Genomic DNA, 55,455 nt, shown 5'->3' on the forward strand with positions numbered 1-55,455 from the left:
CGCTTCCCAGCCGGAAACCGCTACTGCCATCACCTTGGACGAAAAATCGGGGCTACAACGGACCGGCATGTGCGTACGTCGCCAACCCCTTCGGGGGCTACCAGGTCAACGCGGCCGGGGAGCGGTTCGTCGACTCCGACTACTGGTCGGGGCAGATGATGTCGGAGGTCAAGAACGAGATCGAGTCGGCGCGCGGTCCCATCTACCTGAAGGTCAGTCACCTACCCGACGAGACACTGAGCACGCTTGAGGGCATTCTGCACACCACCGAGCGGCCGACCCGCGGTACGTTCCATGCGAATCGCGGCCATGACTACCGTACGCACGACATCGAGATGCATATCTCCGAAATCGGTTTGTGCAGCGGCCATTCCGCATCAGGTGTCTGGGTCGACGAGCATGCACGCACCACCGTCCCAGGACTGTATGCAGCGGGTGACCTGGCCTGCGTCCCGCACAACTACATGATCGGCGCGTTCGTCTACGGCGATCTCGCAGGCAGCCACGCAGCGTCCACCCTGACCGATGTCGAATCGCCACAACAACTTCCGGATGATCAGATCGCTGAGGCACACGAGCTGATCTACCGGCCGCTTCAGCATCCCGACGGTCCGCCGCAGACCCAGGTCGAGTACAAGCTGCGCCGGTTCGTCAACGACTATGTCGCCCCGCCGAAGACCGCCGCCAAGCTGTCTATAGCGGTGCAGACCTTCGACCGGATGCGCGGCGAGATCGCGGGCATCGGTGCCACCACGCCGCACGAACTGATGCGGGCCGTCGAGGTGTCGTTCATCCGTGACTGCGCTGAGATGGCCGCCCGCTCGTCGCTCACCCGCACCGAATCGCGTTGGGGCCTCTATCACGACCGCAGCGACAGCCCCGAGCGCGACGATGTGGACTGGCGCTATCACCTCAACCTCCGCAAGACGGCCGACGGTGATATTGAGTTCTTCAAGCGGCCCGTCGCGCCCTACTTTGTGCCGGTTCCCGGTTTCGACGAATTGCCCAGCGGTGAAACGGAACCCATCTCCGTGCGACAGCCCGACCTGGTCGGTGGACAGGCGCCCGCGTCCGAGGTGTCCCGCGTGCGCGAGGCAGGGGCCGCGCAACCGCCGTCGCCACGCATCGCCGCCGTGCTGGCGCTCGACGAGCCCACCATCGAACAGCTGGCACCGTTCCTGGCCGACAGCGATGCGGGCGTCCGTCGCACCGCGGTCGATGTGTTGACCGAGCACCTGCCCGATGGGTATGCGACGGCACTGGTTGCCGCGCTGAGTGACCCGAACGCCGAAGTGCGTCGCGTCGCGGCGGACGGCATCCGTGAACTCGTGGAAGTGCTGCCGGATCCGGATCCCATCCAAAGCCTCTTGACGTCCGTCGACCCGGTCGTTCGGGGCGCGGCCGTCTACGTGCTGAGTTCCCGCCGCGCCGGGGACGCCGAACAGTACCGTCGAGCAGTCGTCGACGAGGATCACCGCGTGCGCATCGAGGCGGTCCGTGCGCTGGTCTCGGTCGACGACGCTGCGGGCGTTGCCGCCGCGCGCACGGATGCGAACCGTGAAGTGCGCATCGCCGTCGCCAATGGGCTCGGCACACTGCGCACCGGCGCCGACGCGGTCCGCGAACTCATCGACGACCCCGACCCGCTGGTTCGGGCAGCGGCGTTGGCGGCGATGGGGTCGATCGGCTGGGACGACGTCGACGCGACGACCGTCGAGGGCGCACTCGCGGCGTCGGCATGGCAGATCCGGCAGGGCGCGGCCCGCGCGCTGGCCGGGGCGCCCTCGCCGATTGCCGCCGTGCCCCCACTGTCGCGCGCACTGTCTGACCCACACCTCGATGTCCGCAAGGCCGCGGTGTTGAGCCTGACCCGGTGGGCGTCGTCGGAGGACGCGGCCCGGGAGGCGCTGGAAGGCGCACTCGACGACGGCGACGCCGATGTTCGGGCCTATGCCAGGCGGGCTCTCGCGAACAGCTGAAACCTCTTCTGTCACTTTGGTTTCTGCTGTCACAGGCTGGGTGTAGTTGTCGGTGGTCGAATGTATGTTCGAGTCATGTTGGCGACTCCGGTGCAGGTGGCGATGGCCGCGCTGCGGTCCGCCCACGAGTCGCTGGCCGGCTGCGACCTGGACATGCTCACCCACCGCGAACTGCTCGACGTCCTCGACGAGCTGGAGATGTTGTCGTGCCAACTGCCCGCGCAGTGGCATCGTGCGCTGGCCCGGCTACAGACCGAAACGACGCCCAAGGAGTTGGGCGCCAAGAACTGGAAAGACGTGCTGCGGATCCGGTGGCGGATCTCAGCGACCGAGGCCAACCGCCGCCTGGCCGAAGCCGAAGTACTCGGGCCGCGACGGGCGTTGACCGGTCAACCGTTGGCGCCGGTGCTCGCGGCGACCGCCGCCGCCCAAGCCGCCGGGCAGATCACCGGTGAACATGTGGACAAGATCCGCGACGCCATGGGACGCCTTCCCGGGTTCGTGGATGCCGCCACGCGTGAGGAGATCGAACAGGACTTGGTGCGTATCGCGGTCGGTGTCGGACCCTACGAGCTGGGCAGGGCCGCCACCACGATGCTGTTCCTCTTGGATCAGGACGGCCCGGAACCCGAGGACACCGAACGACAGCGCAAACGCGGTCTCATTTGTGGCCCGCAGGGCCGTGACGGCATGGTCTCCATCAAAGGCGACCTGACGCCGGAAGCGTGGGCAGTGCTCGAACCCATCTTCGCCAAATGGGGCGCACCGGGCATGTGCAACCCCGACGACGACACCCCGTGCATCAGCGGCACCCCCTCACAGGAGCAGATCGATACCGATCACCGCACCCTGGCCCAACGCCAACACGACGCCCTGCTCGCCCTGGGCCGCAACGCGTTGGAATCCGGCGAGTTGGGTCAGCACAACGGGCTACCGACCTCGATCATCATCCGCACCACCCTCCAAGACCTCGAGTCCCGCGCCGGGGTGGGCACCACCGGCGGCGGCAGCCTCATGCCGATCACAGATGTGATCCGCCTGGCCGCCCACGCCCACCACTGGCTGGCGGTGTTCGACAAATCCACCGGACAAGCCCTGGACCTGTTCCGCGCGCGACGCACCGCGTCGGCGGCGCAGCGGATCATGTTGATCGCCCGTGACGGGGGCTGCACCAAACCGTGCTGCGCGGTGCCGGCCTACGGCGCCCAGGTGCATCACGCACTGCAGGATTGGGCCGACGGCGGCCACACCAACGTCAACGAGATGACCCTGGCCTGTGGGCCGGATAACCGCCTCGTCGACAAGGACAACGGCTGGACCACCACCATCAACGACCACGGCGACGCCGAATGGCACCCACCACCAGGCCTCGACACCGGCCAAACCCGCATCAACTACCACCACCGCCCCGAACTACTCCTGAAACCACCAGACAAAGACGACGAAAACCCGGAGCGGGGGCCATGATTCGCGAATGACCGAGTTACTGGCCGCCGAACCGCGCCGCCAGCGCCCGCCGGTCGACCTTGCCGATGCCGCGGCGCGGGATCTCGTCGATGACGTGGATTTCCCGCGGTGCCGCTGTTACGTCCAGTGTGGCTGCGACGTGTGCGCGGATGTCGGCCAGCGTCGGGGCGGTACATCCCGGTGCCACGACAACCGCCGCCGCAACTCGCTGTCCCAAGCGTTCGTCGTCGACGCCGAACACCACGCATTCGGCCACCGCGTCGTGCGACGCCACCGCCGCCTCCACCACTTGCGGCAGTACGGTCAACCCGCCTGTGCTGATTGCATCGTCGACTCGGCCCAGAACTGTCAGCACCCCTGAGTCATCAATCGCGCCAACATCATCGGTGCGAAACCAGCCCGGCTCGACGAACGGGTCGGGGTCGACCGGATTGCGGTAGCCCTTGGCCAGCATCGCGCCGCCGAGCACCACGCGTCCGTCGTCGATACGCAACCGCACACCGTCGAGCGGCAACCCGTCGTACACGCAGCCGCCCGCGGTCTCGCTCATGCCGTACGTGCGGACCACGGGAATGCCCGCGGCCGCGGCTCGGTGTGCCACCCCGGCAGGCATCGGCCCGCCGCCGATCAGCACGGCATCCATCGACGCCAACGCTGCGGTAGCGCCGGCGTCGCGCAGTGCCTTGTCGAGCTGCGCAGCCACCAGCGATACATATCGCCGGCCCGAACCGAGAGAGTCGATGGCCCAAACCAGTTCTATCGCAGAGAAACCCGCCGGTATTGCGACCGGCGCGGTCCCCGCGATGACGCTGCGCACCAACACCTGCAGCCCGGCCACGTGATGGGCGGGTAGCGCCAGCAGCCACCGTCCGGCGCCGCCAAGACGGGCATGGGTGGCCTCCGCGCTGGCCGTCAACGCCGACGCGGTCAGCAGCGCGCCCTTGGGTGTTCCTGTCGTTCCGGACGTCGATACCACTACGGCCACATCGTCGTCGACCTCGGAGTCTGCCCGCAATGACGTTGTGATCAAGGAGGTTTCGCGCTCGTCGTCTTTCGGCACCGGCAACAGCGCCGCGCGTCCGGCGAGCGCGAGTTCCACCATGGGTAGCACCGAAAGCGCCGTAGCACCAGACGGAACTGCGACGGCGCGGAGGACGGCTATGCCTGCTCCTCGCCGTCACGCGGGTCGTCGAGTGGCCAGCCTCTCGCGGCCAGCCGTGCTCGTACGCGCTCAATGTCGTCCGGCGTCGGCAGTTCGTCGGTGATCTGGGTGATCAGTACGCCGATATCGGCACTGTCGAACTCGCCGAGGTCCTTCAACTCCTTCGCGACGGCCTTCACCTCGTCGTCGGTGAGGCGGCGCTTGAGGAGCGCGAACAGCGGCACCCGGTCCGGGCCAGGCACGCCCTCCGGATAACCGGCGGTGATCCACGCGACGATCCTCGCCAGAAAGGTCACGGCTCCTCCGTACTATCGCGTGCGGTCTAGGGATTCGATGCTAATCGCGCCCCAGGCACGGTGCGATCGGCGCGGCAGGCAAACGTTTACCCCGTTGAAGTTGAACAATGGGTGAACACCTCGCCTGGTCAGACGAAGTCCCTGCTCGACACACCCTTCTGGTGGGGCGTTTCGTTAGGCAAATGGCCCCTCCGGGCCGCAGAATTAGCGCCGTGAGCGCAGAGCTGATCATCCTGGTGCTGTTGATAGCAACGGCACTGGCGTTCGACTTCACGAACGGCTTCCACGACACGGGCAACGCGATGGCGACGTCGATCGCCACCGGCGCTCTGAAGCCCAAGACCGCGGTCCTGTTGGCAGGCGTCCTGAACCTGGTCGGGGCGTTCCTGTCCGTCGAGGTCGCGGTCACCGTGACCACCTCGGTGCTCAAGGTGCAGGACAGCAAGACCGGCGAGCTGATCCCGGGGATCGACGCATCGACGGGCCTGACGATCATCTTCGCCGGCCTCATCGGCGGCATCCTCTGGAACCTCCTCACCTGGTTGTTCGGTATCCCCTCCAGTTCGTCGCATGCGCTCTTCGGCGGATTGATCGGCGCGGGCCTGGCGGCGCTCGGACTCGCGGGCGTCAACTGGTCGGGCGTCACCGGCAAGGTGCTGATCCCCGCGATCGCCGCGCCGGTCATCGCATGTCTGGTCGCCGCGGGCGGCACCTGGCTCGTATACCGGATCACCCGTCGGGTGGTGGAGGGCCGGCGAAGGGAAGGCTTCCGCTGGGGCCAGATCGCGACCGCTTCACTGGTCGCGCTGTCGCACGGCACCAACGACGCCCAGAAGACGATGGGCGTCATCGCATTGGCACTCATCACGACCGGTCACCTGACGGGCGATGTGAAGGAACAGGGACTGCCGTTCTGGATCATCTTCAGCTGCGCGCTTGCGATCGGCCTCGGTACCTACCTCGGTGGCTGGCGTGTCATCCGCACCCTGGGCAAGGGGCTCGTCGAGATCGACTCGCCGCAGGGCTTCGCCGCCGAAGCATCCTCGGCCGCAATCATTTTGAGCTCAAGCGCCGCGGGTATGGCGCTGTCGACCACGCACGTCGCCACCGGCTCGATCCTGGGCAGCGGCGTCGGCAAGCCCGGCGCCCAGGTCCGCTGGGCCGTCGCGGGCCGGATGGCCGTCGCATGGCTGATCACCCTGCCCGCCGCCGGTCTCGTCGGCGCCTTGTCGTACTGGCTGTCCGACGGGGTGAAGTCACTGACGAACTCGGCGCTGGCCGGTGACGGCCTGATCTTCCTGGTGCTGGTGGGCCTGTCCTTCTTCATGTGGTGGCGCGCCCAGCAGCAGAAGGTGGACAGCAGCAACGTCAACGCGGACTGGGACAGCTCGACGAACTCCGTTGTGCCCGCGGAACTTCGCGAGGCCGTCAGGGAATCCAAGCCGACGGCGTCGGTCTGAGCGGGACGACAAGGACACGTTGATGACGTATTTCGAAAGCATCCTCAAGGTGCTCGCCGTCGGACTGCTCCTCGGCGCAGGCCTGCCCGCGGTGTTCGCGGCCGGGCTGGTGGCCTACTCCAACGGGTCGGGCGGCCAGAATGCGGACGGCACGACCGTCGCCCCGAATCCGATGGTGAAGTTCCTCGGCATCGCACTGTTCGTCTTCGTCGGCTGGGTGATCCTGACCGCGGTTCTTTGGATCACGCGGGCGACCATCATCCATCACACCGGTATCGATCTCTTCCCCTTCATGCCCAAGAAATGAGCCGAGACGACATGGCTGTGAATCAAACTGTTTTGGACAGCGTGCTGGGCTGGCTGCACCAGGGTTATCCCGAGGGCGTGCCGCCGACGGACTACTTCGCGCTACTCGCACTGCTGAAGCGCTCGCTCACCGAGGAAGAGGTCGTTCAGGCCGCGCAGTCGATCCTGAAGAAGACCCACTCCGACACGGTGACCGAGGACGAGATCCGCACCGCGGTGCAGGCCGTCATCGACAAGGAGCCCAACCCGGAGGAGATCCACCAGGTCGCCGCGCGCCTGGCCTCGGTGGGATGGCCGCTGGCGGCCGCGCGCTGACGCTATTCGCGATTGTCGCGGCGCAGCGGATGGTTTTCGGGGACCTGCACGAAGATCAGTAGTGTCCCGTCGGGATCGGTGACGTGCATCTCGTGCAGTCCCCACGGCTCCTGACGTGCCTCGCGGTCGATCGGCACGCCGCGCCCGGTCAATTCCTGCTCGGTGGCGTAGATGTCGCGGACCTGAAGCCATATCGTCCCGCCCGCGGTAGGCGTTCCGTGGCCGGCGATCTCGATCAACGACTGGCCGGCGTAGAACACCGTGCCCGCGCCGTAGTCACGCGCGATCGCCAATCCGATCTCGTCGCGGTAGAACGTCAGCGAGCGTTCGTAATCCGCAGGCCGAATGAGCATGCGGCTGGCCAGGATCTCCATACGAACGTGTCTATCACGCTCGGTCAGCCGATTCGACGGTCGACGCCCGCCCAGTACGGTTCGCGAAGCGCTCGTTTGAGCAGCTTGCCGCTCGGGTTGCGGGGCAGCACTTCGGCGAAGTCGACAGACTTGGGCAACTTGAACCCGGCAAGCCGTTCGCGCGCATAGGCGATGAGCTCGGCCTCGGTCGGTGCGGCCCCTGCTACGGGCACGACGACGGCCTTGACCGCCTCGCCCCACCTCTCGTCGGGGATTCCGATGATGGCCACATCGCCGACGCCGGGATGGGTCATCAAAACGTTCTCGACCTCGGTGGGGTACACGTTCTCCCCGCCGGAGACGATCATGTCCTTCTTCCGGTCGTGCAGGTAGACAAAGCCGTCGTGGTCGACGTAGCCGGCGTCGCCGGTCTTCAACCACCCGTCGTCGGTGACCGTCGCTGCCGTGGCGTCGGGGTTGTTCCAGTAGCCGTGCATGTTCTGCGCCGACCGCGTCCACACCTCACCGACCGTGCCGGTGGGTACCTCGCAGCCGTCGTCGCCGACGATGCGCAGCTCCACCCACGGGTAGGGCTTACCGCAGGAGCGCAGCAGCTCAGGACGTCGCGACGGATCGTGAACGTCGAGTTGTGTTACCGAGCCGGTGGTTTCGGTCAACCCATACACCTGGATGAACTCACACCCGAAGCGGTCAAGCCCCTTCACCAGCACGTCGTCGGTGATGGGCGAAGCACCGTAGACAATGGCCCGTACGCTCGAGAAGTCGGCGCTCTCAACCTCCGGCGCGCCGAGCATCATCTGGATCACCGCGGGCACCAGCAGTAGGTTGGTGATCCGATGTCGGACAACGGAATCCAGAATCGCGGCCGGGTCGACGTCGCGCAGCACCACGGTGGTGGCGCCTTCGTACATTCCGACGAACACCCAGCCCGAGCCGGCCATGTGGAACATCGGCATCACCGCGAGGCTGACACTGTCGTCGGTGAACCGCCATTGTCCGGCGATGCCGCTGGACTTGCAGAGATAGTTGCCGTTGGAAAGCATGACACCCTTGGGTAGCCCGGTGGTGCCGGACGTGTACATCAAGAAAGCGATGTCGTCGGGACCCGTTGTGACATAAGGGTCTTCAATTGGATGGCCGGCCAACCAGTCCTCGAAAGACGGCCACCGGTCATGCGCTCCGATCGCCAAGATGTCGCCCACCGTCGTCAGCTGATCCTCGACCGCCTCCAGATGGCCGAAGAATTGGGATCCGACGACGACCATGCACGCCTGTGCGTCCTCGATGATGTGCAGCATCTCCGGTGCGGCCAGCCGCCAATTCACCGGTACGCCAACGGCACCCAGCTTGGTGAGGCCGAACATCACCTCGAAGAACTCCGCGCCGTTCTTCTCGATGAAGGCGACCCGATCACCGAAGCCCACACCGGCGGCGCGGAACGCCTGGGCGACCTGGTTGGACCGTGCGTCGAGTTCGGCGAACGAGATCGTCCGCTCACCCACGATGAGCGCGGTGGCGTCGGGCCGCCGTCGCGCCTGGACGCGGACGATGTCGGCGATCGTGGCGATTTCGGGTGCGGTCATCAGCTGCTGGGTTGTACGCGTTGACGTTTCATCACCGCGTTCACCGCGCCGGGGGCGAACGTGTTCACCGCCTGCGCGGTGACGGCCATCCGCGGTGCGATGCGCACCGGACGGACCCGTGCCGCGGTGATCATCCAGTCCGCTGCCTCGTCGGCGCTCAATCCGGGCAGTCCCTCGTAGGCGCGGGTAGGCGCGATCATCGGTGTGAGGACGAGCGGGTAGAACAGCGTCGTCGAGTGCACCCCGTCGTCGCCCCACTCGGTTTCGATGATCCGGCTGACGGAGGTGAGCGCCGCCTTCGACGCGTTGTACACCGAGAACAGGGGCGACGATTCGTTGAGCACACCCCAGGTCGACACGTTGATGATGTGGCCGTCGCCGCGCTCGCGCATACCAGGAGCCAGCCCGCGGATCAGCCGCAGCGGCGAGTAGTAGTTCAGGGACATCGTGCGCTCGACGTCATGCCAGCGGTCCAGGGATTCCGCCAGCGGCCTACGGATCGAGCGCCCCGCGTTGTTGATCAGGATGTCGATGCCGCCGAGGTCGCGCTCGAGCGCGGCGACCAGTTCGTCGACGGCGTCCAGGTCCGACAGGTCGCAGGCGTGGGCCCTCGCGGTGCCGCCGTCGGCGGAGATCCGGTCGACCAAATCGTCGAGGAGTTCCTGGCGGCGGGCGGCGACCACCACCGTGGCACCGCGGCGGGCGAACTTCGCGGCGGCGGCCTCACCGATGCCCGACGACGCCCCGGTCAGCAGGATCCGCTTGCCCTTGAGGTCGATCTCGCCGCGGTCGGGGCGGCGCAGCATCAACTGCGGGGCCAGCGGTGGTCGCATGCCGGCCAGCAGCACCTGTTCGGAGAGCCAGCGCAGCGGGTTCTTACTCACAGTCGGCGAGTCTAGGTCGACCCGCAATCAGAAGTAGCGGGGGAACTGGCTCCAGTCAGGGTCGCGCTTCTCCAGGAACGCGTCGCGGCCCTCGACGGCCTCATCGGTCATGTACGCCAATCGCGTTGCCTCACCGGCAAACAGCTGCTGGCCCATCAGCCCGTCGTCGGTCAGGTTGAACGCGTACTTGAGCATGCGGATCGCCTGCGGCGATTTGCCGTTGATGGCGGCCGCCCACTCGAGCCCGACGGTCTCGAGCGAGGCGTGATCGACGACCTCGTTCACCGCGCCCATCGCGTGCATCTGCTCGGCGTCATACGGCCTGCCGAGGAAGAAGATCTCGCGGGCGAACTTCTGGCCGACCTGCTTGGCCAGATACGCGCTGCCGTAGCCGCCGTCGAAGCTACCGACGTCGGCGTCGGTCTGCTTGAACCGCGCGTGCTCGCGGCTGGCCAGGGTGAGGTCGCATGTCACGTGCAGGCTGTGTCCGCCGCCGGCCGCCCAGCCGTTGACCAGGCAGATCACGACCTTCGGCATGAACCGGATGAGCCGCTGCACCTCGAGGATGTGCAGCCGCCCGGCACGCGCAGGATCGACGGACTCGGCGGTCTCACCGGCTGCGTACTGGTAGCCGCTGCGTCCACGTATGCGCTGGTCGCCACCGGAGCAGAACGCCCAGCCGCCGTCCTTCGGGCTTGGCCCGTTACCGGTGAGCAGGATGACGCCGATCTCGGGCCACATCCTGGCGTGGTCGAGCACTCGGTACAGCTCGTCGACGCTGTGCGGCCGGAACGCGTTGCGCACGTCGGGACGGTCGAAGGCCACCCGCACCGTCGGCTGCGGTTTCCCGTCGACGACATGACGGTGGTAGGTGATGTCGGTCAGGTCGAACCCGTCGACGGCCTGCCACAGTGACGGGTCAAAAGGGTTGTCCTTCATGCGTTTACCGGATCGAATCGGAACACCGGGCAGCGGCCGGCGAGGGCCTCGTACTCATCGGGGTTCGGACCGGTGATGAGACCGGCGTTTTTCATGAAACTGACACCGGTGGGCACCTCGACGGGGAATAGGCGCAGCAGTGGCTTTGCCTCTTCGGGCGGCAACTCGATGACGCGGACACGTTCGGAGGTCTTGCCCTGCTTCAATTCCGCCTCACCGGCTGCCCGCAGGTTGGCCGCCCAATCGCTGCCCGGCAGGCCGCCGAGCACGTAGCGCTTGCCCTCGACGGTCATCGGAGTGATGGGCGTCGAGCGCGGCTTCCCCGATTTCCGACCGGGGACCACGAGGATCACCGGTCCCTTCTCGCCCAGGGGTAGGCCGATTTTCTGGATACCGATCATGACTTTGTTGACGTACTTCAGCCACCACGGCGGCCGGATGCGCGCGCTGTCGGACATGCCTGGAACGCTACGCGACCGGATCGATGCGAAAGACGGGCAGTCGGCCTGCCAGGCTCACCAACTCGTCGACGGTCCCGGTCTTCAGCACGCCTGCTCGCTTCATGATGTCGACACCGTCGGACACCTGAACGGGGAACTCCCGCAAGATCGGTCGAGCATCCTCGGCGCTCAGCTCGACCATCCGCACCACCTCCGACCGCCTGCCCTGGGTCAGCGTCACCTGCGGGGCGGCGCGCACGTTGCGGACCCAGTCGGCACCCGGATAACCGTTCACGACAAATCGTTTGCCGTTCACGTGCATCGGTGTGACCGGAGTCGAGCGCGGCCTGCCCGTCTTTCGGCCCGGCACCGTCAGCACCAGCGGTGACTCACGTCGCGAGATCGGCACGCCGACCCGCACCAGCCTCACGACGACTTTGTTCGCGTACTTCAGCCACCACGGCGCTCGGATCGGCTCGGGACCCGTCATAGCTGCACACCGTGATCGGCCAAGGCAGCGCGCAACCCGTCGCGGCGCTCTGCCGTCGGCAGCGGATCAACGAGCACGAATCCACAGCCCAGGGCGCGCGCACCGCCGTCGGCCTCGTCGCTGTCGCCGACCATGACCGCCCGCGCGGCCTGCACCCCGAGCCGGTCCAGCGCGGTCTGGAAGATCGCCGCGTCGGGCTTGACGGCACCGACTTCGAACGACAACACGAATTCGTCGACGAACTCGGCTGCGCCGATCGACTCGAACGCCGGCCGCACGTCGAAGGCGATGTTCGACACGACAGCGGTCTTGATGCCCTGTCCATGCAGACCCTCCAGCACACCGGCGGTGTCGGGGTACGGCGTCCAGTTCAGCGGGTCGATCATCAGGCCGTAAAGCGCTTCGGCCTGGTGGTCGGCCACCCCCGACTCGCGAAGGACATGCAGGTAGGCCTCGCGGTGCAGGTGCGGGGCGAGGTCACGGTTGATCCACGCGTGATGGGCGTCGGGAGGCATGTTGACGTGCTGGCCCGTAGGTGCGGTCATCCTTCGCATCAGCTCGGCCTGTACATGGCCGTCGATCTGGCGTTCGTCGACTTCGATGCCGTGGAACCAGCTGTCGTCCTCCTCCAGCCGGAACAGCGTGCCGGAGAAATCGAACAGAGCAGCTTCGATGCGATTCACCCGCACCATGCTGCCAGGTGTGAGAACTGGCGAAACTGGCTAATTAACCACCTGTGATGAAGTTCGAGCAGGCGGTCGTGGTGGTGCCCGCGCACAACGAGATCGACAATTTGCCGCGCAGCCTGTCCGCGCTGCTTGCGACGTCGATGAGCGCGCAGATGCCGGTATTGATCGTCGTTGTGCTCGATTCTTGCGACGACGGGAGCGATCGCCTCATCGGGCGGTACGGCCCCAACGTGCACTTCATCTCGACCGACGCGGCCAACGTCGGCGCCGCCCGCGCCGCCGGGTTCGAGTACGCGCGCTCGGTGTGCACCGACGTCGAGCCCGCCCGCACCTGGTTCGCCACCACGGACGCCGACACCATCGTCGGCAGTCGGTGGCTGTCGCAGATGACGCAAGCCGACGCCGACATGGTGCTCGGCACGGTGCGCATACCGGTGTGGCGGCTCCCCGCCGAGGTGGCCCGCCGCTACCGAGCCGCCTACAACTCGAAAGGTCCGGGCCACGATCACGTCCACGGCGCCAACATGGGCTTCCGGGCCGACGCGTACTGGGGTGTCGGCGGGTTCCGTGCCCTGAGCACCGGTGAGGACGTCGACCTCGTCGAGCGATTCGAGGCTGCGCACCTGAGCATCCATCGGGACGCAAAGCTCACGGTGGCGACTTCGGCACGCGAAGACGGACGCGCCCCCGGCGGATTCGCCGCCCACCTTCGCGAGCTGGCTCGGCCACGGCGCAAGGTGCGTGCCCAGACATGACAAGTGGACTGCTCAGCCGATGGTTGGATGCCGGAGCGTTGGAGCTGCCGTTGCCCGGCGGCGGCGAAACGGCGCGACGTTGGCACCGCCTCGCCGAGCTGGCCGAGGTCGACGTGGTGGCGGCCCGCCTCGCCGAAGCTCATACCGACGCGGTCGCGATCATCGCCGAACTCGGCGGATATGAATCGAAATCCGGTGAGCTGTACGGTGTCTGGGCGGCAGAGTCACGCGACGCGGTGCTGAGCGCGCACGGCGACGGCGGATCGACGTCGTTGAACGGCACGAAAGTGTGGTGCTCGGGAGCCGGGCTGTGCACGCATGCTCTCGTCACCGCGCGACTCGACTCCGGCGAGCGCGGACTGTTCGCCGTCGATCTGCGGCACGCCGGGGTACGGCCCTTGCCGAGCGGGTGGCGTAACCCCGGGATGGCCGAATCCGATACCCGCTCAGTGCAATTCAGTGATGTACCGGCCACGCCGGTAGGCCGGCCCGGTGAGTATCTGTCGCGGCCCGGGTTCTGGCACGGCGCGATCGGCGTCGCAGCATGCTGGCTGGGCGGGGCACGCGCCGTCGCCCGGCCACTGTATGCCCGCGCTGCACAGGATTCCGTCGACCCTCACACCCTGGCGCACCTGGGCGCTGTGGACGCCGCACTGGCCGCCGGCGAAGCCATGCTGGACAGCGCGGCGGCCGCGGTCGACAACGATCCGTTGAACCGTAAAGGTGCGGCCGAGATGATCGCGCGACGCACGCGAGCGGTGATCGAAACCGCGGTCGAGGAATCGATCGCGAGAACGGGTCGCGCTCTGGGCCCGACGCCGCTGTGCCAGGACGCGCAGCACGCGAAACGCGTCGCCGACCTGACGGTTTACGTGAGGCAGAGCCACGCCGAGCGCGATCTCGAGCGGCTGGGCGTGCTGGCGGGAGCCGAGCTATGACTGTCGCGAATGTCGACAACTGCGCGCGCTTCGCCGCGAGGCCCCTCACCGACGTTGGTACGCCGACGGAGGAGTGGCTCGATGCGCTCGCAGATGTACCCGAACTGGACCTTGGTGGCTGTGACGAAATCATCGTCGTGGCAGCGCATCCCGACGACGAGACGCTCGGATTCGGTGCGTCGATGGTCGCCCTCGCCGAACGGGGGGTGCGGGTACAGGTCGTCGCCGCCAGTGACGGTGGAGCCTCGCGTGATGGCATAGGGCTGTTGGAGCGTCTGCACCTGGAACGCGTCCGTCGCGCCGAACTCCACGAAGCCATGTCGGTGCTAGGGGTCCCCGCGCCGATCTGTCTCGGCTTGCCCGACGGTGAGCTGAGCGATCACGAGGAACGGCTCGCGGACCTGCTGACCGAGATTCTGGCGCCGAGGACGAACCGGACGTGGATCGCGGCGACGTGGCGTGGCGATGGACATCCCGACCACCAGGCCGTCGGCCGTGCCGCGGCGACCGCCGCGCACCGCTGCGACGCGGTGTTGCTGGAGTATCCGATATGGATGTGGCACTGGGCCACACCCGGTGATATCGCCTTGCCATGGAATCGGGTGCTTGCCATGCCGATCACTCCACACGCTTTCGACCGCAAAACGGCGGCCGTGCGGTGTTACCGCACACAGGTCGAGCCGGACGGTGCCGATGCGCCGCTGCTGCCGTCGTTCGTACTACGGCGGCTGCTCGCCGTCAGGGAGGTGGTGTTCTGATGCCCACTCGGCTATCGACCGGGTATTTCGACCGGATCTACTCCGAGTCCGAAGATCCGTGGCAGCTCGGAGGGCGGTGGTATGAGCAACGAAAGTATGCGATCACCTTGGCGCTGTTGCCCTATCGGCGCTACCGCCATGCTTTCGAACCGGGCTGTTCGATCGGTGTGCTCACCGAACAACTCACCACACGGTGTGATCACGTCACGAGCACCGATATCGCGAGTGCGGCGCTGGACGCCGCGCACCGACGGCTGATCGACGCGGGCCGACGCCAGAACGTGACGCTGCTTCGCAGGTCGGTGGACGACCCGTGGCCGCAGGACGGATTCGATCTGGTGGTGCTGTCCGAGCTCTGCTACTACCTGCATCCCGAGGTGCTACGCGACACCCTGGACCGCGAGATACCCCTGTTGAGGCCCGGCACGACGGTCGTCGCCGCGCACTGGCGTCACCCGGTGGCCGAATACCCGATGACGGGGGACTACGCGACCGACGTCATCGCCGCGACGTCTGATCTGCATCACCTGGGCGGATACCGCGACGCGGACGTGATCGTCGAGGTATTCGATACCGGTTCCTCGAAATCGGTGGCCGCGCGGACGGGTGTGCCGGGGGCTTAGCCACGCGCGCGAACAGCCTTGTCGGCCAATACTTCCCGCTCCCGCTCGTTGTCGGTCAATCCGGCGGCGCGATCGAACTCGTCGGCAGCCTCGGCATTGCGGCCCAGCCGGATGAGGAACTCGCCGCGCACGCTGGGCACCAGGTACGAGCCGTCGAGACCGGTCAAGCCGTCGACGATCGCCAGCGCCTCGGCGGGGTCGCCGGCCATCGCCACCGCGACGGCACGGTTGAGGTGGACGACGGGCGACGGTGATACCTGGACAAGCCCGTCGTACAGCATGACGATGTGTTTCCAGTCGGTGTCACCGGCCGTGGGTGCGGTGGCGTGGCATTCGGCGATTGCCGCCTGCAGGCCGTACGAGCCCCAGCCGACACCCTTGCGCCGCAACGCGTCTGCTGATCGCTCCAGTGCCGCCACGCCGCGCCTGACCTGCGCGCGATCCCACCGGGCCCGGTTCTGAGCCTCCAACAGGATCGGCCTGCCGTCGCTGTCGGTGCGGGCCGCGAATCGCGACGACTGGAACTCCATCAGCGAGACCAGGCCGTGCACCTCTGGCTCGTCGGGAGCCAGCGCGGCGAGCACACGGCCCAACCGCAAAGCCTCACTGCACAGTTCGTCGCGGATCCAGCGCTGTCCGAACGACGCCGAATAGCCCTCGTTGTAGATGAGGTAGATCACCGACAACACAGCCGACAGGCGCTGCGGATACTCCGAGCGGTCCGGCACCTCGAACGGCACATTCGCTTCGGACAGGGTCTTCTTCGCGCGGGTGATGCGCGCGGCGATCGTCGCCTTGGACGTGAGGAAGGCGCGGGCGATCTCCTCGGTCGTCAGACCGCCGACGACACGCAGGGTCAGCGCGATCTGACCCTCGCGGGAGAGCACGGGGTGCGCCGAGATGAACACCAGACGCAACACGTCGTCGTCGATGTGGTCGGGATCCCACGCCTCGGGGGAGTCCTGGTCCTGCGTCTCCAGTTCGTGCGCCAGCACGGCGTACTTGGCGTCGAGGTTCTCCTGACGCCGCCACTGGTCGATCGCCTTGCGTTTGGCCACCGCGATCAACCAGGCGCCGGGGTTGCGCGGCACACCTGAGGCGGGCCATTGGGTCAGTGCGTCGAGGAGCGCCTCTTGCGCCAAATCCTCCGCGAAGCCGACGTCGCCGACCATCCGCGTCAACGTCGCGACGATCTTGGCGGCCTCCATCCGCCACACCGCGTCGACGGTCTGCTGGATGTTCGACACCCCACCATTCTGCCGAGGACGGGGAAAACGCTCCGACACGCCGCAGAAATGGCGGCCTCTGCCGCTGTTCGCGCAGGAGAGTTGACGGTGATGACGCACCGACTCGTGACCGCTTACCGGGAAGGCCGGAAGGCCTACCCGCAGAGGATCGCGAACCCGTACGCGGGTATCGGGGACCGGACCGTCGCGCGGATGTGGCGGATGGGCTGGCGGCGCGCCGCCGACGACAGTCGCGGTATCCCCAGTGAACGGGAGCGCATCGAGCGGCTGGCCGCCGAGATCGATGACCTCCTGGAGTAGCCGTCTCGAGGCTCTGCTCGCCCGGGACGACCGCGTCATCGTCGGCATCACCGGGTCGCCCGGCGCGGGCAAGACGGCGTTGGCGTGTCAGGTCGCGTCATCAATTGATGACGCGGTGCACGTCCCCATGGACGGCTTTCACCTCGCGGACGCGGAGCTGCGGCGGCTGGGCCGGCTCGATCGCAAGGGCGCGATCGACACCTTTGACGCGTACGGGTATCTCGCGCTGCTGCAACGCATCCGCCGAGGCGGCGAGGCTGTCTATGCCCCGGCCTTCGACCGCGATATCGAGCAACCGGTCGCGGGCAGCATCTGTGTGGAGCCGACGGCGAGGCTCATCGTGACCGAGGGTAACTATCTGCTCGATGACGACGAGCCGTGGCCGCTGGTGCGGCGCACGCTGGACGAGGTGTGGTTCGTGGACTGCGCACCCGATGAGCGTCGACGCCGGCTCATCGCGCGCCATGTCGAGTTCGGCAAGTCGCCCGAGCGGGCGGAGGCGTGGGTGCGCGCCATCGACGAGCCGAACGCCGAGCGCATCGACCGCGGCCGCGGTAGGGCCGACCTAGTGATCTAGCGCATCGCGAGTGACCGTGTTGGCACTGCGACACGCCGCTATTGGGCGTACAGAAGCGGTCGCTCGCGAAGCAACTCAGCCGATCGCGCGGTCCGCACCCTCCCAGAACTGTGCCCGCACCGCCTTCTTGTCCGGCTTGCCCAGCGCGGTCACCGGCACCGAATCGACGATGATCACCTGCTTGGGCGACTGCACCGAACCCTTGCGCTCCTTGACCGCCGACTGGATCTCGGCCGTCATCGTCGCGATCGCCGCCTCGTCGGACGGGGCATCGGGCCGCAGCACGACCACCGCGGTCACCGCCTCACCCCACTTCTCGTCGGGCGTGCCGATCACGCACACCTGCGCAACCGAAGGATGCTCTGCGACAACGTCTTCCACCTCGCGCGGGAACACGTTGAAGCCGCCGGTGACGATCATGTCCTTGGTCCGGTCGACGATGTACCAGAAGCCGTCCTCGTCCTCGCGGGCCAGGTCGCCGGTGTGCATCCAGCCGTCCCTGAACGTCTCGGCCGTCGCCTCCGGCTTGTTCCAGTAACCGCCGGACACCAGCGGACCGGACACGCAGATCTCGCCGACCTCACCCTGGGGCACCTGGTTTCCGTCGGCATCGAGCAGCGCGGTGCGCGCGAACACCGTCGGCCGCCCGCAGGACGTCAACCGTTTCTCGTCGTGATCGCCCTTGGGCAGGTAGGTGATGACCATCGGCGCCTCGGACTGGCCGTAGTACTGCGCGAAGATCGGGCCGAACCGGTCGATCGCCTCCTTCAGGCGCACCGGGTTCATTGCCGAGGCGCCGTAGTACACCGTCTCAAGTGACGACAGGTCGCGGGTGTGCGAATCCGGGTGGTCCATCAGTGCGTAGATCATCGACGGCACCAGCATGGTGGCCGTGATCTTCTGCTCCTCAATGGTTTTCAGCACCTCAGCCGGATCGAACTTCGTGAGCACCACCAGCTCGCCGCCCTTGATGATGGTCGGCACGAAGAAGGCCGCGCCTGCGTGCGACAGCGGCGTGCACATCAGGAATTTCGGACGATCGGGCCACTCCCACTCCGCGAGCTGAATGGTCGTCATGGTGGTGATCGACTGCGCGGTGCCGATCACGCCCTTGGGCTTACCGGTGGTGCCGCCGGTGTAAGCCATGCCACCGATGTGGTCCGGCGGCAGGTCAGCGGCGACCAACGGCTTCGGCGAGTACTTGGCGGCTTCGGCGGTGAGGTCCACGCCGACCTCGGCGAGTTCCTCGGGGACCGGGCCTATCGTCAGCACCTGCTTGAGACCGGGAACCTTCTCGAGCAACCCCTTGGCCCGCTCGACGAACATCGGGTTCGGGTCGATGGTCAGCGACGTGACGCCGGCGTCGTTGAGCACGTATGCGTGGTCGTCCAGTGAGCCGAGAGGGTGTAGTGACAGGCGTCGGTAACCCTGCGTCTGGCCGGCCCCCAGGATCATCAGCACCTCGGGCCGGTTCAGTGCCAGCAGCCCGCTCACCACCCCGGTGCCCGCACCCAGTGCCTCGAAGGCCTGAATGTACTGGCTGATGCGCTCTGCCAGCTGGCCGCCGGTCAGTGTGGTGTCGCCGAGGAACAGCACCGGCTTGTCCTTGTTGCGCTTCAGCGCGCCGACCGTGAGGTGCCCGGAATGGATGGGATGCCGCAGCAGCGCTGACGAGCGCTCGCGCGAGGAAGAGACTGCATCAGTGCTCATGCCTCCAGATTAGAACGTGTTACAGAAATGGTTTCAAGGGAACCCCGAACGGGCTTCTTCCGATCAGTGAGTGAGAAGAAGTTGCGCGAGGCGATTCTGACGCTGGCCCGCGAGCGGGCGCCGGCCAAAACCATCTGCCCGTCGGACGCGGCACGCGCCGTCGGGGGCGACGACTGGCGCGATTTGATGGAAGGCGCCCGCGACATCGCGCGAGACCTCGCGAGAGCCGGCGACGTGGAGATCATGCAGCGCGGCGAGGTGATCGACCCGGACGCACAGTGGCGCGGACCCATCCGGATTCGCGCTCGGCCGCGGTGACGTTCAGCAACGTGAATAGCTGGTTTCGCTGATTTGCTGTCGGCGCGTTTTTCGATGGGCTAGCGTGCGAATGTTCCACCCGGCGACACTGTAGGTATGGGCGAATTTGCTTTGGCGTCAATAACATTGGGCCTCGCATCGCCTTTCCTTAGCGCGAAGGAGCGAAAGATGAGCTGGACCAATGCCTCCCGTGTCGGCGGCATCGTGGCTAAGGGTGCTCTCGCCGGTGCGCTCATCGTCGTCGCCACGACGGGCGCGGCTGGCCCGGCGATCGCGATGCCCGTCTTCGGCGGAACGTCCATTGCGCCGGCACCGCTCCAGCCGCCCGGGCCACCGACCGGGCCAGACGATCCCCGATGCATCAGCCAGCCAACCAACCCCGTGTGCCAGGGCGGCCCCTATGCGCCGCCGCCTCCTCCCGCCATGGGGTCTCCGACCGGTCCAGGTGATCCTGCGTGCGTCAGCCAGCCTGCCAATCCGGTGTGCGCGGGCGGTCCGTACGGGCTGCCGACGCCGCCTCCACCTCCTCCGCCACCCCCGCCGGCACCCCCGGCACCCCCGCCACCCCCGCCGGCGCCGCCGGTCGCGCCGCCGCCCCTGGCGCCGCCGCCGGCGCCGCCAATCGCGCCGCCACCGATGGCGCCGATCGCACCGCCGCCGATGGCACCGATAGCACCGCCTCCGGTGGCCCCCGCGGGTATGGGCGGAATCGGCGGCCCGGCCGGCATGGGCGGAATCAGCGGCATGGGCGCCGGTATGGGTGGAATCGGTCATATCGGTGGCATGGGCGCCGGTATGGGTGGAATCGGACATATCGGTGGCATGGGCGCCGGCATGGGCGGAATGCCCGGACACGTGTGACGAGAGGAACGGCATGACCATCACTCGCGAGCTGCCCGCGGCGATCATCCTGGCGGCGGGCGTGGCGATCGGATCGGCAGGTACCGCATCGGCCGACGGGCCTCTCCAGCCTTCACCGGGCGAGCTGAGCGGTACCTACACCTATGAGTCCGACACCGGCCGAGTCAACACATGGGTGATCACGCCGTGCGGTCCCGGATGCGCGGACGTAGCCGTCACGCCGGTCACCGACCCGAGGGTCGTCCCTTATGGGGGGCGGGCCCTGTTGAACAACGGGCGGTGGGACATGACCGTGCAGTACGTCCATGCGGTTCGATGCAGTCCACCCAATGACAACGTCACCGCCCCTGGCACAGTTGTGTTTTCGTTCGAGGCGGCGACGTTGGACGGCACCGCGGTCAACACGCAATCCGTCCCGGCGTGCGGCGATCCTGCCGGGGCCACCTACCAAAGCGGCTTCAGCCTGGCGAAAGTCGCGTAGGCACCACGAAGCAGCGCTGCCCGACCCCTAGGCAGCGCTGCTTCACAGCACGCCGGGCCGGCTCAGCGACTCGCGAACTTGTCGGCGTCCGCGCGCGCCTGCGCCGCGATCTTCTCGGCCAGTTCGGCCTTCCACTGGATCTCCTTCTGGACCCAAGGGTTGTCCTGCGGGAACTCCTCGGTCTCCGACACCCGGCGCACCTCGACCTTGACGCCCTTGCCGAGCGGGATCTTCTGAGCCCATTGCTTGGCTTCCTCCTTCGACGACACGTCGAGGATCCAGAACCCGTTGAACAGCTCCTTGGCCTCGGTGTACGGGCCGTCGGTGACCACGGGCGGGTCGGAGTTGAAGTCGACGACGAAGCCCTCCTCGGGCCCCGTCAGCCCCTCACCGGCGAGCAGCACACCGGCCTTGATGAGCTCCTCGTTGAAGCGGCCCATGTCTTCGATGACCTGGTCGAAGTCGATCCCCGCCTCCGCCATGGCCGCCTCGGCCTCGGCGCTGGACCGCATGATCAGCATGTAGCGCGACATTTTTGTCTCCTTCTAGTTGGGAAGGGGCTCGTTCCATCGTGCCCTCGTGCATACGTCGAACGGCAACCCACTGAAATCGACACGGACGACGAAAAAAACTCATCGAATTTCGGCAACAACTCTGAACTGGTGCGTTGCGGCTCAGAACCGGCCGGGTACGCGTCCTCGTTCGCGAATCCAGCCTTTACGGGCGGCGGGGTACCACTTGAGTGACGCCGGGACGTAGGGCCATCCGGCGCGGACGCCGGCACGAATGCCGCGATATCGGCGTTCGTCGCCGCGGCCCCACGAGATGCCGAACCGCTCGCGCACGGAGGCGGGCAGTCCGCCGAAGATGACCAGTCGCATGGGCGGCGCCAGGGCCATTCGCACCGGCAGGGTGGGCAGCAACGCGTCGGTCAGTGGCCGCAGTCGCGGATGAGAGGGATAGTCCGGCGACGCGCTCATGTCCGGTATCGCGCGCCGGTTGATGAATTCGATCAGGTAGGTCGACGCGGGGTTCGGCACCAGGACCTCGTCGCAGTAGCGCTCGACCTCGCGCTCGAAGACCGCCCGGTCCGGTGGCACGACTGTGCCGGTGACGCCGTAGCGGCGATACCACTCGCAGCCCTCGGCATAGAGCTGCTCGCTCTGTTCGGCGGTCAAGCGGTGGCGATCCCAGTGCAGCGCAAGACGATCGACCATTCGCTGGAATGTCGCGTGCGCCCACCAGAAAGTCTCCGGTTGCAGCGCGTGATAGCGACCCCCGCCGGGTAGCGAGCCCTTGATGTCGCGGTGGAAGTCGCGCACCTGTATGCCGGTCGACTCGGCCAGTTCGCCGTTGTAGATCGTTCCGAGGATTCCCGGGAGAGAACGAAAGACTCGGTCGACCGGATCGTCGAAGAAGTCGGAATGGTCGATCAGTCCCTGTCCGATGGCGGGGTGCATGGTCTGCAGGAGTCCCGCCGTGCCGCCTTCGAAGGCGATGCGCATATCGCCGGCCCATCGCCACAGCAGCGATTGCGGCCCAAGCGCGGGTGGCGCGGATCCGTCAGGCTTCGACACGTCAGAGGGCGAGTTCACCGACGTCATGCCTCTGCTCCCCGAAGTATTTCGCCAGCAGGGCGTCGCTCGTGCGCTCACCCCATCGCTCGAGGTAGGCCCGGCCCACCCGAGTGCGGGCGAGAAGTTGGTAGCGAATGCAGTTCTTGGCCACGATCGGGATGACCGCCCAGGGAATCGCCCGCGGTAGGTCGAGGTCGCGCATTCCCTCAGCACGCAGGAAGTACCGCAGCATGCTCAGTAGTCGGGCGCGGCGGTAGCTGCCCCGAAGGCCCGGCAAGTTCGGGTAATGCAGGTGGCGCTGCGCTTCGACGATCGCATTCGCCAGTGGGGGTCCGGCCGCGCTGACCGTCGATTGCGTGATGAGAAGGTGGTAATTGAGCCGGTGCTGTTGGGCCTCTGTCTCGCACAACCAGTCTTCATCAACCCCCATCAACCAGCCGACGTAGCGCCACAGGTGCATGATCGCCGCAGACTCGGATTTGCTCACCCGCACCCCGAGGAGGCGGATGCCCAGCAATAGAGCGCCGTTGAACAGGCCCAGTGTTGCGGCCTGGTCGGTCTGGTTGATTGGCAGGCCCCACTGGTCGATGTCCCAGCGGCCGTTCGTTTCGAATTGGTGATTCACCAGTGCGTGCATCAATCGGACGTGGACGGTGAGCTTGAAGCCTTCGCCGTCGCGACGCATGGCGTCATGCTGAGACACCGCGACCGCCCACTTCTGCGTCTCGGCCAGACGGCGGACCGTGGTGCGCCCGGTCAGACCTCCGGTCTCAACCAACAGATCGGTGGGACCGCCGAATCGATAGCCTCCGATCAGCGATAACTGCAGCATGACATCGGCGGCATTGGTGCCCAACCGTCGGTAGGCTGCCGCACCCTCGTTCATCAGATCCCAGTCCACCCAGGCGGGTACACGCTCAACCGCGGAGAAGAACTCGCGTAACGCGCCGGGGCAGTCGGGTACGGCGTCGACGCCGTGCTCGAGCGCTGCCTTGAACTGACCCATGGATACGCGGTCGCCGTCACGCTCGCTGCGCATCGCGGCGACCAGCGCTGCGCCGAGTTCGTCGCGCTCGAGCAACCGCTGGCCGATCAGGTCGATCAGTTCAGGATCCGGCCGCGCCGTTCTGGTGAGTACCTGCAGCGGACGCCCAAGACGACGATTGCGGCGGGGTGCCTCCATGAACCGACCGGGATGCAAGGACTGGGCTTGCTGTGCGACCATGACCCGATGTTCACACGAGCAATGACTCGCGTTCAATTCGCCTTCTGATGGCGAAGGTCGATCCCGCGCTGCGCCGGACGCCGCGCCAGGAGCGATCCCGGCTGATGGTCGACCGCATCCTCGACGCCGGTGAGCAGATGCTGATCGCCCACGGGTATGACGGAGCCTCCACCAACCGCATCGCCGCGGCCGCGGGAATCAGTCCGGGCTCGCTGTATCAGTACTTCCCCAACAAGGACGCCATTGCGGCGGCCGTGATCGACCGGTACAGCGATCAGTTGTCCGCCCGGGTCGCGGCGAGGGTGTCAGAACGACTCAGCCGGCCGGCGCCGGACTATGTGCGCGAGTCCATCGCCGCACTGCTGGACGCCCTCGACGTACACCCCGAATTTCTGCGGGCGGTCATGGAGCAGACTCCGCGCCTCGGTGCCGGGAGCAAGCTCGTCGCGTTCGAGCAGCGCATCGGCGACCTCACCAAGGCGTATCTGACCATCAACCAGAAACGGCTTCGGCCCGTCGGCTCGCATGACACGGCCGCGTGGATGCTGGTGCGCATGGTCGAGCACCTGTGCGTGCGGTTCGTCCTCGACCAGCCGCCGATCGGTCGCGACGAGTTCATCGACGAACTCACCACCATGGCGCTGAGTTATCTGCGTCCGTGGCCGACCCCGCCGCACGGCCGTCGGTGACGCCGCCCGAAACGCGAATTGAACGCGAGTCACCGCTCGTGTCAGCATGTGGTCGCCGCCTGGACGGCGGGCCCCAGCCGTACAAGAAGTAAACGAGCATAACCGTACCTATAAGTATTGAAAGCTCCGCGGAGGGTCGGTGACTGGTCGTAAGGTCGGTCTTGAAATCGCCAGACGGCGTGGTCATCGGTCGTAGAAACTTCGCAGAAGCTCAGTTATGTTAATGACCATTCATAGAAACCTTGACGTTGAAGGGTCGGCAGCCATAGCGTGTCGGGCGGTAGTGAGGTTGCTAAGAACAAGCCGACGCCGGGATTGCCGGGTTGGTGTCCGAACGTGAGGGTTGACGTTGACTCGGCACAAGCAAGTGGGCGGCTGATCGTCTTGACGCGACGGGTTCGAGGCTGGTGACCGCTCCACCTGCAGACCGGGCAAAAGCCGGCGACGCCGACGACGGCCTCGAAGCCATCCAGAACTGGAGCGCGGGATACGTTCGTCGCCACCCCTTGGCCTCGCTGGCCACCGTTGGCGATCAGTTCGTTCTTGCCGTCCGCACCGTTCAGTACTTGGTCGTCGACCTCTTCACCGGTCGCTTCCAGTGGCAGGAGTTCATCCGCCAGGGAGCCTTCATGGCCGGCACCGCGGTCCTGCCGACGATCCTGGTGGCCCTACCCATCGGCGTCACCTTGTCGATTCAGTTCGCGTTGTTGGCCGGCCAGGTGGGTGCAACCTCGCTCGCCGGTGCCGCGAGCGGGCTGGCGGTGATCCGACAGGCCGCATCGCTGACGGCCGCGATATTGATGGCCGCTGCCGTCGGATCAGCGATCACCGCGGACCTCGGCTCGCGAAAGATGCGTGAAGAGACCGACGCGATGGAAGTCATGGGAGTCTCGGTGATCCGGCGTCTGGTGGTGCCGCGGTTCGCCGCCGCCATCATGGTCGGTGTCGCGCTCACCGGCGTCGTCTGCTTCGTCGGCTTCCTGGCGAGCTACCTGTTCAACGTCTACTTCCAGAACGGCGCACCCGGCAGCTTCGTGGCCACCTTCGCCTCGTTCGCGACCACCGGCGATCTGATCGTCGCGTTGTTGAAGGCGGTGATCTTCGGCGCGATCGTCGCGGTGGTGTCGTGTCAGAAGGGCATGTCCACCGTCGGTGGTCCGACCGGTGTCGCCAACTCGGTGAACGCGGCGGTCGTCGAATCGATCCTGATCCTGATGGTCGTCAACGTCGTCATCAGTCAGCTCTACATCATGATGTTCCCGAGAGTGGGGCTGTGACATGGCCGTAGCCCCCTACCGGCCCAAGGCCTTCGTCCCGGTGATCCGCGCGTACCGCAGGATCAGCACGCCGCTGATGCGGCTGGGGCACATGTTGGTGTTCTTCGTCAGGGCGTTGGCGGGTGTGCCCATCGCGCTGCGTCACTACCGCAGCGAATTCGTCCGCCTGCTATCCGATATCGCTTGGGGCAACGGATCTTTGGTGGTCGGAGGCGGCACGGCCGGCGTGGCGATCGTGTTGGGCGTCACCGTCGGGGCTCTCGTCGGGATCGAGGGTTACAACTTCCTCGACCTGCTCGGACTGGGACCGGCGACGGGAATCATCTCCTCCCTGGTCAACACCCGTGAGCTCGCGCCGATTGCCGCCTCGCTGGCGTTCGCCACCCAGGCCGGTTGCCGATTCACCGCCCAGCTGGGCTCGATGCGCATCGCCGAAGAGATCGACGCTCTGGATTCGCTTGCCATTCGGCCTATTCCGTATCTGGTGACCACGCGGCTGATGGCGTCGGTGGTCGCCGTCGTCCCGCTGTACGTCGCCTGCCTCGCGGTGAGCTACCTGACAACCCAAGTCGTCGTGTACGTCATCAGCGGCGGCTCGACAGGCTCGTATCTGCACTACTTCTCGCTGATGCTGTCCGGTCAAGACATCCTCTATTCGCTCATCAAAACCATCATCTTCGTGTGGATCGCATCGACCGTGCAGTGTTACTACGGCTTCTACGCCTCCGGCGGTCCAGAAGGCGTGGGAGTCGCCGCCGGACATGCGATGAGGGCCAGCATCACCGTCGTGATCATGGTCAACATGTTGCTGACGATGGCGCTGTGGTCTGTCGATGCCGGCGCAAGGTTTGGGGGATAAGGGAGCCTACGGATAAAGATGTCGAATTCGCTTGACCCGGACGGACGTGGACCGTCGAACCGCCAGCTGCTCGGTTGCGGCGTGGCGCTTTTCGTGGTCGCCGCCCTTGCGACCGCGACGTTGTTGGTCAAGTCGACGGGTCGGCTCGACCCCTATGTCCGGGTGGTGGCCGACCTCGTCAACGTCGGCGACGGCCTGCCGCAACGGTCCGACGTCAAGTACCACGGTGTGCTCGTCGGCATGGTGGAAAGCGTCACACCGGCCGCTGACGGTAGGCCGAACTTCGTCCACATCGACCTCAAACCCGAATATGCACAATCGATTCCAGCCGGAGTGACGGCACGGGTAGTGCCAAGCAACGTGTTTGCGGTGTCCTCGGTGCAGCTCGTCGACCAAGGGACGGGGGCACCGATCCGAGCCGGGGCCCACATCCCGGAGGACACCGAGCTGCCGACGGTCCTGTTCCAGACCACCATCAGCAAGCTGCGCGACCTGCTGGCGGCGACCGGGCGCGGTCGTGAGGACAAGACGGTGGGCATCCTCGCCGCGGTGAACGCCGCGACCGAGGGCAAGCGGGCCGAACTGCTGGCCTCCGGTGCGCATTTGAACCGATTGATCGACCAGCTCGACTCGATCGTCGCCACCGAACCCGATGCGACGACGGTCTCCGCGCTCATCGATGCGACCCATGGGCTGCAGGCGACGGCACCCGAGCTCATCGACTCACTGCACCAGGCGATAGAGCCGATGCAGACCCTTGTCGAACAGCGCTCGCAACTCGACGCGCTCATCTCCGGCGGCGTGCACACCATGGGCACGACGCACACCGCGTTGAACAACCACGCGGACCGACTCGTCAAGATCACCGGAGAGATGACGCCGGTGATCGGCGTGCTGGCGCAGACGTCGCACAACTTCGTCCCGGCATTCGTGAAGCTGAACACGTTGGCGGACAGGTTCTTCGAGCATGTGTGGATGCCCGATCGCGACATCGGCAACATGCGGGTCAACCTGACCTTCACGCCCAGCTACACCTACACCCGCGCGGATTGCCCGCAGTATGGCGAGTTGAAGGGACCCAGCTGTTTCACCGCGCCGCTGGTTCCCACCAGACCCGAACTGCCAGACGTCCTGTTACCGCAGAACTATCAGCCGCCGAAAGACCTGGCGCCGCCGCCCGGCACCATCGTGGGCGAGAACGGCAACCTCGTCGCCGTTGAACCGCCCTTGATCAACCCCAATCCGGCCCTGGCCGATCCCAATCCACCACTGCCGCCGTGGATGCCGCCTTCGCCACCGGTACCCGGAACATCGAATCCGGCACTGGTGCCAACACCGCCGCCGCCGGTACCGCTGTCACCACCGGCACCGGTGGCGCCGAAACCATGGTCGGATCCGACGGCGCCGAACACGAGAGATGCGACAGGCGGCGCACCGGCGGTGCCCGCACCGCCCGCCCTACCGGCTGAGGCCGCGCCCGCGTCGCACGGCGGAAACGTCGGCCCGGTCGGCAGCCCAGGGGAGCGGGCCCAATTCAGCCTCCTCACCGGACAACCGGCGACGAGCGCCACCCAACTACTGCTCGGCCCGCTCGCTCGCGGGACGACGGTCTCTGTTGTGCAGGAGGCAGGATGAGATACCGCGGCGCACTGATCGGTCTGTCGCTGTTCATGGTGGTGGCCGTGGCGTTGACCTGGCTGGTCTATGCCACACTGCGCCGCGACGTCGCCGGTGAGACGGTCCCCTACGCCGCTGTGTTCACCGACGTGTTCGGCCTGCGCGAAGGCGACGACGTGCGCATGGCGGGCGTACGCGTGGGCCGTGTCGAAAGCATTGAACTGCAAGGCGATAAGGCGAAGGTGTCCTTCGTGGTGCAGTCGGACCAGCAGGTACTGGGGACCACCGTGGCGTCGGTCACCTATCAGAACATCGTCGGCCAGCGCTATCTCGGGCTGTCGCTGGGCATCATCGGCGAGCCGGGACCGCTACCGCCGCACAGCGTCATCCCCGTCGAACGCACCGATCCGTCCTTCGATGTCGGCACCCTGCTCAACGGCTATGAACCCCTGTTCAGTCTGCTCAATCCGCGCGACGCCGACAATCTCACCAAAGGAGTCCTGCAGTCGCTGCAGGGCGACACCGGGTCGATCACCGCCCTCGTCGACCAGACATCGCAGCTGACGGAATCATTCGCCGGTCGCGACGAGGAACTGGGCGCCGTCATCACCGATCTGAACACGGTCGTGGCGAACCTCGCCAGACACAACGACGATCTCGACCATGTGCTCACCGAAACCCAAACGGTGGTATCCACTTTCGACGCCCGGCGCCCCGAGCTGGTCGCGTCCACGGGTGCGATCGCTAAGGTGGTGCGACAGCTGTCCACGATCTCCGACGAGGTGTACCCGCCGTTGAACGAGCTCGTCACCCGAGAGCCGGGATTCGCGTCGCACATGGTCGGCCTCGAGCCACAGCTGGCGTTCACCGGTGCGAACCTGCCGCTGCTGCTCAAGGGATTCGCACGCATCACCAGTGACGGTCCATACGCCAACGCCTACGCCTGCGACCTCAATATCCAGGGCTTCTTCCCCGGGCTCAACGACGTGATTCCGATCATCGTCGATGCCGCTTCACCAGGACCGGGCACCCAGTACTCGCCGAAGTGCAGGAACATGGCCAATGGCTGACCAATCACCAAGGCGGCGACGGATCCCGCTCGAGGAACGCAACAAGACCTGGCTTGGCATCATCGCCGTCGCGGTGGTCACGGTGCTGATCGGATCGCTGCTGCTCGTCAAGGTCGCCGATGTGGGGTATCGCCACTACACAGCGCAGTTCCTGCAAGCAGCCGCGCTGCAGGTGGGCAATCCGATCACCATCGCGGGCATCCCGGTCGGGGAGGTGACCAGCATGGAGTTGGCGGGCGACCACGTCGAAGCGGGGCTCAAAGTCCGCGACGACATTCCGCTCGGCACGCAATCGCGCGCGTCCATCAAGATCACCACCATCCTCGGCTCCCGCTACCTGTCGTTGCAGCCGGCAGGGGAAGGGTCGTTGCCGGACAACACCTTTGATCTCGAACACACCGAGGTGCCATACGATCTGCAGGAGGCGCTGTCCGACGTGACGACCACCTACGAGCAGGTCGACTCGGATCAGTTCGCCGAAACACTCGGTGTCCTCGGCAAGCAGATGCAAACACTGCCACCGGTCATTCCACAGGCGTTGGCCAACACCAAGACGTTGTCGGAGATCATCGCCCAACGACGCGACCAGTTGGGATCCCTGCTGAAAACCACTGAGACGGTGACGAATACGCTGCGCCGTCAGCAGTCCACCATTGGAACCCTGGTCCGGCAGGGCAATTCGCTGGTGGGCGAGTTCGTCGCCCGGCGTGAGACCTTCCACGCGATGATGGCCGCGCTCACCAACCTGGTCGAAACGCTCAGCGGTATCGTGATCGACGACCGCCCGCAACTCGAGGCCTTGCTGCGGGACATCCGTGAACTGTCTGGCATGCTCGGCCAGCACGACGACCTGGTGCGCAGCACTTTGCAAGCCGGCCCCGTCACATTGCGAAATCTGACCAACGCCACCGGTAGTGGCAACGCGGTCGGATTCAACGCGCCCAACGGCCTGCTCGTCGACTCGTGGATGTGTGCGATCAGCGAGCGCGCCGAACAGTTCAACATGATTCCGTACTTCCAGGACTGCAAATGAGAACGAAAGCGCTTGTCCTCGGTGCCGTCGTACTCGTATCGGTGGTGGCGGGCGCCGCCTTGGTATGGACCTTCGCCGCGGATCGACTGGATACGGTCACGGTCACCGCCCAGTTCGACAATGCAGCAGGACTTTACGAGGACAACACCGTCGCGGTGCTCGGCATGCCGGTGGGCAAGGTCACCAAGATCACCCCCAAGGGTGGGTATGTCGAGGTCGAGTTCACCGTGGACAAGGACGTCAAGGTGCCTGCGGATGCCCAGGCGGTGACGATCTCGAACTCGATCCTCACCGACCGCCAAATCGAGTTGACGCCGCCCTACAGCGGCGGCCCGGCCCTGCAGAACGGCGACACCATCGGACTGAATCGAACCAAGACCCCGGTCGAATTCGCCCGAGTGCTAGACGTTCTCGACAAGCTGTCGGTTTCGCTTCGCGGTGACGGTCACGGCAACGGCCCGGTCGCCGACCTCGTCAACGCCAGCGCCGCCATCGCCGACGGCAATGGTCAGCAGATGAAGGATTCCCTCGGTGAACTGTCGGAAGCCCTGCGGCTGAGCGCCGACGGCGGCGCGGTGACGCGCGACCAGTTGACGACCATCATCCGCAACGTCAGTTCACTGCTCGATGCCGCCGCCGCCAACGATGCGATGCTTCGTGAGTTCGGATCGAACGTCAATGTGCTCAGCCAGGTCATCGCCGACGAGGACCTCGGAAGCGGGACGACCGGCAAGAAGCTGAACGAGGTACTCGTCCAGACAGGCGAGGTTCTCGAGGCCAACCGCGAGGCGATCAAGGGCATCGTCGCCAACGGCAACACGGTGTCGCGCACGACCGTCGACCATGAGCGCGATCTCGAGGAGTTCCTCGATCTGGCGCCGATGACGCTGGACAACATCTACAACATCATCGATCAACGCAACGGCGCCATCCGGGCCAAGGTGCTCACCGACCGGGTGCTCTTCGACAGCCAGACGATGAAGGAAGTCTGCAACATGATGGGTCTGCGCCAGCTCGGGTGCAGCACGGGGACATTGCAGGACTTCGGTCCGGACTACGGACTGACCTACATGCTCGACGGTCTGGCCGCGATGGGACAGAAGTGATGTTCGCCCGTCGATTCACCGCGCTGGCCGCAGCCGTTTGCCTGGCCGTAACCAGTTGTGCGTCAGAAGGATTGGCCAGCCTGCCACTGCCCGCACCCGGCGTCGGCTCCGGCGGTTACACGCTGACCGCGGTGTTCTCCAATGCGCTCAATCTGCCCGCCAATGCGAAGGTGAAACTCGCGGGCGCCGACGTCGGGCAACTCGAATCGATGGTCGCTCGCAATTACACCGCCGTGACGACGTTGCGCATCATGGACGGGGTGCGGCTACCCAGGGGCAGCACCGCCGAGCTGCGGTCGGCAACGCCGCTCGGTGACGTGTTCGTCGCGGTCAAGCCGCCGAGCCCGGCCGAAGCCGGTGCGCCGCTGCTGAAGGACGGCGACACCATCGAGCTGGATTCGACGACCGCCGCCGCGACGGTCGAGTCGGTGCTCAGCTCGGCCGCGATCCTGGTGAACGGTGGCGCGGTGCGCAACTTCACGAATATCGTCAACGGCCTCGGCAAGGCGACCGGTGATCAGGGCGAAGCCTTCGGCACGCTGATCCGCAAGACGAACAACACGCTCGGCAGGCTCAATTCGCGGTCGGACCAGATCGCCGACGCGATGACCGAGACGTCACGACTGGTCGACACCATCGAGGCGAAGAACCAGAGCCTCGCCGATGTGCTGGCCGAGGCTCGGCCCGCCACCGACACTCTGGCCGTCCATACGAGCGAGATCGCCGACCTCGTCGTGCAGATCGGCGACGTCTCCGAGCAGCTGCGCAAGTTCCCGTCGATCGCGGGCACCGACGCCAGCGGCCGGAGCGTGATCGCCGACGCGAACGAGATCGCGCGGGCATGGAACGACGTCGTGCTCACACCCGACGCCACGTTGCATTCGCTGAACCGGCTGATGCCTCCGTTCGTGAAGTCGACCACCGGTACTGCGCTCGCGGTCAACGGCAGCATCGACCGACTGATCCTCGGCTCGATACCCGACATCGGGTTCGCCGGTGACCCGGGGCTGCATGGCCCCAAACGGTACAACTGGCACCAGTTGGTCGGAACGTTCCAGTACACGCTCTACCGGCTGCAGGAGCGGGTCGTCGGCAAGGGGCCAGGTGTCCCGCAGGTGCCCGTGATCCCCAACCCTGACGTTCCCGGAGAGGTGATGATCGCGCCGCCGCCACCGCCCGGCGTGCTTCCACCGGGAGCGCCGCCAGCCGGTCTGCAGCCGCCGCCGGCCTCCGTCCCTGCAGTCCCGCCGAGGACGCCATGATCGCCACCGTTGCCAATCACCTCGTCGCCGCGGTGCGCTTCGGATACCGCCGGAAGGCGTGGCTGTCAGCCGGTGCGCTGCTCTTCACGCTGGTCCTGGCCGTCGCGTACTTGTCCCTCGGTGCGCTGCAGGTGAATCCGCTGACATCGACCAATCGCGTGACCATCGAACTGCCGGATTCGGCAGGGCTGCTGCCGAATCAGGACGTCACGCTGCGCGGCGTGCGGGTCGGGCGGGTGGACCGACTCGACATCACGCCGTCGGGGGTCAACGCGGTTGTCGACGTCGACTCGGCGGTGCCCATCCCGGAGTCCAGCGACGTACGCGTGTCGGGACTTTCGCCCGCGGGTGAGCAGTACATCGATTTCGCGGCGCAGTCGAGTGACGGGCCCTACCTGAGGGACGGCGCTGTGGTCAGTCAGGGCAGGGCCACCGTCCCGGTCAGTCTGGCGGAATTGCTCGCTGATGCCGACGGCGCGCTGGCGCAGGTCGACACGGCGCAGATCGAGCTGATCAAACGCGAATTGAGCCTGAGCAAGGACGGTCCGCGCAAGCTCGCCGACATCGTCAACGGCGGCACCTTCCTGCTGTCCACTCTCGACTCGGTGTTGCCGGAGACCACCAGCGTGCTGCGCAACAGCCGTACCGTATTCACCCTCGTCGCCGACAAGAACGCCGGGATCGACGTCGCTTCAGGCAATCTCAGCGAGACGTTCACCGGGATCAACACGATGCGTGAGGGTTACCGCCGTCTCACCAACGAGGCGCCGGGCACACTGTCCGACGTCGACGCCCTGTTCATCGACAACTCCGACACCATGGTGCAGCTGCTCGGGAATCTGACCACGACATCGCGACTGCTCTACCTTCGAGTGCCCGCGCTGAACGCGCTGTTTCCGACCCACCGCACATCGGTGCTGGACGCGATCACCAGCACGTTGCACGACAACGGACTGTGGGCAACCGCGGACCCCTACCCGATGTACTTCTGTGACTACGGAACGCCGCGTCTGCCACCGTCTTCGGCAGACTTTCCCGAGCCGTTCATGTACACCTACTGCCGCGACGACCATCCAGGTGTACTGATTCGCGGAGCCAAGAACGCACCGCGTCCCGCCGACGACGACACCGCAGGCCCGCCGCCGGGCGCCGACCTCGGCCGTCAGACCGATCCGACGCCGAAGGGCCGCTTCACAATTCCCACGCCGTACGGTGGCCCCGTCCTGCCCATCGAGCCACCGCGTTGAGTGATCAAAGGAGATGACCTTGTCAGTGACAACCGATAAAGATGACGCCGACACCGCCGACGAACTGAAGCCGACTGAAACGGGCGAGGCGGCAGATGACACCGCGCCGGACGACACCGGGAACGACGTCGGCGACAGCGAGCCCGCAACCGACCGTCGCTGGGGGCGACGCCTGCTAATCGGCGCAGTTGTGGTGATCTTCGTTGCCGCACTTGCCACTTCAGGCTACCTCGGCTGGCAGCTATGGCAGGACCAGCAGATCGAGCAGGCGAGTCAACAGGCTCAACAAGCAGCCGTCACGTACGCGCAGATCTTGACCAGCATCGACTCCAACAACGTCGACGAGAACTTCGCCCAGGTTTTGGACGGGTCGACCGGTGAGTTCAAGGACATGTATTCGCAGTCGAGCGTTCAGCTACGGCAATTGCTCATCGACAACAAGGCGACGGCGCATGGTGTCGTGCTGGATTCGGCGGTGCAGTCCGCGTCCAAGGACAAGGTTGTCGTGCTGCTGTTCGTGGATCAGGCGGTATCCAACACCAGCGTGCCCGACCCCCGGGTCGACCGCAGCAGGATCAAGATGACGATGGAGAACGTCGACGATCGTTGGCGGGCAAGCAAAGTCGAACTGCCGTGATCGCACGCTGCGTCGTCGCGATCGTCGCCGTTGGGGCGGCGTTCTGCGTGGCACCGGCCGTGTCGGCGTCAGCGCCGGCCCTGTGCGGTGAGCTGGGCGGTCATTGGGACGGGCAGTCCTGCAGCACGTCGGTGGAATCGGAGCGCGAGGCGGTTCGCAACATCAAGATGGCGTTGCCCGGCGATCTGGTGGAAAACCCCACCATCCGGGAGTACCTGACCAACCTGATGAACAACTGGCGCAATGCGGCGCGAAAGATGGCTCAAGACAGCTTCGGCGAGGAGCAATTCCAGATCTTCCAGCACGGGGACGCGATGACGGTCGTCTTCCACGAGATGTACTCGGGCACCGTCGGTACCGACGCCCTCGCCCACCCGAACGCGCCCATCATCAGCGACGCCTACCGCACTTTCACCTTCGCGGGCGGCCGACAGTTGACGCTGGCCGACCTGTTCAAGCCGGGAGTCGACCACGGGGCTGAGATCCCGCGGTTGGGTGCGCCGTTCATCGTGGCGGCCCTCGATGCCGCACCGCCGCCGCATCAGCCTGGGACCTATCCGTTCACCCCGGACCGCTGGACCCCGGACAAGGTGTACTCCGGCGGCTACCGGGCCTGGGCGTTGACAACCGATGAGTTGATTCTCTATATGCCCGACTACCCCGTCGGTCATGACACCCCGTTGGACTACACGGTCGGCCGCATGCAGTGGGCGATGGACGGCGGTACGGTACAGGCCCATATTCCGCTGGTCGCGCTGCGTTCGATACTGCGTCCCGAGTTCGGTGGCGCATAGCCGAATAGCGCCACGGCTGCGGCCGCGCGGGTCATACTTTGCGGATGCCCTTCGCAGACTTGGTAATTAACGCGACCGTTCTTACCGTCGACGACGCACAACCCACTGCCGAATCGATAGCCGTGTCCGGTGGCCGCATCGTCGCCGTGGGTGGCAGGTCTGAGGTCGCGGCCTGGATCGGCCCGGACACGCACACCGAGGACCTCGGTGACGCATGCGTCATGCCCGGCCTCGTCGAGGCTCATGGGCACCCGCTGATGGAGGCCATCGTGCTGTCGGACCGGATGGTCGACATTCGCCCCGTCACGCTGGCGAACGCCGACGACGTGGTCGCGGCGATCAAAGGGGAAGTCGCCAAGCGCGGGGTCGAGGGCGCCTACCTCAACGGCTGGGACGCGCTGCTGCAGGACGGACTACCCGACCCGACGCTCGCCTGGCTCGACGGCATCGCCCCCGAAAACCCGTTGGTGATCATCCACAACTCCGGACACAAGGCCTACTTCAACTCCGCGGCGGCCGCCCGCGTCGGCCTGACCGGTGACACACCGGACCCGAAGGGTGCCAAGTACGGACGGAACGCCGACGGGTCGCTCGACGGGAGCGCCGAGGAGATCCAGGCGGTGTTCCCGCTGCTGCAGGGTGCGATCCAGCCCACTGACTACCCGGCGATGCTGCGCGCCGAACTCGCCCGGCTGAACCGCGCCGGGTTGACAACATGTTCGGAGATGGCGTTCGACCCGGGGTTCCGCCCGGTGATCGACCAGATGCGTGACGACCTCACCGTGCGGCTGCGCGTCTACGAAATGTCCACCGCCGCGATGACCACCGACCAGGTACCAGACAACGGCGACGACATGTTCCGGCAGGCCGGCATCAAGATCTGGGTCGACGGCTCTCCGTGGATCGGCAACATCGACCTGTCGTTCCCGTACCTCGACACCGCGGCCACCCGCAGCGTCGGCATTCCGAAGGGGTCGTGTGGTTGTGCGAACTACACCCGTGAGCAGCTGACCGAGATCGTTGGCGCCTACTTTCCGAAGGGCTGGCAGATGGCCTGCCACGTCCAGGGCGATGCGGGTGCCGACACCATCCTCGACGTCTACGAAGAAGCGCTGCGCGCGCACCCCCGCGACGACCATCGGTTGCGCCTCGAGCATGTCGGCGCCATACGCGACGACCAACTGCAACGCGCTCACGATCTCGGCGTCACCTGCAGCCTGTTCGTCGACCAGATCCACTATTGGGGCGACATCGTCGTCGACGGCCTGTTCGGACCTGAGCGCGGAAACCGTTGGATGCCATGTGGTTCGGCGGTGGCGACGGGGATGCGCATCTCCTTGCACAACGATCCGCCCGTCACACCCGAGGAGCCACTGCGCAACATCAGCGTCGCCGTCACCCGCACCGCACCGAGCGGTCGGGTGATCGGGCCGGAGCAACGGATCACCGTGGATCAGGCGATCCGGGCGCAGACCATCGACGCGGCGTGGCAGCTGCACTCCGACGACGTCATCGGCTCGCTGGAAGTGGGCAAGTACGCGGACATGGTGGTGCTCTCGGCGGACCCGCGAACGGTGCCGCCCGAGCAGATCGCCGACCTCGAAGTGCGTGCGACCTACCTGGCGGGCAGGCAGGTATACGGACAATGACGCGGCTGGGCGGTTCGAACATCGTTGCGCCGCAAAGCCGCAACCAGAACAGGAGTAGTGATGTCCGAATCCGTACCGCATCGCCATGCCGCATCGGAACCGCATAGGCACGCTGCACCAAACCCATGGACGACGATCCGGACCCCTAGGTTCTGGCTGACGCCAATCGTCGTGTCCCTCGTCGTGTTCTCGGCGTTGGCGTTGTTGTACCTGGCGGGAATCCTCAACCCGACACCGAATCTGCGGCATTTCCCGGTCGCGGTCGTCAACTCCGATGCCGGCGCCGACGGCAAGCAGATCGTCGACGGGTTGGTGTCGGGACTGAACCCCGATCAGTTTGACGTGCGGGTGTTGTCGGAGGACGCGGCCAGAGCACAGTTGGGTCGGGCGGAGATCTACGGACTTGTCCAGATACCGTCGGACTTCTCGGCGAAGCTGCAGGCCCTCGGCCAGGGCGCGTTGCGGCCAGGTCAGGTGACTCGGCCGGTCATCACGATCTCCACCAATCCCCGGGCCGGCGAGTTGGGCTCCAGCATCGCCGGGTTGACGTTGGGCAAGGCGGTCAACGAGATGAGCGACAAGATCGGCCAACGCATCTCTGCACAGGTGCAGAAGGCCAGTGGCGCACCGTTGCCAGGTGGCGTTTCGCTCGCACTGACCAGCCCTGTCGATGTCCAGGTCAACGACTTCAACCCACTGCCGGGCGGAACCGGCAACGGCTTGTCGGCTTTCTATTACGCGCTGCTGTTGTTGCTCGCGGGGTTCACCGGCAGCATCCTGGTGAGCTCACTGGTCGACTCGATGCTCGGCTTCGTACCCGCCGAGCTCGGCCCCATGTACCGGTTCGCCGAACCGGTCAAGATCTCGCGGTTCACAACACTGCTCGTCAAATGGGGGTTGATGGCCATCATGGCGGTACTCACGTCCGCCGCATACATCGGTATCGCCACCGCGTTGGGTATGCCGATACCGAATGCGTGGACGCTCTGGGCATACGGCGCGTTCACCATTGCGGCCGTCGGGATCACCTCGACGTCGTTGATCGCGGTGTTGGGTTCGGTTGGGCTGCTGGTGAACCTGTTCATCTTCGTCATGCTGGGACTACCGTCCAACGGCGCGACGATTCCGCTGGAGGCGGCCCCCAAGGTGTTTGGATGGCTCGCGAAGTTCGAACCTATGCATCAAGTCTTCCTTGGTGCGCGGGCGCTGCTCTACTTCGACGGTCGTGCCGACGCCGGGCTCACGCATTCGCTGACGATGACGGCTATCGGCCTCCTCATCGGCCTGCTGATCGGCGGCATCGTCACCCGCATCTACGACCGTCGAGGCCTGCAGCGCAGTCACACGGCAGCCGACGACACGTAAACGGCCGGATTGGCCGAAACGCGGGTACCGCCGGCGGTGTCCGTGGCAGGCTCAGAGCATGTCTGACCTGGCTGAACCCCGCTTCCTCGACGAACGCACGGCTCATTGGGCCGAAACACGACCCGACGCCGAGGCGTTCGATTACCTCGACCGATCCTGGACGTGGGCGGAGTGGAATGACCGCGTGCGCCGGCTGGCAGGTGCGCTGAAGGAGCGCGGCGTCAAGCGCGGGGATGTGGTGGCGTTCCTCGACAAGAACCACCCCGCCTGTGTGGAGCTGACGCTGGCGGCCGCCTCGCTGGGCGCGGCCAACGCGATCATCAACTTCCGGCTGGCCGCCGACGAGCTCGACTACGTGCTCAACGATTCGGGCGCCAAAGTGCTGATCGTGGGAAAGGAACTGCGGGCCAACGTCGACAAGATCCGCGACAAGCTCACCCACGTCGAGCACGTCATCGAGGTGACACCGGAGGGCGGCGACGGCGATGAGTACGAGGCGATGCTCGCGGCGGCTACGCCCGTCGATCGTCAAGACGATGTCGAGCCCGACGATGTCGCGATCATCATGTATTCGTCAGGCACGACGGGCAAACCGAAGGGCGTGCAGCTGACTCAGGCGAACATCATCGCGCACACGGTGAACGCGCACGAGGGGTTCGAGTTCGACGAAGGCGACAAGAACATGGTGTCGATGCCGCTGTTCCATGTCGGCGGCTCGTCCTATGTGCAATTCGGAATCCACGACGGCTTCCCCAGCGTCATGACCCGCGAGGTCGACGGCGCGTCCCTGGCCGGCGCAATCTTCAAGGGTGCCAACCGGACATTCCTGGTGCCCGCGGTGCTGGCCAAGGTGCTCGACTCCGGTGAGGATGCGGTCAAGCTGTTCGGATCGCTGAAGACGTTCGCCTACGGCGCTTCGCCGATGCCGCTTCCATTGCTGCGTCGGGCGCTCGAAGCGTGGCCGAACACCGATTTCATGCAGGCGTACGGGCTGACCGAACTGTGCGGCGTCATCAGCCACCTGCTTCCCGAGGCGCACCGTGACCCGGGCAAGGAGGAGCGACTCTCGAGTGCGGGCACGCTGGTTCCCAACGCGGAGGTGCGGGTGGTCGATCCCGACACTCTCAAAGACGTGCCAGAGGGTGAGCAGGGTGAATTATGGTTCCGCTCACCACAGTTGATGAAGGGCTATCACAACAAGCCGGAGGCGACGGAGGAGTCGATCACCGAGGACGGCTGGTTCCGCACCGGTGACATAGGGCGCGTCGACGATGGCGGCTACATCTTCGTCGAGGACCGACTGAAGGACATGATCATCTCCGGCGGAGAGAACATCTACTCGATCGAGGTGGAGCGGGTACTCGCCGAGCATCCCGCGGTCTCCGATGTCGCGATCATCGGCATCCCCGACGACAAGTGGGGTGAGGTCGTCAAAGCCGTTGTCCAACTCGAGGGTGAGGCCACCGAAGACGAGTTGATCACCTTCGCCAGAGAGCGCTTGGCCGCGTACAAGTGCCCGAAGTCCGTCGATTTCAAGGACGAGTTGCCGCGGAATCCGACCGGAAAGATCCTCAAGAAGGATCTGCGCAAGCAGTACTCGTAAGGCGGCGACCGCTCGACGGTCTACGTCGGTGGCTCGACCGGGATGGCGATCTCGTTGCGCCGCCGGAACGGTACCGTCCACGGCGGATCGAAGAACCACGCGACCGGCTCGCCCACGGGTTCGATATCGTTGTCGCTCAGGATCTTCCGCAGTTCATCGGTCCTAGCGGCGACGGCCGCCGGGCTGCGGTCACCAGTGAAGCGCAGGACGCCGTAGGTTTCGGCCGGGACCTCGACGAGGGTGACGTGATCATCGTCGGGTTGCGGCAATGTCTCCATCGTCCACTTGGACGGCATGAAGAAGCGGATCGTCGACTCGCCCTCCGTGTTTCGGGCCTGTGCGACCGGCGCCGTCATGGCAATCGTGTCACCGCGATGCTGGCTGACAGGCGCCGTCATCGAGATCGTCTCGCCGCGGTGATTGGCGCCGAAAATGTAACCCGCCAGTCGGCGGAAGCCGATGTTGCGGGCGCGTTCGTCGTCGGCCGCCACCGCCGTTTCGGCGGCGATCCGCGGGCCGTACCGCCGGATCTCCACCCGATCGGTCAGTTTGGTCGCCAGATAGTGGGGTTCTTCGGTGCCGACGCGGATGCCGACGATCGACAAGATCGATTCGGCAACCTGGCCCGGTATGTCGCTCAGTCTCATCAACGCCGCCTGTTCAGCGCCCAGATGTGAGTCGACAGCGCGGTGGCGAACGAGGTCCACGCTGCGTAGGCGGCCATCGGGGCTGCCTTCCCACCGCGGACGGCGACCGAGCGCCGGGTCAGGTCGGCGCTGCTGATTGCCAGGATTCCGGCCGCGATCGCCGATGTGCCAAGCCAGCGGCGATTGAAGAACAACCAGGACCAACTCCCGTTCAGGATCAGGTTCGTCGCCAGCGCCGCAATATACGTCCGTCGCTCGTCTCGTAGTCCGCGTTGCTCCAGGTCGTCGATTGTCGCGGCCGACACCACTGCGATGTCGGCGTACAGGATCGGCCAGACGATCGGAAAAGCCTGGCGCGGAGGCTGATACGGCGGCTTCTTCAGGTTCGCATACCAAGGCGACTGCGCCGGGCGGCTCGCCAGCCCGCCGATGACCGCCGTCGCCGCGGTCGCCACAGCGGTTCCTGCGATAGTTCCTGACTTCAAGATCTGCTCCCTCGTGGCATCGTTAAGTTTCTTAACTATATCCACGAGGCGCCGGTCTAAACGCGGGCCAAAAGTGACCGATGCATGACGACCAAGGTCACCATCCCATGGAGCCCGGTATTCCCTTGAACGGCCCCGCGACCCGACTCGTGATCCAGCCGCCGTAAAAGCCCCCTGGCTGCGGAGTGACCTCTTCTCCGTCCACCGTGCACCGGTCCACCAGCGCAGGCATGACCGCGAGCGCGCCGGCGATCGCGGTGAATCCACGGGTCGGTGACACATAGGTCCATGCCGCCCGTGACGCCACCCGGCGCGGGCTGACGAGATCGAAATAACTCGCCTGCCCCTTCCATTCGCACCATGAGGAGCCGGCCGCCGCACGCAGACTGCCATCGATGAAGCTGCTGGCAGGCAGGTAATAGGTCGGGGGATGGCTGGTCTCGAGCACGCGCCACGCCGCCGTTGTCGATGCGATGACGACGCCTCCGAGTTCGACGGTGATCGAACCGTGGAACTCCTCCAGCCGCGGCGGTCGTGGGTAGTCCCACACCGACTCCTGGCCGGGACGCGGTTTGTCAGGGGTGGGCATGTCACCACTGTAAAGCCGGCATCGATGAACCGGAGCGGGGCAGTATGGTCTGCGTGCCGCAGCTCGATGAGGTTCTCGACGGATTGCATGTCGTTTCGCTGCCGATGCGAGTTCGGTTCCGCGGCATCACCGTTCGAGAGGTCGCGCTCATCGAGGGCCCCGCGGGCTGGGGTGAGTTCGGGGCATTTCCCGAATACGAGCCGCCCGAAGCGGTGTTTTGGCTGGCGTCGGCCGTCGAGGCGGCATACCGGGCGCCCCCCGCCGTCCGGCGCGACCGCATCCCGATCAATGCCACCGTGCCCGCCGTCGTCGCCGGGCAGGTGCCCGAGGTGCTGTCCCGGTTTCCCGGCGCGCGCACCGCGAAGGTCAAGGTGGCCGAGCCCGGGCAGACCCTCGCCGACGACGTGGTGCGCGTCAACGCAGTACGCGCACTGGTACCGACGGTGCGCGTCGACGCCAACGGAGGCTGGAGCGTCGACGAGGCAGCCGAGGCGGCCGCCGCACTGACCGCCGACGGCCCGCTCGAGTACATCGAGCAGCCGTGCGCGACGGTGCCCGAGCTGGCTGCGCTGCGCCGCCGTGTTGACGTGGCGATCGCGGCCGACGAGAGCATCCGCAAGGCCGACGACCCGCTGCGCGTGGTGCGCGAGCACGCCGCCGACGTGGCGGTACTCAAGGTCGCGCCGCTGGGCGGCGTGGCCAGGATGCTCGAGATCGCCGATCAGATCGACATCCCGATCGTGGTGTCCAGCGCGCTCGACTCCGCGGTCGGCATCGGCCGCGGACTGCTCGCCGCCGCCGCGCTTCCCGATTTGCCGTATGCCTGCGGCCTCGGCACCGGCGGGCTGTTCGTCGACGACGTCGGCGAACCCGCCGAACCGGTCGACGGGTTCCTGCCCGTCGCACCAGTGACGCCGGATCCGGCGCGGCTGGCCGCGCTGGCGGCGGCTTCCGACCGTCGGCGCTGGTGGATCGACCGAATCAAGGCCTGCTACCCGCTGATGTCCTAATTTGTGGGGGTCGCGGCCTAGACGCCACGCGGGCGCTGGCCAACACTGAAGGCGTGCGATCGGTGGTGATCCTCGGCTTCCCGGGCGTCCAGGCTCTTGACCTGGTCGGCCCGTTCGAGGTGTTCACGGGAGCCACCATCTGTCTGGCCAGTCAGGGGCGAGCAGACGAGGGCTATTCGGTCACCATCGTGACCCGGACGGGCGAACCCGCCGCCACTCTCACCGGCCTCGCACTGGTTGCCCAGCCGTTCCCCGACCCGCGCGAACCGATCGACACACTCGTGTTGCCCGGAGGCATGGGCGTTGACGATGCGCGGCGGGATCCCGACACCGTCGGTTGGATTCGGATCGCCGCCGAGCAGTCGCGGCGCGTCGTCAGCGTATGCACCGGCGCCTTCATCGCGGCGCAGGCCGGTCTGGTCGACGGTTGCGTCGCGACCACGCACTGGGCGTTCGCTTCGCAGCTGGCCGACGAGTTCCCCGCCGTGACCGTCGATCCCGAACCGATCTTTGTGCGCAGCTCCGAACAGGTCTGGACCGCGGCCGGTGTCACGGCGGGGATCGACCTGACCCTGTCGCTGGTCGAAGACGACTACGGCACCGACGTCGCGCAGACGGTGGCGCGCTGGATGGTGATGTACCTGCGGCGGCCCGGTGGCCAGACGCAGTTCGCCGCGCCGGTGTGGATGCCACGCGCCAAGCGGGCACCGATCCGCGACGTGCAGAACGCGATCGAAGCCGAACCCGGTGGCGCGCACAGTATTCCCGAACTCGCCCGGCGCGCGGCGATGAGCCCTCGGCACTTCACACGGGTGTTCACCGATGAGGTGGGGGAGGCGCCAGGGGCATATGTCGAGCGGATCCGCACCGAGGCCGCCCGCAGGCAACTCGAGGAGACCGACGACACCGTGACGGTCATCGCGGCGCGCTGCGGCTTCGGTAGTGCCGAGACGCTGCGCCGCAATTTCGTTCGACGACTGGGCATTTCGCCCGATCAATACCGCAAGACGTTCGCCTAGTAGAGGAGATGGCTCCAAATGTCCCAGCAGATCGCAATCATGGTGTACCCCGGCTTCACCGCACTGGACTTCATCGGGCCCTACGAGGTGCTGCGTAACCTGCCCGATGCCGAGGTGCGGTTCGTGTGGCACGAGCCGGGACCCATCACCGCTGACTCGGGAGTGCTGCTCATCGGTGCGACGCACTCGTTCGACGAAACCCCCTCTCCGGACATCATTTTGGTGCCGGGCGGCATGGCGACCTTCGAGCACGCCCGCGACGAGAAGGTGCTCGACTGGGTGCGCAAGGCACACGAGACGTCCACCTGGACGACGTCGGTGTGCTCGGGCTCGGTGATCCTGGCCGCCGCGGGCATCCTCGAAGACCGCCGTGCCACGTCGCACTGGCTGTGCGTGCCGATGCTCAAGCCGTTCGGTGTCGAGCCTGTCGGCGACGAGCGGATCGTGCGCGACGGCAAGATCGTGACCGCGGCGGGGGTGTCGGCGGGCATCGACTTGGGGCTGTGGCTGTTCGGTCAGATCTGCGGCGACGCCAAGGCCAAGGCCGTGCAGTTGGTGATCGAGTACGACCCCCAGCCGCCCTACGACTCGGGTCATATGTCGAAGGCGTCGGCGGCGACCAAGGCGGCGGCCACCGCGGCGCTCAGCGTCGAGACCGTCAAGGGGCACCAGTTGACGCCGACGGTCCAGCTGCTGTGGGGCGCGGCCATCGACCGCGTGCGTAGCGGCCGCAAAAAGTCGATTTCGGTGTAGCGGGGAGCGCTCAGCGCGACTGCCGACACCGAAATCGCAACCGCGATACGGTCGCAGGCGTGGGAATTCCTGAGGTTCCGCCCAACCCGCCGTCAGCCGTGGTCAGGGCCGGCGCGCGGCTCACGGCGACAGGTCCTGGGCAGACGTTCCTGCGCCGGTACGGCTGGCGCATCGACCGCGCGCTGATCAAGGCGACCAAGGGCCATCTGTCGATCTCGATGGTCCGACCGGAGGTGCTGCTCACGCACACCGGCGCGAAGTCCGGTCAGCAGCGCAGTACACCGCTGACGTATTTCACCGACGGCGGCCGCGTCATCGTCGTCGCCTCCAACTACGGGGGCGTTCGGCATCCCGCCTGGTACCACAACGTCAAGGCCAATCCCCGCGTCACGCTCACCTCCCGCGGTTACCAGGGCACCTTCGTGGGCGAGGAAATGCTGGGCGCGGAACGCGACCGGCTGTTCGGGCTGGCCACGCAGTTCATGCCGAACTACGCGGGATACCAGAAGACGACGCAGGGTCGCCGCATCCCGGTGGTGGCGTTCACCGAGGTCGAGTGAGCAAGTAGCGTCGTCGGCGTGGATTTGGCGTACGACGACCGCGGTAAAGGCGATCCGGTGCTGTTCATCGCAGGTAGGGGCGGTGCGGGTCGCACCTGGCACCTACATCAGGTGCCGGAGTTCCAACGCGCGGGCTACCGCTGCATCACCTTCGACAACCGGGGTATCGGTGCCACCGAGAACGAAGACAACTTCGGCGTCGAGGAGATGGTGGCCGACACCGCCGAGTTGATCGAGAAGCTCGACGCCGGACCTGCGCGCATCGTCGGCGTCTCGATGGGCTCCTACATCGCGCAGGAACTGATGCTGGCGCGTCCGGAGCTGGTCAGTGCCGCGGTGCTGATGGCCACCCGCGGCCGCCATGACCGGGCGCGCAGCTTCTTCCGCGACGCCGAACGTGAACTCTACGACGCCGGCATCGAGCTACCCGCGTCGTACGACGCGAAAATCCGTCTGATGGAGAGCTTTTCGCCGGCCACGCTGAACAACGACAACTTCGTCCGCGACTGGGCCGAGATGTTCACGATGTGGCCCACCAAGCCGTCGCCTGGACTGCGCTGTCAGACCGACGCCGCGCCCACGACCGATCGGCTGCCCGCTTACCAAAGTATTACGACGCCCACGCTCGTCATCGGGTTCGCCGACGACATCGTGCTGCCGCCGCATCTGGGCCGTGAGGTCGCCAAAGCCATCCGTACCGGCTACTACCTGGAGATTGCCGACACCGGTCACCTCGGATTCCTCGAGAAGCCGCAGGAAGTCAACGCCGCAGCGCTGAAATTCTTCGCCGATAGTCTGTAGTGGTGAACCCCTCGACTACGCAGGCCCGCGTGGTCGTCGACGAACTGATCCGCGGCGGCGTGCGCGATGTCGTGCTGTGCCCCGGTTCGCGAAACGCCCCGTTGGCGTTCGCCCTGCACGACGCCGACCGCGCGGGCCGGCTGCGGCTACACGTGCGCATCGACGAACGCACCGCCGGCTTCCTGGCGATCGGCCTCGCCGTCGCTGAGCGCGCGCCGGTGTGCGTCGCGATGACGTCCGGTACGGCGGTGGCCAACCTCGGTCCGGCGGTGGTGGAGGCCAACTACGCGCGGGTGCCGCTCATCGTGCTGAGCGCCAACCGGCCCTACGAATTGCTCGGCACCGGAGCGAACCAGACGTTCGAGCAGTTGGGCTACTTCGGAACGCAGGTGCGCGAGACCATCAGCCTCGGCCTCGCCTCCGAAATCGCCGGGGCCAAGCCTGACGAATTGAATTCCCTCAACGCGCAGTGGCGGTCGGCAACGTGTCGAGTCCTGGTGGCCGCCACCGGATCTCGTTCGGCCAACGCGGGACCCGTGCAGTTCGACATTCCGCTGCGCGAACCGCTGGTGCCCGGCGCCCAGGACGACTTGGGCTCCGGCGGCACTTATTGCCCGCAAGGACGGCCCGACGGCAAGCCGTGGACGTTCACGCCGCCCGTCACCTTCGACCAGCCGCTCGACATCGACCTGACGCCCGACACGGTCGTCATCGCCGGCCACGGTGCCGGTGTACACCCGAACCTCGCCGCGCTGCCGACCGTCGCGGAGCCGACCGCGCCGCCGGCCGCCAACCCGCTGCATCCGTTCGCCCTGCGGCTGGTACGGCCGAAGCAGGTCATCATGCTGGGCCGTCCGACGCTGCACCGGCCGGTGTCGACGCTGCTGGCCGATCCGGCGGTCCCGGTCTACGCGCTGACGACGGGCCCGCGCTGGCCCGACGTTTCGGGGAACTCGGCAGCGACCGGCACGCGGGCCGTGACCACTGGCGAACCCGATCCCGCCTGGTTGGCGCGCTGCGGCGAGGTCAATAAGCACGCTGTGGACGCCGTTCGCGCCCAATTGGAGGCCCATCCGCTCAAGACGGGACTCCATGTCGCGGCCGCCGTCGCCGACGCGGTCCGCACCGGCGACCAACTGGTGCTGGGCGCATCGAACCCGGTTCGGGATGCCGCGCTCGTCGGCCTCAACACCCAGGGCTTGAAGGTGCGGTCAAACCGCGGAGTCGCCGGGATCGATGGCACGGTGTCGACGGCGATCGGCGCCGCGCTCGCCCATGACGGCAGGACCCTCGCATTGATCGGCGACCTGACATTCGTGCACGACAGCTCCGGGCTGCTGATCGGTCCGACCGAACCCACGCCCCGCAACCTCACCATCGTCGTGTCGAACGACAACGGCGGCGGCATCTTCGAACTGCTCGAGCAAGGCGATCCGCGGTTCTCCGACGTCTCGTCGCGGATCTTCGGTACCCCGCACGATGTGGACGTCGGCGCGTTGTGCCGGGCGTACCACATCGACAGCCGGCAGATCGAGGTCGACGGCCTGGTCGAGGCGCTCAACGAGCCGTTCGACGGGATGCGGGTGCTGGAGGTGAAGGCCGACCGGTCGTCGCTGCGAGCTCTGCACGCGTCGATCAAGGCTGCACTGTGAGCCGAGCGAACGAGACTGCGTTGTGAGCCGAGCGAACGAGACGACACTGTGAGCCGAGTCATCGCGTTGTGGCGCAAGCTGGTTCCGCGACTGTCGCCCGACCCCACCGAGACGCGGGCGCAGCGTGTGTTCCGGCGGATCCGCATCGGAATCGTGCTCGTCGCGTGTCTGGTGACGCTGCAGTCGGTGCTCATGGTGATGGGGGCGTGGCGTAACGACCGGCAGATCGAGCGGCACATGGGCGTGGCCGCCGCCGAGGTGCTCAGCGCCGGACCGCGACGGTCGACCATCGAGTTTGTGACGCCCGACCGCGTGACCTATCGCCCCGAGCTGGGTGTCCTGTACCCGTCCGAACTGGAGACGGGTATGCGAATCTACGTCGAATACGACACGAACAACCCGGATTTGGTACGGGTTCGGGATCGCAACGCCTCACTGGCGATAATCCCGGCGGGTTCCATCGCGGTGGTCGGCTGGCTCATCGCGGTGGCGGCACTGTCGGGCCTGGCCTACCTGGAGCGCCGCGGCGACCGACGGCAGGTTTCGGTGCAGGAGGTCGCGTAGGCCTCAGGTCTGCATCAGTGTGTTCAGCCAGTTGTTGTCGTAGATATCGATCTTCTCGTCGTTCACCGGGTCGTAAACCGTTGGTGTCCCGGTGTTCAGCGGGTCGATCCCGTACAGGTACTCGAAGTTGGCGGCGTCCATGTCCTTGGTGTTGATCGCTGACCCCGCATCGCCGATGCGATTGGCTACTGTGTCCGGCATTCCGGCGGCCTTCGCCATGTCGGCCATCTCGTCGTCGGTGGGGCCGGGTCCCCCCTTGGTCCGTTGCTGGTGTGCATACAGTTCCTCGACGAAGCGCTGGAACTGTGTTCCCGTTGCATCGCCCTCGGCGGCAAGGAACAACGCGTTGCTCACATTCGCCGAGTAGCCGCCGCCCCCGCTGTCCAGGAATGTCAAGGGTCGATAGGTGATCTTCAGCGCGCCGACGCCGATGTAGTACGCGAACTGATCGCCGAAATCGGCCTGCAGATCCGCGCAATGGGAACACTGCGGCTCGGTGAAGATCTCGATCCGGGTCGGCGCGTCCTCGAATCCGGCGACGATGCCGTAGCCGTCTTCGCTCACCACAAGTGGGGCTGGTTCGGGATTCCGCTCCGCGGTGCCGGTCACCTGCGTAGTGCAACCGGTGAGGATCAGCACCACAGCGATGGCCACCGATGCCGTCCGGGGAATCCGCATGTCAACCGCCTTTCTTTGAGCGCAGAGTACTCGAAAACGCCGATCTGAAGCATCCGTTCGTCGGCACGAGCTATTTGCGTGACATATCCCTGCACGAAACCTTGACGACAGCCGCCGATGGGACTCTCGAGGCGTGCGCGTTGCAATCGTCGCAGAGTCGTTCCTCCCGAATGTCAACGGCGTCACCAACTCGGTGCTTCGGGTGCTCGAGCATCTCCGCTGCGCCGGTCATGAGGCCCTCGTCATCGCACCGGACACCCCGCGGGGTGAGCCGGCGGCCGACAAGATCTACGAAGGTGTCCGGGTGCACCGGGTGCCGTCGCGGATGTTCCCGAAAATCACGTCGCTTCCGCTCGGCGTGCCGCGTCCCCGCATGGTGAGTGTGTTGCGCGGGTTCGACCCCCACGTCGTGCACCTGGCCTCGCCGGCCCTGCTCGGTTGGGGCGGCATGCTCGCCGCGCGTCACCTCGGAGTGCCGACAGTGGCCGTATTCCAAACGGATGTCGCAGGTTTCGCAGAGAGCTATGGCATGGGCTTCGCATCCAGGGCGGCCTGGGCGTGGACGCGGATGGTCCACACCCGCGCCGACCGCACGCTGGCGCCGTCGGCCGCCGCGATGGAAAACCTGACGGCGCATCGCATCCCACGGGTGCACAAGTGGGCGCGCGGTGTCGACATCACCGGGTTTGCACCTTCGGCGCGCGACGAGAACCTGCGCAGCCTGTGGTCCCCACAGGATAAGCCGATCGTCGGATTCGTCGGCCGGCTGGCGCCTGAGAAACACGTCGAGCGGCTCGCGGCGCTGTCGGAGCGCGACGACCTTCAGCTGGTCGTCGTCGGTGACGGCGTCGACCGTGTGAAGCTCGAAACCATGCTGCCGTCAGCCGTTTTCACCGGAGCGCTGTACGGCGGAGAGCTGGCCGCCGCGTACGCAAGCATGGATGTCTTCGTCCACCCCGGCGAGCACGAGACGTTCTGTCAGGCGGTGCAGGAGGCGATGGCCTCTGGGCTGCCGGCGATCGCACCGAACGCCGGCGGTCCGCGTGATCTCGTCATGCCTTACCGCACCGGACTGCTGCTTTCGGTCGACGAGTTCGAAGCCAAACTGCCAGCGGCCGTCGACCATCTGATCGCCGAACGGCAGCGCTACTCGGTTGCGGCGCGTCGCAGCGTGCTGACCCGGACGTGGCCCGCGATCTGTGACGAGCTGCTCGGACATTACGACGAGGTCATCGGCCTGCGCCGCCTCAAAGCCGCCTAGCCCTGGGCCTCGATCGACACCGGCTGCCATTCCTCCCAGGTAGCCAGCCGGCTTTCGTAGTCGGCTTTGGCGAGCCGCAGCGGCAGCTCACCGAAAAAGATTCGCAGCGGCGGCTTTTCGGCGTCGACGAGCTTGAGTACCGCGGCCGCCGACGCCTTCGGGTCACCGGGCTCCGAGACGCGCTGGCTGCGTAGCCGGTCCGCTTCTTCATGCACCTCTTTGTAGTCAGGGTGCGGTGTGGACCGTTTCGACGACGAGCCCGCCCAATCGGTCGAGAACCCGCCGGGTTCGATCAGCGAAACATGAATCCCGAACGGCGCAACCTCCTGCGCCAGCGACTGCGAGAACCCTTCCAGGGCCCACTTCGAGGCGTGATAGATGCCGACGTTCTGGAACGCGGTGATACCGCCGATCGACGACACTTGGATGATGTGTCCGCTGCGCTGCGCCCGCAGATAGGGGAGCGCCGCCTGGGTCACCCACAGAGCACCGAACACGTTGGTCTCGATCTGATCGCGCGCCTCCTGTTCGGTCAGCTCCTCGATGAAACCGAAGTGGCCATAGCCCGCGTTGTTCACGACGACGTCGAGCCGACCGAAGTGGTCGTGCGCCTGTTTCACAGCGGCAAAGTCCGCATCACGGTCGGTCACGTCGAGTTGGATCGGCAGCAGCGCGTCGCCGAACGTCTCGACCAGATCGTCGAGCGTCGACGTGTTCCGCGCCGTCGCTGCTACCTTGTCGCCGCGCTCGAGTGCCGCGATTGCCCACTCTCGCCCGAAGCCACGCGAAGTACCGGTGATGAACCAAACTTTTTCCGCCATGTGCGGATAAATGCCCGCTGGGGCGCATTCCATTCCCGACGCCCGGATGTTGACAGGTAGCGTCGCCGTTGTGAACCGCGCGACGCTGGACAAGGATCCCCACGAGGTCGCATCGATGTTCGACGGGGTGGCGCGCCGCTACGACCTCACGAACACGGTGTTGTCTCTGGGGCAGGACCGCTTCTGGCGGCGGGCGACGCGCGAGGCGCTGCGTATCGGCCCCGGCGACCAGGTGCTCGATCTGGCCGCCGGCACTGCCGTCTCGACCGTGGAGCTCGAGACCTCGGGGGCGTGGTGTGTAGCCGCGGACTTCTCCGTCGGCATGCTCGCCGCGGGCAGTGCGCGCAAGGTGCCCAAGGTCGCGGCCGACGGCACCAAGCTGCCGTTCGGCGACGCCGTGTTCGACGCGGTGACCATCAGCTTCGGGCTGCGCAACATCGTCGACCACGGAGCGGCGCTCCGCGAGCTGGCCCGGGTGACTCGGCCCGGCGGGCGGCTGGTTGTGTGCGAGTTCTCAACGCCGACGAACAGGCTGTTCGCGACGGCCTACAAGGAGTATCTGATGCAGGCGCTGCCGCGGATGGCGAGCGCGGTGTCGTCGAATCCCGACGCCTACGTCTACCTCGCCGAGTCGATCCGCGCGTGGCCCGACCAGCCCGACCTCGCGCGCCACATCGCCGACGCGGGCTGGTCGGCGGTGCGGTGGCGCAACCTCAGCGGCGGCATTGTCGCGCTGCACGCTGCGACCAAACCGTCACACTGAATCAGCTTCGCGCACACGACGGAGCTACCCAAACCCGGGCCACGACACACGACCCGGTTGTACGGTCGCGCCATGGCCTATGGACGTCACGCTGATCCGGATTCGACACTCGCCACCGATCCCCGCTCCGACCCGCGAATGGTCAAGGCGCTCGCCGAGTTCGGGCTCGACGGTCGGCTGCCGCCGATCGAGCTGGCGGTCGACGCACCCCTCGAGGAGCGGCTGGCGTTCGCCACGATGAGCGAAGAAGGGATGGGCGCGATCTTCGACGTGTTCGCGCAATCGGCGTCTGCGGCCGACGGTGTGACCACCACGACGACCACCATCAGCGGTGACGACGGCAACGACATCGCGCTCTACATCAGCCGCCCCGACGGCGCCGACCGTCCGATCCCGGGCATCGTGCACCTGCACGGTGGCGGCATGGCGATCGGCGCCGCAGCGGACATCGGATACATGATGCTGCGCGAACATCTGGCTGCCACAGGGGTTGTCGTGATCGGTGTGGAGTTCCGCAACTCCGGTGGCAAGCTCGGACCGCATCCGTTCCCCGCAGGTCTGAACGATTGTGCGGCCGCGGTCCGATGGGCCGCCGCGAACCGCGGCGAGCTCGGCATGGCACAGCTGATCGTGTCCGGCGAGTCCGGCGGCGGGAACCTCACACTCACCGTCGCGCACAAGGCCAAGCGCGAAGGGTGGCTGCACGAGATCGCCGGCTTCTACGCGCAGTGTCCCTACATTTCGAACCGCTGGCTCGAAGCGTGTGAGGATCTGCCGTCACTCACCGAGAACGACGAGTACTTCGTCACATGCCACCAATTGGCACTGCTCGGATCGCTCTATGACCCCGCCGATAGCCATAGCGACGACGCGACGTGCTGGGCCGCGGTGGCCACCGACGACGAATTGGCGGGCCTACCGCCGCATGTCATCTCGGTCAACGAGTTGGACCCGCTGCGCGACGAGGGGCTGCAGTACTACCGCCGGCTTCTGCAGGCGGGGGTGCCGACGGTGGGCCGGCTGGTCGCCGGCACATGCCACGGTGGTGACCTGTTGTTGCCGCACGTGATGCCGGAGGTGTTTCACGCCTCGATCCGCGACGTGAGTGGGTTCGCGAAGTCGCTGAGCGGCTAACCGAGGGTCAGCGGGTTGGAGCCGAGGCCGGGCACGACCACTTCACCCATGCCCTGCTGTGGTGACCGGATGCGTTGCTGTTGCTGCTGCTGCTGATCGAAGGGCTGGCAGACGCCGACAGACGTGACCTTTTCGCACGGGCCGGCGGGCGCGGCGCTCGCAATCGTGGCCGTGCCCATCGCGGCGGCCGCAATGGCCAATGCCGCGAATGCTGATCGAACTGTCAGCTTGCGCATCGTGGATTCCTTCCGCCGATGCTTGTGGGAACGCCGGTGCACTCCAGAGTAATCCCGCGGAGCGTTTGAGAATAGGTCCTCTAGCAGGGCTTACATTTAGCCGGGCTGTGCAAATCGCCCGCTCCAGCAAAGGTTTTCACGGGCCCTTGTCAGGGCGCCGGACGGCGCCTGCGCCAAATCGCCGCCGTCTGCTCGCCGACATTCGGGTCGTGCGTCTGCTGAAAGTTGCGACCTCCTCGCGCGAACGTCGCCAGCACCGCGGCGGGAACCTCCGGTTCGAGAATTGGCTCGTCGACCCACCGGCACGGCCGGACGTGAACGAGATCGACGGCGGCGCCCGCATCGTCGTAGAACAGTGGTCCCTCGATACGGCCGAGCCAATAGAGACCGTCGGCGTCGCGAGTCCACACGAACGATCCGTCGGCCACGTCGGCGAACCGCGCGACGCGGCGATCGAGACGCTCGCCGCCGCCCGCGTCACCGAAGCCAACGACTCCGATCGCAAGCGCGCGATCGACCGTCGATCGAGGATCGATGTCGTCGCGGCGGGACCGCATCGGTGCGCGGTAGACCTCGGGCATGCGCGATATTCTGCACCCGACATGGAGACGTTCAAGCGGTACTTGCTGATTCAGGCCATGATGTTCGTCTTCGGCATCGTCGGCCCGATCTTCCTGATCATGTTCTTCGCATCCCCGCGCGATCCGGAGCTCCGCTGGGCGTACTGGGCAGGCCTGTTCATCACCGTCGCTGACATCCTCATCGCATTGGCACTCACCGCCGGAAGTGGAGACAAGAAGAAGGCCCCCAAGGACGTCAAGATCGCGATGGCGCTGCAGAAGCGGAAACAGTCGGGTCGATCCGGTACAAGCGGGTCTTCGAGCTCGTTGAGCAGTTCGGATCCGTTCTTCGGAGGCGCCGTCGGATTGTTCTCGACCGATTCGGGCTCGTCGTCGGGCGACTCCGGTTGGTCATCAAGCGATTCGGGATCCTCATCAAGCGATTCCGGATCCTCATCAAGCGATTCGGGGTCCTCGTCGTCTGTCTAGGTGCTGCCGGCGAAATCCTCGATGACCTGGTATCCGGCGTTGTAGCCAGGGGTGAATGTGATGCCCGGGCCACCGTGACAGCCTGCCCCGCCGAGGTAGAGCCCGTCGATCGGAATCGGCATGTCCAGGAAGCCTTTCGGCCCGGGCCGGTTGGGCCCCATGAGATCTGGGTGCAGCAGGCCGTGGCAGAAGTCGCCGGACGGGGCGGCGAACATGGTGTCCATGTGATACGGCGCGAAGGTGATGAGGCGGATCTGGATATCGCGAAAATTGGGCGCATACCGGGTGATCTTGTCGATGACTTTCTCGGCCATCTCGTTCTTGAGTTTGCGCGTGTCCCGGCTGTTCTCGACGGGTAGCGCGTAGGCGAAGGCGCTGGCGGCATGCTTTCCCGGTGGCGCCATGCTCGGGTCGTGCACGGACGGGATCTGCATGCCCATCGACGGGTTGTCCGGCACGATCCCGCGCCGGCATTCGTCCCACTGGCGCTGCTGTTCTTCTGGCGAATTGAAGATCGCCACCGACCCGAGCATCTCGGGATCATTGAGGAAGTCGTAGGGCGGCGCGAATTCGGGTAGGCCGTCAAGGGCGAAGTGCAGTTGGACAAACGATGCGCGGTGGTCACGGCCGCTGATCCGGGTGACCAGGTCGGCGGGCAGCAGGTCGGCGCCCACCAGATCGACGAGGGTGTAGTCCGGTGACAGATTCGAAACCACCACCGGCGCGCTGATCTCGGATCCGTCGCGAAGGCGAACCCCGGTGACGCGGTCGTCAGACACCAGGATGCGATCCACCTTTGTGCGATAACGGATTTCACCGCCGGAGGACAGAAACAACTCACGGAGATGGTCGCACAGCGCGCCGATGCCCCCTTCGAGCTTGGTCATCATGGCGGTCGTGTCGTCGGGCACCGCCAACGCCCACGCCAGACACGTGGCGCTGCCCGGAGTGTAGGGCCCCCGGTAGGTCGAGTTGATCGCCAGGAATGCCAGCATGCCGCGCAACACCGCGTGCTTCTCCTTGTCGGGAAGGTAGCGGTCGATGGCGTCCATCGCGGAGCCGAACATCACGTCGTGGATCGCGGTGCGTTCGGCCTCGTTGGCGGCACACGCGTACATCTCGTCAAGTGTTTTCGGCGGTGTGCGAACGTCGAAGCGGCCCAGCGCCTTTGCCGGACCCTGCGACCACCCGATCAGTCCTGCCATCCCAGCGACGGCCTCCATGCCGTGTTTGTCGGCCAGATGGGTCATGAACTTGATGGGGTCGCGGTAGAAGATCAGCGGCTCCTCGCCGGCGTCGCCGAGATTCACCGACTGCACCTCGGCGTCGACGGTCGGCAGGGTGTCCAGGCCCAGCTCCTTGGCGATCTGCGGCGGCATGGGGAACTGCACCGAGCCCGCGATCTCGTAGCGAAACCCCTCGATCAGCTCAACGGTCGCGGCCATCCCGCCGCTGTAGGTGTTGGCCTCCA

The 55,455-nt window shown here is 66.2% G+C and carries 60 protein-coding genes and 1 pseudogene (1 of these 61 only partly in view); 39 read left to right on the forward strand and 22 right to left on the reverse strand.

The window, feature by feature from the left end; translation table 11 throughout:
- Both M1248_RS29210 and M1248_RS29215 read left to right on the forward strand, forming a co-directional pair.
- On the forward strand, positions 1–1,979 hold a 1,979-nt coding region (locus M1248_RS29210), incomplete at its 5' end, for a HEAT repeat domain-containing protein (protein ID WP_317150508.1).
- 60 nt (positions 1,980–2,039) lie between these two features.
- Positions 2,040–3,446 carry an HNH endonuclease signature motif containing protein gene (locus M1248_RS29215; RefSeq protein ID WP_317150509.1) on the forward strand — a complete coding sequence of 469 codons (1,407 nt, stop codon included), beginning with the start codon at positions 2,040–2,042 and terminating at the stop codon, positions 3,444–3,446.
- 16 nt (positions 3,447–3,462) lie between these two features.
- Here the strand turns inward: M1248_RS29215 and menE are convergent, their stop codons facing one another.
- Both menE and M1248_RS29225 read right to left on the reverse strand, forming a co-directional pair.
- Positions 3,463–4,548 carry an o-succinylbenzoate--CoA ligase gene (gene menE, locus M1248_RS29220; RefSeq protein WP_317150510.1) on the reverse strand — a complete coding sequence of 362 codons (1,086 nt, stop codon included), beginning with the start codon at positions 4,546–4,548 and terminating at the stop codon, positions 3,463–3,465.
- 56 nt (positions 4,549–4,604) lie between these two features.
- Positions 4,605–4,904, reverse strand: a complete 300-nt coding sequence (locus tag M1248_RS29225) for a DUF3349 domain-containing protein (RefSeq protein WP_163734667.1) — start codon at positions 4,902–4,904, stop codon at positions 4,605–4,607.
- Between the two features lie 212 nt (positions 4,905–5,116).
- Between M1248_RS29225 and M1248_RS29230 the strand changes: the two genes are divergently transcribed.
- From M1248_RS29230 to M1248_RS29240, 3 genes are read left to right on the forward strand one after another with little or no spacing between them, the layout of a single operon-like run.
- Positions 5,117–6,364, forward strand: coding sequence for an inorganic phosphate transporter (locus M1248_RS29230; RefSeq protein WP_163734670.1), 1,248 nt, complete (start codon positions 5,117–5,119; stop codon positions 6,362–6,364).
- A gap of 22 nt (positions 6,365–6,386) precedes the next feature.
- Positions 6,387–6,671: a hypothetical protein gene (locus tag M1248_RS29235; RefSeq protein ID WP_163734673.1), complete on the forward strand. Its 285-nt coding sequence runs from the start codon at positions 6,387–6,389 to the stop codon at positions 6,669–6,671.
- 11 nt (positions 6,672–6,682) lie between these two features.
- Positions 6,683–6,985: a DUF3349 domain-containing protein gene (locus M1248_RS29240; RefSeq protein WP_317150511.1), complete on the forward strand. Its 303-nt coding sequence runs from the start codon at positions 6,683–6,685 to the stop codon at positions 6,983–6,985.
- A gap of 2 nt (positions 6,986–6,987) precedes the next feature.
- Here the strand turns inward: M1248_RS29240 and M1248_RS29245 are convergent, their stop codons facing one another.
- The 7 genes from M1248_RS29245 to M1248_RS29275 are packed head-to-tail and all read right to left on the reverse strand — an operon-like array spanning position 6,988 to position 12,387.
- Positions 6,988–7,359 carry a VOC family protein gene (locus M1248_RS29245; protein WP_163734678.1) on the reverse strand — a complete coding sequence of 124 codons (372 nt, stop codon included), beginning with the start codon at positions 7,357–7,359 and terminating at the stop codon, positions 6,988–6,990.
- 23 nt (positions 7,360–7,382) lie between these two features.
- Positions 7,383–8,942: a long-chain-fatty-acid--CoA ligase gene (locus M1248_RS29250; RefSeq protein WP_163734682.1), complete on the reverse strand. Its 1,560-nt coding sequence runs from the start codon at positions 8,940–8,942 to the stop codon at positions 7,383–7,385.
- Positions 8,942–9,826 carry an SDR family oxidoreductase gene (locus M1248_RS29255; RefSeq protein ID WP_317150512.1) on the reverse strand — a complete coding sequence of 295 codons (885 nt, stop codon included), beginning with the start codon at positions 9,824–9,826 and terminating at the stop codon, positions 8,942–8,944. The genes M1248_RS29250 and M1248_RS29255 overlap by 1 nt, the downstream gene beginning before the upstream one ends.
- A gap of 27 nt (positions 9,827–9,853) precedes the next feature.
- Positions 9,854–10,765, reverse strand: a complete 912-nt coding sequence (locus M1248_RS29260) for a 1,4-dihydroxy-2-naphthoyl-CoA synthase (RefSeq protein WP_163734690.1) — start codon at positions 10,763–10,765, stop codon at positions 9,854–9,856.
- A complete protein-coding gene (locus M1248_RS29265; RefSeq protein ID WP_163734692.1) occupies positions 10,762–11,223 on the reverse strand; it encodes a nitroreductase/quinone reductase family protein in 462 nt (153 codons plus the stop codon). The genes M1248_RS29260 and M1248_RS29265 overlap by 4 nt, the downstream gene beginning before the upstream one ends.
- 10 nt (positions 11,224–11,233) lie before the next feature.
- The gene (locus M1248_RS29270) at positions 11,234–11,695 is read right to left on the reverse strand and encodes a nitroreductase family deazaflavin-dependent oxidoreductase (RefSeq protein ID WP_317150513.1); all 462 of its coding nucleotides are present in this window, start codon (positions 11,693–11,695) and stop codon (positions 11,234–11,236) included.
- A complete protein-coding gene (locus M1248_RS29275; protein ID WP_317150514.1) occupies positions 11,692–12,387 on the reverse strand; it encodes an HAD-IA family hydrolase in 696 nt (231 codons plus the stop codon). The genes M1248_RS29270 and M1248_RS29275 overlap by 4 nt, the downstream gene beginning before the upstream one ends.
- 47 nt (positions 12,388–12,434) lie before the next feature.
- On the opposite strand from M1248_RS29275, the gene M1248_RS29280 reads away from it, so the two are divergent.
- From M1248_RS29280 to M1248_RS29295, 4 genes are read left to right on the forward strand one after another with little or no spacing between them, the layout of a single operon-like run.
- Positions 12,435–13,139 carry a glycosyltransferase gene (locus M1248_RS29280; protein WP_163734698.1) on the forward strand — a complete coding sequence of 235 codons (705 nt, stop codon included), beginning with the start codon at positions 12,435–12,437 and terminating at the stop codon, positions 13,137–13,139.
- Entirely contained in the window at positions 13,136–14,077 is a 942-nt protein-coding gene (locus M1248_RS29285) for an acyl-CoA dehydrogenase family protein (RefSeq protein WP_163734700.1), read from the forward strand. The genes M1248_RS29280 and M1248_RS29285 overlap by 4 nt, the downstream gene beginning before the upstream one ends.
- Positions 14,074–14,835, forward strand: a complete 762-nt coding sequence (locus tag M1248_RS29290) for a PIG-L deacetylase family protein (RefSeq protein WP_163734702.1) — start codon at positions 14,074–14,076, stop codon at positions 14,833–14,835. The genes M1248_RS29285 and M1248_RS29290 overlap by 4 nt, the downstream gene beginning before the upstream one ends.
- On the forward strand, positions 14,835–15,458 hold the full coding sequence (locus M1248_RS29295; RefSeq protein WP_163734704.1) for an SAM-dependent methyltransferase: 624 nt from the start codon (positions 14,835–14,837) through the stop codon (positions 15,456–15,458). Before M1248_RS29290 ends, M1248_RS29295 begins: the two co-directional genes overlap by 1 nt.
- Here the strand turns inward: M1248_RS29295 and M1248_RS29300 are convergent.
- Positions 15,455–16,666: an RNA polymerase sigma factor gene (locus M1248_RS29300; RefSeq protein WP_317150546.1), complete on the reverse strand. Its 1,212-nt coding sequence runs from the start codon at positions 16,664–16,666 to the stop codon at positions 15,455–15,457. The genes M1248_RS29295 and M1248_RS29300 overlap by 4 nt on opposite strands.
- A 129-nt stretch (positions 16,667–16,795) precedes the next feature.
- On the opposite strand from M1248_RS29300, the gene M1248_RS29305 reads away from it, so the two are divergent.
- Positions 16,796–17,005 (forward strand): hypothetical protein, encoded by a 210-nt coding sequence (locus M1248_RS29305; RefSeq protein WP_163690889.1) that lies wholly within the window; start codon positions 16,796–16,798, stop codon positions 17,003–17,005.
- Positions 16,989–17,582, forward strand: a complete 594-nt coding sequence (locus M1248_RS29310; RefSeq protein WP_317150515.1) for a nucleoside/nucleotide kinase family protein — start codon at positions 16,989–16,991, stop codon at positions 17,580–17,582. The genes M1248_RS29305 and M1248_RS29310 overlap by 17 nt, the downstream gene beginning before the upstream one ends.
- A gap of 75 nt (positions 17,583–17,657) precedes the next feature.
- Here M1248_RS29310 and fadD8 read toward each other — a convergent pair whose 3' ends face one another.
- Positions 17,658–19,292 carry a fatty-acid--CoA ligase FadD8 gene (gene fadD8 / locus M1248_RS29315; protein WP_163734708.1) on the reverse strand — a complete coding sequence of 545 codons (1,635 nt, stop codon included), beginning with the start codon at positions 19,290–19,292 and terminating at the stop codon, positions 17,658–17,660.
- Between the two features lie 66 nt (positions 19,293–19,358).
- Between fadD8 and M1248_RS29320 the strand changes: the two genes are divergently transcribed.
- The 3 genes from M1248_RS29320 (at position 19,359) to M1248_RS29330 (ending at position 20,952) form a co-directional block, all read left to right on the forward strand.
- The gene (locus M1248_RS29320) at positions 19,359–19,610 is read left to right on the forward strand and encodes a DUF3253 domain-containing protein (protein ID WP_232076322.1); all 252 of its coding nucleotides are present in this window, start codon (positions 19,359–19,361) and stop codon (positions 19,608–19,610) included.
- Between the two features lie 168 nt (positions 19,611–19,778).
- Positions 19,779–20,471, forward strand: a complete 693-nt coding sequence (locus M1248_RS29325; RefSeq protein ID WP_317150516.1) for a hypothetical protein — start codon at positions 19,779–19,781, stop codon at positions 20,469–20,471.
- A 13-nt stretch (positions 20,472–20,484) separates the two neighbouring features.
- A complete protein-coding gene (locus M1248_RS29330; RefSeq protein WP_163734713.1) occupies positions 20,485–20,952 on the forward strand; it encodes a hypothetical protein in 468 nt (155 codons plus the stop codon).
- A gap of 62 nt (positions 20,953–21,014) precedes the next feature.
- Here M1248_RS29330 and M1248_RS29335 read toward each other — a convergent pair whose 3' ends face one another.
- From M1248_RS29335 to M1248_RS29345, 3 genes are all read right to left on the reverse strand, one after another.
- Complete coding sequence (locus M1248_RS29335) at positions 21,015–21,485, reverse strand: YciI family protein (RefSeq protein WP_163734714.1); 471 nt, start codon at positions 21,483–21,485, stop codon at positions 21,015–21,017.
- Positions 21,486–21,626: 141 nt separating this feature from the next.
- On the reverse strand, positions 21,627–22,556 hold the full coding sequence (locus M1248_RS29340; protein ID WP_317150517.1) for an oxygenase MpaB family protein: 930 nt from the start codon (positions 22,554–22,556) through the stop codon (positions 21,627–21,629).
- Positions 22,531–23,754, reverse strand: a complete 1,224-nt coding sequence (locus tag M1248_RS29345; RefSeq protein ID WP_163734718.1) for an oxygenase MpaB family protein — start codon at positions 23,752–23,754, stop codon at positions 22,531–22,533. The genes M1248_RS29340 and M1248_RS29345 overlap by 26 nt, the downstream gene beginning before the upstream one ends.
- Positions 23,755–23,801: 47 nt before the next feature.
- Between M1248_RS29345 and M1248_RS29350 the strand changes: the two genes are divergently transcribed.
- From M1248_RS29350 to M1248_RS29415, 14 genes and pseudogenes are all read left to right on the forward strand, one after another.
- Positions 23,802–24,443, forward strand: coding sequence for a TetR/AcrR family transcriptional regulator (locus M1248_RS29350; protein WP_232076324.1), 642 nt, complete (start codon positions 23,802–23,804; stop codon positions 24,441–24,443).
- 467 nt (positions 24,444–24,910) lie between these two features.
- Positions 24,911–25,720, forward strand: coding sequence for an MlaE family ABC transporter permease (locus M1248_RS29355; RefSeq protein ID WP_410506754.1), 810 nt, complete (start codon positions 24,911–24,913; stop codon positions 25,718–25,720).
- A 1-nt stretch (position 25,721) separates the two neighbouring features.
- Positions 25,722–26,579, forward strand: coding sequence for an ABC transporter permease (locus tag M1248_RS29360; RefSeq protein ID WP_317150518.1), 858 nt, complete (start codon positions 25,722–25,724; stop codon positions 26,577–26,579).
- Between the two features lie 18 nt (positions 26,580–26,597).
- The gene (locus tag M1248_RS29365; protein ID WP_317150519.1) at positions 26,598–28,214 is read left to right on the forward strand and encodes an MlaD family protein; all 1,617 of its coding nucleotides are present in this window, start codon (positions 26,598–26,600) and stop codon (positions 28,212–28,214) included.
- Positions 28,211–29,266 carry an MCE family protein gene (locus M1248_RS29370; protein ID WP_317150520.1) on the forward strand — a complete coding sequence of 352 codons (1,056 nt, stop codon included), beginning with the start codon at positions 28,211–28,213 and terminating at the stop codon, positions 29,264–29,266. Before M1248_RS29365 ends, M1248_RS29370 begins: the two co-directional genes overlap by 4 nt.
- Positions 29,259–30,299, forward strand: coding sequence for an MlaD family protein (locus tag M1248_RS29375; RefSeq protein WP_317150521.1), 1,041 nt, complete (start codon positions 29,259–29,261; stop codon positions 30,297–30,299). Before M1248_RS29370 ends, M1248_RS29375 begins: the two co-directional genes overlap by 8 nt.
- Positions 30,296–31,405, forward strand: a complete 1,110-nt coding sequence (locus M1248_RS29380; protein WP_317150522.1) for an MCE family protein — start codon at positions 30,296–30,298, stop codon at positions 31,403–31,405. The genes M1248_RS29375 and M1248_RS29380 overlap by 4 nt, the downstream gene beginning before the upstream one ends.
- On the forward strand, positions 31,405–32,667 hold the full coding sequence (locus M1248_RS29385) for an MCE family protein (protein WP_317150523.1): 1,263 nt from the start codon (positions 31,405–31,407) through the stop codon (positions 32,665–32,667). The genes M1248_RS29380 and M1248_RS29385 overlap by 1 nt, the downstream gene beginning before the upstream one ends.
- The gene (locus M1248_RS29390) at positions 32,664–33,914 is read left to right on the forward strand and encodes an MlaD family protein (RefSeq protein ID WP_317150524.1); all 1,251 of its coding nucleotides are present in this window, start codon (positions 32,664–32,666) and stop codon (positions 33,912–33,914) included. The genes M1248_RS29385 and M1248_RS29390 overlap by 4 nt, the downstream gene beginning before the upstream one ends.
- Before the next feature lie 19 nt (positions 33,915–33,933).
- A complete protein-coding gene (locus M1248_RS29395; protein ID WP_410506753.1) occupies positions 33,934–34,551 on the forward strand; it encodes a tetratricopeptide repeat protein in 618 nt (205 codons plus the stop codon).
- Positions 34,551–35,345, forward strand: coding sequence for a mannan-binding protein (locus M1248_RS29400; RefSeq protein WP_317150548.1), 795 nt, complete (start codon positions 34,551–34,553; stop codon positions 35,343–35,345). Before M1248_RS29395 ends, M1248_RS29400 begins: the two co-directional genes overlap by 1 nt.
- Before the next feature lie 44 nt (positions 35,346–35,389).
- Entirely contained in the window at positions 35,390–36,994 is a 1,605-nt protein-coding gene (locus M1248_RS29405; RefSeq protein ID WP_317150526.1) for an amidohydrolase, read from the forward strand.
- 60 nt (positions 36,995–37,054) lie between these two features.
- Positions 37,055–38,332, forward strand: a pseudogene (locus M1248_RS29410) (DUF3533 domain-containing protein); the annotation flags it as partial.
- A gap of 85 nt (positions 38,333–38,417) precedes the next feature.
- On the forward strand, positions 38,418–39,962 hold the full coding sequence (locus tag M1248_RS29415; RefSeq protein ID WP_163734746.1) for a long-chain-fatty-acid--CoA ligase: 1,545 nt from the start codon (positions 38,418–38,420) through the stop codon (positions 39,960–39,962).
- A gap of 20 nt (positions 39,963–39,982) precedes the next feature.
- On the opposite strand, the gene M1248_RS29420 is transcribed toward M1248_RS29415, so the two are convergent.
- The 3 genes from M1248_RS29420 to M1248_RS29430 form a co-directional block, all read right to left on the reverse strand.
- Positions 39,983–40,609 (reverse strand): heme-binding protein, encoded by a 627-nt coding sequence (locus tag M1248_RS29420; protein WP_317150527.1) that lies wholly within the window; start codon positions 40,607–40,609, stop codon positions 39,983–39,985.
- Positions 40,609–41,094, reverse strand: a complete 486-nt coding sequence (locus M1248_RS29425; RefSeq protein WP_163734757.1) for a TspO/MBR family protein — start codon at positions 41,092–41,094, stop codon at positions 40,609–40,611. Before M1248_RS29425 ends, M1248_RS29420 begins: the two co-directional genes overlap by 1 nt.
- 97 nt (positions 41,095–41,191) lie before the next feature.
- Positions 41,192–41,683, reverse strand: coding sequence for a DUF427 domain-containing protein (locus tag M1248_RS29430; RefSeq protein ID WP_163734760.1), 492 nt, complete (start codon positions 41,681–41,683; stop codon positions 41,192–41,194).
- 44 nt (positions 41,684–41,727) lie between these two features.
- Here M1248_RS29430 and M1248_RS29435 point away from each other — a divergent pair, with 44 nt between their 5' ends.
- The 7 genes from M1248_RS29435 to M1248_RS29465 all read left to right on the forward strand — a co-directional run bounded on the left by M1248_RS29435 (position 41,728) and on the right by M1248_RS29465 (position 48,042).
- Positions 41,728–42,693, forward strand: coding sequence for an o-succinylbenzoate synthase (locus M1248_RS29435; RefSeq protein ID WP_317150528.1), 966 nt, complete (start codon positions 41,728–41,730; stop codon positions 42,691–42,693).
- Positions 42,694–42,755: 62 nt separating this feature from the next.
- The gene (locus M1248_RS29440) at positions 42,756–43,712 is read left to right on the forward strand and encodes a GlxA family transcriptional regulator (protein ID WP_317150549.1); all 957 of its coding nucleotides are present in this window, start codon (positions 42,756–42,758) and stop codon (positions 43,710–43,712) included.
- Positions 43,713–43,730: 18 nt separating this feature from the next.
- Positions 43,731–44,465: a DJ-1/PfpI family protein gene (locus M1248_RS29445; RefSeq protein ID WP_163734766.1), complete on the forward strand. Its 735-nt coding sequence runs from the start codon at positions 43,731–43,733 to the stop codon at positions 44,463–44,465.
- A 59-nt stretch (positions 44,466–44,524) separates the two neighbouring features.
- Positions 44,525–45,025 (forward strand): nitroreductase family deazaflavin-dependent oxidoreductase, encoded by a 501-nt coding sequence (locus M1248_RS29450; protein ID WP_163734769.1) that lies wholly within the window; start codon positions 44,525–44,527, stop codon positions 45,023–45,025.
- Positions 45,026–45,043: 18 nt separating this feature from the next.
- Positions 45,044–45,826, forward strand: a complete 783-nt coding sequence (locus M1248_RS29455) for an alpha/beta fold hydrolase (protein WP_163734772.1) — start codon at positions 45,044–45,046, stop codon at positions 45,824–45,826.
- A gap of 2 nt (positions 45,827–45,828) precedes the next feature.
- Positions 45,829–47,478 (forward strand): 2-succinyl-5-enolpyruvyl-6-hydroxy-3-cyclohexene-1-carboxylic-acid synthase, encoded by a 1,650-nt coding sequence (menD, locus tag M1248_RS29460; protein WP_317150529.1) that lies wholly within the window; start codon positions 45,829–45,831, stop codon positions 47,476–47,478.
- A 48-nt stretch (positions 47,479–47,526) separates the two neighbouring features.
- Complete coding sequence (locus M1248_RS29465) at positions 47,527–48,042, forward strand: DUF3592 domain-containing protein (protein ID WP_163734777.1); 516 nt, start codon at positions 47,527–47,529, stop codon at positions 48,040–48,042.
- Positions 48,043–48,045: 3 nt separating this feature from the next.
- Here the strand turns inward: M1248_RS29465 and M1248_RS29470 are convergent, their stop codons facing one another.
- The gene (locus tag M1248_RS29470) at positions 48,046–48,720 is read right to left on the reverse strand and encodes a DsbA family protein (protein WP_163734780.1); all 675 of its coding nucleotides are present in this window, start codon (positions 48,718–48,720) and stop codon (positions 48,046–48,048) included.
- 133 nt (positions 48,721–48,853) lie between these two features.
- Here M1248_RS29470 and M1248_RS29475 point away from each other — a divergent pair, with 133 nt between their 5' ends.
- Positions 48,854–49,981, forward strand: a complete 1,128-nt coding sequence (locus M1248_RS29475; RefSeq protein ID WP_317150530.1) for a glycosyltransferase family 1 protein — start codon at positions 48,854–48,856, stop codon at positions 49,979–49,981.
- Here M1248_RS29475 and M1248_RS29480 read toward each other — a convergent pair.
- Complete coding sequence (locus M1248_RS29480) at positions 49,978–50,802, reverse strand: SDR family oxidoreductase (protein ID WP_317150531.1); 825 nt, start codon at positions 50,800–50,802, stop codon at positions 49,978–49,980. The two genes, M1248_RS29475 and M1248_RS29480, sit on opposite strands and share 4 nt — an antisense overlap.
- A gap of 70 nt (positions 50,803–50,872) precedes the next feature.
- On the opposite strand from M1248_RS29480, the gene M1248_RS29485 reads away from it, so the two are divergent.
- Positions 50,873–51,565 (forward strand): demethylmenaquinone methyltransferase, encoded by a 693-nt coding sequence (locus tag M1248_RS29485; protein ID WP_317150532.1) that lies wholly within the window; start codon positions 50,873–50,875, stop codon positions 51,563–51,565.
- 72 nt (positions 51,566–51,637) lie between these two features.
- Positions 51,638–52,699: an alpha/beta hydrolase fold domain-containing protein gene (locus M1248_RS29490; protein ID WP_317150533.1), complete on the forward strand. Its 1,062-nt coding sequence runs from the start codon at positions 51,638–51,640 to the stop codon at positions 52,697–52,699.
- Here the strand turns inward: M1248_RS29490 and M1248_RS29495 are convergent.
- On the reverse strand, positions 52,696–52,935 hold the full coding sequence (locus M1248_RS29495) for a hypothetical protein (RefSeq protein WP_163734795.1): 240 nt from the start codon (positions 52,933–52,935) through the stop codon (positions 52,696–52,698). The genes M1248_RS29490 and M1248_RS29495 overlap by 4 nt on opposite strands.
- Positions 52,936–53,084: 149 nt before the next feature.
- The gene (locus M1248_RS29500; protein WP_317150534.1) at positions 53,085–53,516 is read right to left on the reverse strand and encodes a GAF domain-containing protein; all 432 of its coding nucleotides are present in this window, start codon (positions 53,514–53,516) and stop codon (positions 53,085–53,087) included.
- 21 nt (positions 53,517–53,537) lie between these two features.
- On the opposite strand from M1248_RS29500, the gene M1248_RS29505 reads away from it, so the two are divergent.
- Positions 53,538–53,984, forward strand: a complete 447-nt coding sequence (locus M1248_RS29505) for a hypothetical protein (RefSeq protein ID WP_317150535.1) — start codon at positions 53,538–53,540, stop codon at positions 53,982–53,984.
- On the opposite strand, the gene M1248_RS29510 is transcribed toward M1248_RS29505, so the two are convergent.
- Positions 53,981–55,455, reverse strand: partial view of a phytoene desaturase family protein gene (locus tag M1248_RS29510; protein ID WP_163734803.1) — the 3' portion only. Its footprint extends 94 nt past the window's final position; the window shows 1,475 of its 1,569 coding nt (coding positions 95–1,569); its start codon lies beyond the right edge, outside the window — the gene reads right to left on this strand; its stop codon occupies positions 53,981–53,983. The two genes, M1248_RS29505 and M1248_RS29510, sit on opposite strands and share 4 nt — an antisense overlap.

The organism is Mycobacterium sp. 29Ha (genome assembly GCF_032883055.1).
GTDB lineage: Bacteria > Actinomycetota > Actinomycetes > Mycobacteriales > Mycobacteriaceae > Mycobacterium > Mycobacterium gallinarum.

Bases quoted from the DNA above. Each gene is read 5' to 3' on its own strand.
- M1248_RS29250 (WP_163734682.1), bottom strand. From the start codon at position 8,942: ATGACCGCACCCGAAATCGCCACGATCGCCGACATCGTCCGCGTCCAG.
- M1248_RS29495 (WP_163734795.1), bottom strand. From the start codon at position 52,935: ATGCGCAAGCTGACAGTTCGATCAGCATTCGCGGCATTGGCCATTGCG.
- M1248_RS29505 (WP_317150535.1), top strand. From the start codon at position 53,538: ATGGAGACGTTCAAGCGGTACTTGCTGATTCAGGCCATGATGTTCGTC.
- M1248_RS29325 (WP_317150516.1), top strand. From the start codon at position 19,779: ATGAGCTGGACCAATGCCTCCCGTGTCGGCGGCATCGTGGCTAAGGGT.
- fadD8 (WP_163734708.1), bottom strand. From the start codon at position 19,292: ATGAGCACTGATGCAGTCTCTTCCTCGCGCGAGCGCTCGTCAGCGCTG.
- M1248_RS29300 (WP_317150546.1), bottom strand. From the start codon at position 16,666: ATGGAGGCCGCCAAGATCGTCGCGACGTTGACGCGGATGGTCGGCGAC.
- M1248_RS29445 (WP_163734766.1), top strand. From the start codon at position 43,731: ATGTCCCAGCAGATCGCAATCATGGTGTACCCCGGCTTCACCGCACTG.
- M1248_RS29285 (WP_163734700.1), top strand. From the start codon at position 13,136: ATGACAAGTGGACTGCTCAGCCGATGGTTGGATGCCGGAGCGTTGGAG.
- M1248_RS29280 (WP_163734698.1), top strand. From the start codon at position 12,435: ATGAAGTTCGAGCAGGCGGTCGTGGTGGTGCCCGCGCACAACGAGATC.
- M1248_RS29215 (WP_317150509.1), top strand. From the start codon at position 2,040: ATGTATGTTCGAGTCATGTTGGCGACTCCGGTGCAGGTGGCGATGGCC.
- M1248_RS29360 (WP_317150518.1), top strand. From the start codon at position 25,722: ATGGCCGTAGCCCCCTACCGGCCCAAGGCCTTCGTCCCGGTGATCCGC.
- M1248_RS29420 (WP_317150527.1), bottom strand. From the start codon at position 40,609: ATGAGACTGAGCGACATACCGGGCCAGGTTGCCGAATCGATCTTGTCG.
- M1248_RS29390 (WP_317150524.1), top strand. From the start codon at position 32,664: ATGATCGCCACCGTTGCCAATCACCTCGTCGCCGCGGTGCGCTTCGGA.
- M1248_RS29430 (WP_163734760.1), bottom strand. From the start codon at position 41,683: ATGCCCACCCCTGACAAACCGCGTCCCGGCCAGGAGTCGGTGTGGGAC.
- M1248_RS29270 (WP_317150513.1), bottom strand. From the start codon at position 11,695: ATGACGGGTCCCGAGCCGATCCGAGCGCCGTGGTGGCTGAAGTACGCG.
- M1248_RS29480 (WP_317150531.1), bottom strand. From the start codon at position 50,802: ATGGCGGAAAAAGTTTGGTTCATCACCGGTACTTCGCGTGGCTTCGGG.
- M1248_RS29290 (WP_163734702.1), top strand. From the start codon at position 14,074: ATGACTGTCGCGAATGTCGACAACTGCGCGCGCTTCGCCGCGAGGCCC.
- M1248_RS29295 (WP_163734704.1), top strand. From the start codon at position 14,835: ATGCCCACTCGGCTATCGACCGGGTATTTCGACCGGATCTACTCCGAG.
- M1248_RS29335 (WP_163734714.1), bottom strand. From the start codon at position 21,485: ATGTCGCGCTACATGCTGATCATGCGGTCCAGCGCCGAGGCCGAGGCG.
- M1248_RS29490 (WP_317150533.1), top strand. From the start codon at position 51,638: ATGGCCTATGGACGTCACGCTGATCCGGATTCGACACTCGCCACCGAT.
- M1248_RS29235 (WP_163734673.1), top strand. From the start codon at position 6,387: ATGACGTATTTCGAAAGCATCCTCAAGGTGCTCGCCGTCGGACTGCTC.
- M1248_RS29240 (WP_317150511.1), top strand. From the start codon at position 6,683: ATGGCTGTGAATCAAACTGTTTTGGACAGCGTGCTGGGCTGGCTGCAC.
- M1248_RS29385 (WP_317150523.1), top strand. From the start codon at position 31,405: ATGTTCGCCCGTCGATTCACCGCGCTGGCCGCAGCCGTTTGCCTGGCC.
- M1248_RS29375 (WP_317150521.1), top strand. From the start codon at position 29,259: ATGGCTGACCAATCACCAAGGCGGCGACGGATCCCGCTCGAGGAACGC.
- M1248_RS29340 (WP_317150517.1), bottom strand. From the start codon at position 22,556: ATGACGTCGGTGAACTCGCCCTCTGACGTGTCGAAGCCTGACGGATCC.
- M1248_RS29345 (WP_163734718.1), bottom strand. From the start codon at position 23,754: ATGGTCGCACAGCAAGCCCAGTCCTTGCATCCCGGTCGGTTCATGGAG.
- M1248_RS29380 (WP_317150522.1), top strand. From the start codon at position 30,296: ATGAGAACGAAAGCGCTTGTCCTCGGTGCCGTCGTACTCGTATCGGTG.
- menE (WP_317150510.1), bottom strand. From the start codon at position 4,548: ATGGTGGAACTCGCGCTCGCCGGACGCGCGGCGCTGTTGCCGGTGCCG.
- M1248_RS29330 (WP_163734713.1), top strand. From the start codon at position 20,485: ATGACCATCACTCGCGAGCTGCCCGCGGCGATCATCCTGGCGGCGGGC.
- M1248_RS29365 (WP_317150519.1), top strand. From the start codon at position 26,598: ATGTCGAATTCGCTTGACCCGGACGGACGTGGACCGTCGAACCGCCAG.
- M1248_RS29275 (WP_317150514.1), bottom strand. From the start codon at position 12,387: ATGGTGCGGGTGAATCGCATCGAAGCTGCTCTGTTCGATTTCTCCGGC.
- M1248_RS29405 (WP_317150526.1), top strand. From the start codon at position 35,390: ATGCCCTTCGCAGACTTGGTAATTAACGCGACCGTTCTTACCGTCGAC.
- M1248_RS29370 (WP_317150520.1), top strand. From the start codon at position 28,211: ATGAGATACCGCGGCGCACTGATCGGTCTGTCGCTGTTCATGGTGGTG.
- M1248_RS29350 (WP_232076324.1), top strand. From the start codon at position 23,802: ATGGCGAAGGTCGATCCCGCGCTGCGCCGGACGCCGCGCCAGGAGCGA.
- M1248_RS29500 (WP_317150534.1), bottom strand. From the start codon at position 53,516: ATGCCCGAGGTCTACCGCGCACCGATGCGGTCCCGCCGCGACGACATC.
- M1248_RS29305 (WP_163690889.1), top strand. From the start codon at position 16,796: ATGACGCACCGACTCGTGACCGCTTACCGGGAAGGCCGGAAGGCCTAC.
- M1248_RS29265 (WP_163734692.1), bottom strand. From the start codon at position 11,223: ATGTCCGACAGCGCGCGCATCCGGCCGCCGTGGTGGCTGAAGTACGTC.
- M1248_RS29470 (WP_163734780.1), bottom strand. From the start codon at position 48,720: ATGCGGATTCCCCGGACGGCATCGGTGGCCATCGCTGTGGTGCTGATC.
- M1248_RS29415 (WP_163734746.1), top strand. From the start codon at position 38,418: ATGTCTGACCTGGCTGAACCCCGCTTCCTCGACGAACGCACGGCTCAT.
- M1248_RS29310 (WP_317150515.1), top strand. From the start codon at position 16,989: ATGACCTCCTGGAGTAGCCGTCTCGAGGCTCTGCTCGCCCGGGACGAC.
- M1248_RS29245 (WP_163734678.1), bottom strand. From the start codon at position 7,359: ATGGAGATCCTGGCCAGCCGCATGCTCATTCGGCCTGCGGATTACGAA.
- M1248_RS29435 (WP_317150528.1), top strand. From the start codon at position 41,728: ATGGTCTGCGTGCCGCAGCTCGATGAGGTTCTCGACGGATTGCATGTC.
- M1248_RS29260 (WP_163734690.1), bottom strand. From the start codon at position 10,765: ATGAAGGACAACCCTTTTGACCCGTCACTGTGGCAGGCCGTCGACGGG.